46 protein-coding genes (2 of these 46 only partly in view) are annotated in these 57,671 nt (G+C 67.7%); 26 read left to right on the top strand and 20 right to left on the bottom strand.

Translation table 11 applies throughout. From position 1 onward, the window contains the following. The 8 genes from AC3WVS_RS03365 to AC3WVS_RS03330 form a co-directional block, all read right to left on the bottom strand. A protein-coding gene (locus tag AC3WVS_RS03365) for an amidohydrolase (RefSeq protein ID WP_492317374.1) crosses the window boundary here: on the bottom strand, positions 1–1,418 show its 5' portion. It extends 523 nt beyond the left edge of the window; 1,418 of the gene's 1,941 nt are visible here — the first part of the coding sequence; it begins with the start codon at positions 1,416–1,418; its stop codon lies beyond the left edge, outside the window. Positions 1,419–1,423: 5 nt separating this feature from the next. Then, positions 1,424–2,245 carry an alpha/beta fold hydrolase gene (locus tag AC3WVS_RS03360; protein WP_492317373.1) on the bottom strand — a complete coding sequence of 274 codons (822 nt, stop codon included), beginning with the start codon at positions 2,243–2,245 and terminating at the stop codon, positions 1,424–1,426. A 62-nt stretch (positions 2,246–2,307) separates the two neighbouring features. Continuing rightward, entirely contained in the window at positions 2,308–2,994 is a 687-nt protein-coding gene (locus AC3WVS_RS03355; RefSeq protein ID WP_010812814.1) for a hydrolase, read from the bottom strand. 341 nt (positions 2,995–3,335) lie between these two features. Further along, positions 3,336–4,679: an NADP-specific glutamate dehydrogenase gene (gene gdhA / locus AC3WVS_RS03350; protein ID WP_492317372.1), complete on the bottom strand. Its 1,344-nt coding sequence runs from the start codon at positions 4,677–4,679 to the stop codon at positions 3,336–3,338. Between the two features lie 290 nt (positions 4,680–4,969). Next, positions 4,970–5,725, bottom strand: a complete 756-nt coding sequence (locus AC3WVS_RS03345) for a DeoR/GlpR family DNA-binding transcription regulator (RefSeq protein ID WP_018308927.1) — start codon at positions 5,723–5,725, stop codon at positions 4,970–4,972. Positions 5,726–5,893: 168 nt separating this feature from the next. After that, the gene (phnY, locus tag AC3WVS_RS03340) at positions 5,894–7,330 is read right to left on the bottom strand and encodes a phosphonoacetaldehyde dehydrogenase (protein ID WP_492317371.1); all 1,437 of its coding nucleotides are present in this window, start codon (positions 7,328–7,330) and stop codon (positions 5,894–5,896) included. Between the two features lie 42 nt (positions 7,331–7,372). Further along, positions 7,373–8,635 carry a phosphonoacetate hydrolase gene (gene phnA, locus AC3WVS_RS03335; protein WP_492317370.1) on the bottom strand — a complete coding sequence of 421 codons (1,263 nt, stop codon included), beginning with the start codon at positions 8,633–8,635 and terminating at the stop codon, positions 7,373–7,375. A 59-nt stretch (positions 8,636–8,694) separates the two neighbouring features. Beyond that, entirely contained in the window at positions 8,695–9,405 is a 711-nt protein-coding gene (locus tag AC3WVS_RS03330; RefSeq protein WP_492317369.1) for a phosphonate utilization associated transcriptional regulator, read from the bottom strand. Positions 9,406–9,670: 265 nt separating this feature from the next. Here AC3WVS_RS03330 and AC3WVS_RS03325 point away from each other — a divergent pair, with 265 nt between their 5' ends. The 7 genes from AC3WVS_RS03325 (at position 9,671) to purU (ending at position 19,368) form a co-directional block, all read left to right on the top strand. Further along, complete coding sequence (locus tag AC3WVS_RS03325; RefSeq protein ID WP_492317368.1) at positions 9,671–10,705, top strand: putative 2-aminoethylphosphonate ABC transporter substrate-binding protein; 1,035 nt, start codon at positions 9,671–9,673, stop codon at positions 10,703–10,705. A gap of 90 nt (positions 10,706–10,795) precedes the next feature. Continuing rightward, positions 10,796–11,908: a putative 2-aminoethylphosphonate ABC transporter ATP-binding protein gene (locus AC3WVS_RS03320; protein ID WP_492317367.1), complete on the top strand. Its 1,113-nt coding sequence runs from the start codon at positions 10,796–10,798 to the stop codon at positions 11,906–11,908. Continuing rightward, on the top strand, positions 11,899–13,713 hold the full coding sequence (locus AC3WVS_RS03315) for a putative 2-aminoethylphosphonate ABC transporter permease subunit (RefSeq protein ID WP_492317366.1): 1,815 nt from the start codon (positions 11,899–11,901) through the stop codon (positions 13,711–13,713). The genes AC3WVS_RS03320 and AC3WVS_RS03315 overlap by 10 nt, the downstream gene beginning before the upstream one ends. 40 nt (positions 13,714–13,753) lie before the next feature. Beyond that, positions 13,754–14,887 carry a 2-aminoethylphosphonate--pyruvate transaminase gene (locus AC3WVS_RS03310; protein WP_492317365.1) on the top strand — a complete coding sequence of 378 codons (1,134 nt, stop codon included), beginning with the start codon at positions 13,754–13,756 and terminating at the stop codon, positions 14,885–14,887. 113 nt (positions 14,888–15,000) lie between these two features. Next, positions 15,001–15,852, top strand: a complete 852-nt coding sequence (locus tag AC3WVS_RS03305; protein ID WP_492317364.1) for an EamA family transporter — start codon at positions 15,001–15,003, stop codon at positions 15,850–15,852. A gap of 97 nt (positions 15,853–15,949) precedes the next feature. Continuing rightward, on the top strand, positions 15,950–18,445 hold the full coding sequence (locus AC3WVS_RS03300; protein ID WP_492317363.1) for a GcvT family protein: 2,496 nt from the start codon (positions 15,950–15,952) through the stop codon (positions 18,443–18,445). A 26-nt stretch (positions 18,446–18,471) separates the two neighbouring features. Further along, positions 18,472–19,368: a formyltetrahydrofolate deformylase gene (gene purU / locus AC3WVS_RS03295; protein WP_492317362.1), complete on the top strand. Its 897-nt coding sequence runs from the start codon at positions 18,472–18,474 to the stop codon at positions 19,366–19,368. A 22-nt stretch (positions 19,369–19,390) separates the two neighbouring features. Here the strand turns inward: purU and AC3WVS_RS03290 are convergent, their stop codons facing one another. Beyond that, a complete protein-coding gene (locus AC3WVS_RS03290; RefSeq protein WP_492317361.1) occupies positions 19,391–20,716 on the bottom strand; it encodes an aminotransferase-like domain-containing protein in 1,326 nt (441 codons plus the stop codon). Positions 20,717–20,800: 84 nt separating this feature from the next. Here AC3WVS_RS03290 and AC3WVS_RS03285 point away from each other — a divergent pair, with 84 nt between their 5' ends. The 7 genes from AC3WVS_RS03285 to AC3WVS_RS03255 all read left to right on the top strand — a co-directional run bounded on the left by AC3WVS_RS03285 (position 20,801) and on the right by AC3WVS_RS03255 (position 29,104). Next, positions 20,801–21,430: a LysE family translocator gene (locus tag AC3WVS_RS03285; RefSeq protein ID WP_492317360.1), complete on the top strand. Its 630-nt coding sequence runs from the start codon at positions 20,801–20,803 to the stop codon at positions 21,428–21,430. A 25-nt stretch (positions 21,431–21,455) separates the two neighbouring features. Beyond that, positions 21,456–21,794 carry an antibiotic biosynthesis monooxygenase family protein gene (locus AC3WVS_RS03280; protein WP_035820889.1) on the top strand — a complete coding sequence of 113 codons (339 nt, stop codon included), beginning with the start codon at positions 21,456–21,458 and terminating at the stop codon, positions 21,792–21,794. Between the two features lie 489 nt (positions 21,795–22,283). After that, positions 22,284–25,118 (top strand): xanthine dehydrogenase family protein molybdopterin-binding subunit, encoded by a 2,835-nt coding sequence (locus tag AC3WVS_RS03275; protein WP_492317359.1) that lies wholly within the window; start codon positions 22,284–22,286, stop codon positions 25,116–25,118. Continuing rightward, the gene (locus AC3WVS_RS03270; RefSeq protein WP_114135696.1) at positions 25,115–25,675 is read left to right on the top strand and encodes a (2Fe-2S)-binding protein; all 561 of its coding nucleotides are present in this window, start codon (positions 25,115–25,117) and stop codon (positions 25,673–25,675) included. The genes AC3WVS_RS03275 and AC3WVS_RS03270 overlap by 4 nt, the downstream gene beginning before the upstream one ends. Continuing rightward, positions 25,675–26,958: a c-type cytochrome gene (locus AC3WVS_RS03265; protein ID WP_492317441.1), complete on the top strand. Its 1,284-nt coding sequence runs from the start codon at positions 25,675–25,677 to the stop codon at positions 26,956–26,958. Before AC3WVS_RS03270 ends, AC3WVS_RS03265 begins: the two co-directional genes overlap by 1 nt. Before the next feature lie 221 nt (positions 26,959–27,179). Further along, positions 27,180–28,700 carry an aldehyde dehydrogenase gene (gene adh / locus AC3WVS_RS03260; RefSeq protein WP_492317358.1) on the top strand — a complete coding sequence of 507 codons (1,521 nt, stop codon included), beginning with the start codon at positions 27,180–27,182 and terminating at the stop codon, positions 28,698–28,700. A 2-nt stretch (positions 28,701–28,702) separates the two neighbouring features. Beyond that, positions 28,703–29,104: a DUF779 domain-containing protein gene (locus tag AC3WVS_RS03255; protein ID WP_492317357.1), complete on the top strand. Its 402-nt coding sequence runs from the start codon at positions 28,703–28,705 to the stop codon at positions 29,102–29,104. Between the two features lie 96 nt (positions 29,105–29,200). Here the strand turns inward: AC3WVS_RS03255 and AC3WVS_RS03250 are convergent, their stop codons facing one another. Then, a complete protein-coding gene (locus tag AC3WVS_RS03250) occupies positions 29,201–31,153 on the bottom strand; it encodes a sigma-54-dependent Fis family transcriptional regulator (protein ID WP_492317356.1) in 1,953 nt (650 codons plus the stop codon). Positions 31,154–31,322: 169 nt separating this feature from the next. Then, on the bottom strand, positions 31,323–31,565 hold the full coding sequence (locus AC3WVS_RS03245; RefSeq protein WP_010812795.1) for a hypothetical protein: 243 nt from the start codon (positions 31,563–31,565) through the stop codon (positions 31,323–31,325). 190 nt (positions 31,566–31,755) lie between these two features. Here AC3WVS_RS03245 and AC3WVS_RS03240 point away from each other — a divergent pair, with 190 nt between their 5' ends. The 3 genes from AC3WVS_RS03240 to AC3WVS_RS03230 are packed head-to-tail and all read left to right on the top strand — an operon-like array spanning position 31,756 to position 36,108. After that, entirely contained in the window at positions 31,756–32,682 is a 927-nt protein-coding gene (locus tag AC3WVS_RS03240; protein WP_492317355.1) for an alpha/beta hydrolase, read from the top strand. A gap of 30 nt (positions 32,683–32,712) precedes the next feature. Then, a complete protein-coding gene (locus AC3WVS_RS03235; protein WP_492317354.1) occupies positions 32,713–34,824 on the top strand; it encodes a penicillin-binding protein 1A in 2,112 nt (703 codons plus the stop codon). A gap of 30 nt (positions 34,825–34,854) precedes the next feature. Beyond that, the gene (locus tag AC3WVS_RS03230) at positions 34,855–36,108 is read left to right on the top strand and encodes an arsenic transporter (protein WP_492317353.1); all 1,254 of its coding nucleotides are present in this window, start codon (positions 34,855–34,857) and stop codon (positions 36,106–36,108) included. Positions 36,109–36,117: 9 nt separating this feature from the next. Here the strand turns inward: AC3WVS_RS03230 and AC3WVS_RS03225 are convergent, their stop codons facing one another. Next, positions 36,118–36,309, bottom strand: coding sequence for an arsenite efflux pump ArsB (locus AC3WVS_RS03225; protein ID WP_492317352.1), 192 nt, complete (start codon positions 36,307–36,309; stop codon positions 36,118–36,120). Positions 36,310–36,599: 290 nt separating this feature from the next. Here AC3WVS_RS03225 and folE point away from each other — a divergent pair, with 290 nt between their 5' ends. Next, the gene (folE, locus tag AC3WVS_RS03220) at positions 36,600–37,349 is read left to right on the top strand and encodes a GTP cyclohydrolase I (RefSeq protein ID WP_492317351.1); all 750 of its coding nucleotides are present in this window, start codon (positions 36,600–36,602) and stop codon (positions 37,347–37,349) included. Between the two features lie 45 nt (positions 37,350–37,394). Next, on the top strand, positions 37,395–37,838 hold the full coding sequence (locus AC3WVS_RS03215) for a BLUF domain-containing protein (protein WP_010812789.1): 444 nt from the start codon (positions 37,395–37,397) through the stop codon (positions 37,836–37,838). 9 nt (positions 37,839–37,847) lie between these two features. On the opposite strand, the gene AC3WVS_RS03210 is transcribed toward AC3WVS_RS03215, so the two are convergent. Next, a complete protein-coding gene (locus AC3WVS_RS03210; protein ID WP_492317350.1) occupies positions 37,848–38,102 on the bottom strand; it encodes a hypothetical protein in 255 nt (84 codons plus the stop codon). A gap of 180 nt (positions 38,103–38,282) precedes the next feature. After that, positions 38,283–38,447, bottom strand: coding sequence for an FmdB family zinc ribbon protein (locus tag AC3WVS_RS03205; protein ID WP_010812787.1), 165 nt, complete (start codon positions 38,445–38,447; stop codon positions 38,283–38,285). A 470-nt stretch (positions 38,448–38,917) separates the two neighbouring features. On the opposite strand from AC3WVS_RS03205, the gene AC3WVS_RS03200 reads away from it, so the two are divergent. The 3 genes from AC3WVS_RS03200 to AC3WVS_RS03190 all read left to right on the top strand — a co-directional run bounded on the left by AC3WVS_RS03200 (position 38,918) and on the right by AC3WVS_RS03190 (position 44,548). Next, the gene (locus AC3WVS_RS03200) at positions 38,918–39,565 is read left to right on the top strand and encodes a response regulator (protein ID WP_492317349.1); all 648 of its coding nucleotides are present in this window, start codon (positions 38,918–38,920) and stop codon (positions 39,563–39,565) included. A gap of 17 nt (positions 39,566–39,582) precedes the next feature. Further along, the gene (locus AC3WVS_RS03195) at positions 39,583–43,014 is read left to right on the top strand and encodes an ATP-binding protein (RefSeq protein ID WP_492317348.1); all 3,432 of its coding nucleotides are present in this window, start codon (positions 39,583–39,585) and stop codon (positions 43,012–43,014) included. Positions 43,015–43,156: 142 nt separating this feature from the next. Then, positions 43,157–44,548 (top strand): MFS transporter, encoded by a 1,392-nt coding sequence (locus AC3WVS_RS03190; RefSeq protein WP_492317347.1) that lies wholly within the window; start codon positions 43,157–43,159, stop codon positions 44,546–44,548. A 62-nt stretch (positions 44,549–44,610) separates the two neighbouring features. Here AC3WVS_RS03190 and AC3WVS_RS03185 read toward each other — a convergent pair whose 3' ends face one another. From AC3WVS_RS03185 to AC3WVS_RS03175, 3 genes are all read right to left on the bottom strand, one after another. After that, complete coding sequence (locus AC3WVS_RS03185) at positions 44,611–45,585, bottom strand: Bug family tripartite tricarboxylate transporter substrate binding protein (RefSeq protein WP_492317346.1); 975 nt, start codon at positions 45,583–45,585, stop codon at positions 44,611–44,613. Between the two features lie 96 nt (positions 45,586–45,681). Then, positions 45,682–46,494 (bottom strand): SDR family oxidoreductase, encoded by an 813-nt coding sequence (locus AC3WVS_RS03180; RefSeq protein WP_492317345.1) that lies wholly within the window; start codon positions 46,492–46,494, stop codon positions 45,682–45,684. A 32-nt stretch (positions 46,495–46,526) separates the two neighbouring features. After that, positions 46,527–47,453, bottom strand: coding sequence for an IclR family transcriptional regulator (locus AC3WVS_RS03175; RefSeq protein ID WP_492317344.1), 927 nt, complete (start codon positions 47,451–47,453; stop codon positions 46,527–46,529). Between the two features lie 203 nt (positions 47,454–47,656). Here AC3WVS_RS03175 and AC3WVS_RS03170 point away from each other — a divergent pair, with 203 nt between their 5' ends. Then, positions 47,657–49,756, top strand: coding sequence for a TonB-dependent siderophore receptor (locus tag AC3WVS_RS03170; RefSeq protein WP_492317343.1), 2,100 nt, complete (start codon positions 47,657–47,659; stop codon positions 49,754–49,756). Here AC3WVS_RS03170 and pdxR read toward each other — a convergent pair. Further along, on the bottom strand, positions 49,734–51,308 hold the full coding sequence (gene pdxR / locus AC3WVS_RS03165; RefSeq protein ID WP_492317342.1) for a MocR-like pyridoxine biosynthesis transcription factor PdxR: 1,575 nt from the start codon (positions 51,306–51,308) through the stop codon (positions 49,734–49,736). The genes AC3WVS_RS03170 and pdxR overlap by 23 nt on opposite strands. An 83-nt stretch (positions 51,309–51,391) precedes the next feature. Here pdxR and AC3WVS_RS03160 point away from each other — a divergent pair, with 83 nt between their 5' ends. Both AC3WVS_RS03160 and AC3WVS_RS03155 read left to right on the top strand, forming a co-directional pair. Next, entirely contained in the window at positions 51,392–52,015 is a 624-nt protein-coding gene (locus tag AC3WVS_RS03160; RefSeq protein WP_492317341.1) for an FMN-binding negative transcriptional regulator, read from the top strand. 52 nt (positions 52,016–52,067) lie between these two features. Further along, on the top strand, positions 52,068–52,685 hold the full coding sequence (locus AC3WVS_RS03155) for a LysE family translocator (protein ID WP_492317340.1): 618 nt from the start codon (positions 52,068–52,070) through the stop codon (positions 52,683–52,685). Between the two features lie 39 nt (positions 52,686–52,724). Here AC3WVS_RS03155 and AC3WVS_RS03150 read toward each other — a convergent pair whose 3' ends face one another. After that, positions 52,725–56,291: an indolepyruvate ferredoxin oxidoreductase family protein gene (locus AC3WVS_RS03150; RefSeq protein ID WP_492317339.1), complete on the bottom strand. Its 3,567-nt coding sequence runs from the start codon at positions 56,289–56,291 to the stop codon at positions 52,725–52,727. Between the two features lie 119 nt (positions 56,292–56,410). On the opposite strand from AC3WVS_RS03150, the gene AC3WVS_RS03145 reads away from it, so the two are divergent. After that, positions 56,411–57,346 carry a LysR substrate-binding domain-containing protein gene (locus tag AC3WVS_RS03145; RefSeq protein WP_492317338.1) on the top strand — a complete coding sequence of 312 codons (936 nt, stop codon included), beginning with the start codon at positions 56,411–56,413 and terminating at the stop codon, positions 57,344–57,346. A gap of 37 nt (positions 57,347–57,383) precedes the next feature. Here AC3WVS_RS03145 and AC3WVS_RS03140 read toward each other — a convergent pair whose 3' ends face one another. After that, positions 57,384–57,671 carry the end of a LysR family transcriptional regulator gene (locus AC3WVS_RS03140; protein ID WP_492317440.1) on the bottom strand. It continues 732 nt past the right edge of the window, so 288 of the gene's 1,020 nt are visible here — the last part of the coding sequence; its start codon lies beyond the right edge, outside the window; its stop codon occupies positions 57,384–57,386.

Here is a 57,671-nt window from a genome sequence, read left to right as displayed (position 1 = left end):
GGGTTGTAAGAGGCCACGCGCGTGGCATCGGTGCCGGCGCCGACCTTGACGCCCTTCTCGAGCATCTTCTTGATCGGCGGCGTGGCTTCGGCGGCCTTGGCACCGTAGCGCTCGACAAAGTACTCGCCCTGGTAGGCCATGCGGTGCTGCACGGCGATGCCGCCGCCAAGCGCGGCGATGCGGTCGATGTTGCGGTCGGAGATGGTCTCGGCGTGATCGAAGAACCAGTTCAGGCCGTTGAACGGGATGTCCTTGGCGACCTTTTCATAGACGTCGAGCGCGCGCGTGATGGTCTGGTCATAGGTCGCATGCAGGCGCCACGGCCAGCGCTTCTCGGCCAGCAGGCGGATCACCGGCTCCAGGTCGGCTTCCATCGACGGCGCCATCTCGGGGCGCTCGACGCGGAAGTCCTCGAAATCGGCAGCGGTGTAGACCAGCATCTCGCCGGCGCCGTTGTGGCGGTAGAGGTCGTCGCCCTGGCCTGGCTTGACGGTCGACGTCCAGGTCTTGAAGTCGCTCAGCTCTTCCTTGGGCTTCTGCGTGAACAGGTTGTAGGCGAGGCGCACCGTGAGCTGCCCTGCCTTGTGCAGCTCCTCGATGATGTTGTAGTCCTCGGGATAGTTCTGGTAGCCGCCGCCGGCGTCGATCACGCCAGTCACACCGAGCCGGTTCACCTCGCGCATGAAATGGCGTGTCGAGTTCTTCTGGTACTCGGGCGGCAGCTTCGGCCCCTTGGCCAGCGTGGCGTAGAGGATCGTCGCGTTGGGCCTGGCCAGTAGCAGGCCGGTGGGATTGCCGCGTGCATCGCGCACGATCTCGCCGCCCGGAGGGTTCGGCGTGTCCTTGGTGTAGCCAACGGCACGCAGTGCGGCGCCGTTCAGGATGGCGCGGTCGTACAGGTGCAGGATGAAGACCGGGGTGTCGGGCGCCACGGCATTCAGTTCCTCGATGGTCGGCAGCCGCTTCTCGGCGAACTGGTGCTCGGTGAAGCCGCCCACTACCCGCACCCATTGCGGCGCCGGCGTGCGCGCGACCTGTTCCTTCAGCATGCGCATGGCGTCGGCGAGCGAGCGCACGCCGTCCCAGCGCAGTTCCATGTTGTAGTTCAGGCCGCCGCGGATGATATGCATATGGCTGTCGATCAGCCCGGGAATGGCCCGCCGGCCATTCAGGTCGACCACCTTGGTCTGCGCGCCGGCCAGCCTCATGATGTCCTGGCGCGTGCCGACGGCGACGAAGCGTCCGTCGCGGATCGCAACGGCATCCGCCTGCGGCCTGGACTTGTCGAGCGTGGCGAACTTGCCGTTGACGAGGATGAGGCTGGGTTGGCTGCCAGGCGACATGGCGAAGGTCTCCGAGAGAGGCGCCGCGCCGAGCGCGGCGGCCGAGGCGATAAATTGCCGGCGGGTGACTGACATCGGGCTCAGGCCTTCAGGAAGGCCAGCAGGTCGGCGTTGACCTGGTCGGCATTGACCACGCACATGCCGTGCGAAGCGCCCGGATACACCTTGAGGGTCGCGCCCTTGACCAGTTCCACCGACCGCTTCGCCGAAGCGTCGATGGGCACGATCTGGTCGTCATCGCCATGCAGGATCAGCGTGGGCACGTCGAACTTCTTCAGGTCCTCGGTGTAGTCCACTTCCGAGAATTCCCTGATGCAGGCGTACTGGCCCACGATGCCGCCGGCCATGCCCTGCGCCCAGAAGGCATCGATGGTGCCTTGCGAGACCTTGGCGCCCGGCCGGTTGAAGCCAAAGAACGGCGTCGCCAGGTCCTGGTAGAACTGCGAGCGATTGTCGGCAACGCCCTTGCGGATGCCGTCGAACACATCGATCGGCAGCCCGCCGGGGTTGGCCGCGGTCTTGAGCATGATCGGCGGCACCGCGCCGATCAGCACCGCCTTGGCGACACGGGCGGTGCCATGGCGGCCGATGTAGTGCGCCACCTCGCCGCCACCGGTGGAATGCCCCACCAGCGTGGCATCGCGCAGGTCCAGCGCGTCCAGCAGCGCGGCCAGGTCGTCGGCATAGGTATCCATGTCGTTGCCCTGCGCCGGCTGGTCCGATCGCCCGTGGCCGCGGCGGTCATGGGCGATCACCCGGAACCCCTGCTGCACCAGGAACAGCATCTGCGCGTCCCACGCGTCGGCATTGAGGGGCCAGCCGTGGGAGAAGACCACGGGCTGGCCACTGCCCCAGTCCTTGTAGAAGATCTGTGTGCCGTCCTGCGTCGTAATGATGCTCATGATGGGGCTCCTGGATGCAATGAAGGGGGATCGGGTGAGCTTGCGGCGGGTTCGGTGCCGGCTCAGCGGGCAGGCACGGCGGCCAGCGCCTCATGCGGCGTGGCGGTGCGCTGCGCGGCCTTGTGGACCATGGTGTACGCGTAATCCACTCCCATACCGTAGGCGCCCGAGTGCTCCTTGACCAGTTTCATCACCGCGTCATACGTGTCGCGGTGGGCCCAGTCGCGCTGCCATTCCAGCAGCACCTGCTGCCAGGTGACCGGCACCACGCCGGCCTGGACCATGCGCTGCATGGCGTAGTCGTGGGCTTCCTTCGAGGTGCCGCCGGAGGCATCGGCCACCATGTAAATCTCATAGTCGCCTTCGGCCATGGCGCAAAGGGCAAAGCTGTTGTTGCAGACTTCGGTCCACAGGCCGGACACCACCACCTTCTTGCGGCCGTTGGCCTTGAGGGCGTCACGCACCTTCTGGTCGTCCCAGGAATTCATCGAGGTGCGTTCCAGCAGCTTGTGGTCCGGGAACACATCCAGCAGTTCCGGGTAGGTGAAGCCCGAGAACGACTCCGTTTCCACCGTGGTGATGGTGGTCGGGATATTGAAGATCTTCGCCGCCTTGGCCAGGCCGACGGTGTTGTTCTTCAAGGCCTGGCGGTCCATCGACTGCACCCCGAAGGCCATCTGCGGCTGGTGGTCGATAAAGATCAGCTGGCTGTTTTGCGGGGTCAGGACTTCGAGCTTGGGGTTCGTCATGATGATCTCCGGTCAGGGGGCGCCTGGATAGGCTAAGAGGTTAGTGGCCGCTACCGCTGCATTCGTTCACCAGTAGCATTCGTCTGGTGTGCGTGCATAGTAGGCAAGGCGCCGTGCACTGACTACGGAGCAAAGTCCGAGGACAGTGTTCGCGATTTGCGAATAATCGGAAGATGCAGTCGGGCGGCGGGCCGTGGCGGGAAATGGCGGGCGTGAGGGCGCTGCCCAGCGCTGCGGGGTGGGTACTACTGCCTGGGGGGAATCGGGGGGAGATGCGCCAGACGGGTGCGTGCGTGCACCCGCCCGGCAACGGCCGGCATTGCGCCGGCCGGAACTTCAGGTCAGATCACGCCTTGCGCCAGCATGGCGTCGGCCACCTTGACGAAGCCGGCGATGTTCGCGCCTTCCACGTAGTTGATATAGCCATCCGCCTTCTGCCCGTGGTGGATGCAGTTCTGGTGGATGTCCTTCATGATCGCGTGCAGCTTCTCGTCGACCTCGGCATGGTGCCAGGACAGGCGCATGGCGTTCTGCGACATTTCCAGTCCGGACGTGGCAACGCCGCCGGCATTGCTGGCCTTGCCCGGGGCGTAGAGGATCTTCGCATCGACAAAGCGGTCCACGGCTTCCAGCGTCGACGGCATGTTGGCGCCTTCGGCCACGCAGATCACGCCATTGCCGAGCAGGGTCTCCGCGTCGTTGCCGTCCAGCTCGTTCTGGGTGGCGCACGGCAGCGCCACGTCGGCGGGCACGTGCCACGGGGTGCGGCCGGCTTCGAAGGTCATGCCGTGGCGGGCGGCAAAGTCAGACAGGCGGCCGCGCTCTTCATTCTTGAAGGCCATCACTTCGGCCAGCTGCTCGGTGGTCATGCCCTGCGGGTAATGCAGCACGCCGCCGGAATCGGACAGCGTCAGCACCGTGGCGCCCAGCTCGATCGCCTTCTCGGCCGCGTACTGGGCCACGTTGCCCGAGCCCGAGATCAGCACGCGCAGGCCGTCGAAAGCGCGCCCGCGACGGTGCAGCATCTCCTGCGCGAAGTAGACCGTGCCGTAGCCGGTCGCTTCCGGGCGCATCAGGCTGCCGCCGTAGGCCAGGCCCTTGCCGGTAAAGACGCAGGCGGACTGGTTCGACAGCTTCTTCATCATGCCGGCCATAAAGCCGACTTCGCGCGCACCCACGCCGATGTCGCCGGCCGGGATGTCGGTATCCGGGCCCAGGTGGCGGTACAGCTCGGTCACCAGCGCCTGGCAGAAGCGCATCACTTCGCCATCGGACTTGCCCTTGGGATCAAAGTCCGAGCCGCCCTTGCCGCCGCCCATGGGCAGCGTGGTCAGCGCGTTCTTGAAGGTCTGCTCGAAGCCCAGGAACTTCAGCACCGACAGGTTCACGGTCGGGTGAAAGCGCATGCCGCCCTTGAACGGGCCGATCGCCGAGCTGTGCTGCACGCGGAAGGCGCGGTTGACCTGCACGCGGTTCTGGTCGTCGGTCCAGGCCACGCGGAACTGGATCACGCGCTCGGGCTCCACCAGCCGCTCGAGCAGGGCCTGGTCGGCGTAGCGCGGATTGCGCTCGACAAAGGGCCAGAGCGTCATCATCACTTCCTTCACGGCCTGGAGGAATTCAGGTTGATTGGGGTCGCGGCGGGCAACCCCCGCCAGGAATGCGTCAAGGGAGGGAGAATTCACGGATGTCTCTTGCTGTGCTGGAGTGGCTGGATCCGGCAGCCTTGCCGGCTTGGTGCCGGTCTGTGGTGCCGTCGGGCGTTGCGCCGATGGAAGGTGGGTGGCCTCCGGTTGTCCGCACAGTCACGGCGGGCCGTGCCTGTCGGACAACGCAGCACTTTAGCACCAGCGTGGGGCACATGACAGTCAAAACACCTGTGACAGCGGCGTGAAAGCCGCATTTTAGTGCATGCGGCGGGATTTCCGTGCGATCAGCGGACAGCGTTGTGTCCAGCGAGTGGGTTCCCCGGCCTTCAGGCGATGAGCAGCCTGGCGCCCCGCTCCTTGAGCGCCGCGGCCAGTTCCGGCTCCGGCGCCATGTCCGTGATCAGCCAGGCGGCCTGCTCGCCATGCTTGATGTTGACCCCGGTATTGCGGCCGAACTTGGTGTGGTCGGCGACCACGCAGGCCACGTCGGCGGCCAGCAGCATGCGGCTGCGCAGCTCCGCCGCGGCGCGGGAGAAGTCGCAGATCTCGCCGCGCGGCGTGACGCCGCCGATGCCGACAAAGGCAAAGTCGGTGTGGTAGCGCGACAGCTGTTCAATGGTGTCCCAGCCGTGCGTGGCGTCTTCGTTGTCCTGCAGCTCCCCGCCCAGCACGATCACCCGGTTGCCGTTGCGCCGGCCCAGCAGCTGGGCAATGGCAAGGTCGTTGGTGTAGACCAGCAGGTTGTGGTGGCCATGCAGCGCCTGCGCCACCGCGTGGGTAGTGGTGCCGTAATCCAGGATCAGCGAGGCGCCGTCGCGCACCAGCTCCGCCGCGCGCACGCCGATGGCGCGCTTGCCTTCCGCATTGACTGCGGCGCGGGTCTGGGTATCTGGCTCGGTGCGGTCCGAGGCCAGCGCGCCGCCGTGGGTCAGCACCAGCAGGCCACGCGCGGCCAGCGCGTTCAGGTCGCGCCGGATGGTCTCGCGCGAGACGTCGAGCTCGGTCACCAGTTCGCTGATGGCCAGCGCGCCGGTGGCGGACAGCTGGTCGAGGATGTATTTCTGCCGTTGTTCGGCGAGCACGGTGACTCCGGGAGCGTCAGGTATTGGGGGCTGATTCTAGCGCAGCGGCTGCTGTGGTTTGCCAAGGACCATGGGCCCGCCCCCGACCGACAGCGCGCCCCCTCTCCCGCAAGCGGGAGAGGGAGCCAACCAGCGGCAAGCTCAAGCTCCCCAAGTACTTCAGCACCCTCACGCCCAGGGCAGCGTGACCGTCTTCAGGTTGGTGAAACTCTTGGCCGCCTCCTGCACCCCCTCCTTGTACCCCAGCCCCGAGTCCTTGATGCCGCCGAACGGCGTCAGCTCGATGCGGTAGCCCGGCACTTCCCACAGGTTGACCGTGCCCACATGCAGCGAATTGGCGATCCTGGTGAAATCCTCGATGCGGTTGGTGCAGACCCCGGACGACAGCCCGAACGCGGTGCCATTGGAAATCCGGATGGCATCGTCCACGTCGCGGAAGGTGATGATGGGCGAAACCGGCCCGAAGGTTTCTTCGCGCACCACGGTCATCGACGGGTCCACGCGGTCCAGCACCGTCGGCGAATAGCTGGCGCCGTTGCGCTGGTTGCCTACCAGCAGCCGCGCACCCTGCGCCACTGCCTCATTGACGCGGGCCTCGAACAGCTGCGCGGCCTGCTCGTCGATCACGGTGCCCATGTCCACGCCGCGGTCCATCGGGTCGCCGTATTTCCACGCGCGGGTCTTCTCCACCACCAGTTCGGTAAAGCGCGCGGCCACGGCTTCATGCACCAGCATGCGCTTGACCGCGGTGCAGCGCTGGCCGGAGTTCTTGTACGAGCCCTGCACCGCCAGGTCCGAGGCGCGGTCCAGGTCGGCGTCGTCCAGCACGATCAGCGGGTCGTTGCCGCCCAGCTCCAGCACCACGCGCTTGTAGCCGGCCTTGCTGGCAATGTACTTGCCGATCGCCACGCCGCCGGTAAAGGTCACCAGGTCCACGGCGGGGTGCGTGATCAGCTCGTCGGCGATCTCGCGCGGGTCGCCGGTGATCACCTGCAGCATCTGCGGCGGCAGGCCGGCTTCATACAGCAGGTCGGCCAGGTAGAACGCCGACAACGGCACCTTTTCCGACGGCTTGAGCACCATGCGGTTGTTGGTGGCGATCGACGGCGCCACCTTGTGCGCCACCTGGTTCATCGGGTGGTTGAACGGCGTGATGGCGCAGATCACGCCCAGCAGCGGCTCGCGCTGGGTCATCACGCGGCGCTTCTTGCCGTGGGGGGTCAGGTCGCACGAGAACAGCTGGCCATCGTCGCGCAGCGCCTCGGTGGCGGCAAAGCCAAGCACGTCGGCGACGCGGCCGATCTCATACAGCGAATCCTTCTTGGACAGGCCGGATTCCAGCGTGATCAGGTCCGATGCCTCCTCAGTGCGTTCGCGCAGCAGCGCGGCGGCGCGGTTCAGGATGGCGGCGCGCTCATAGCGCGTCAGCGTGGAGCGGTAGGCCTGGCCAACTTCGAAGGCACGGCGCACATCGTCAAGCGTGGCCTTGGGCACGGTGCCGACCAGCGTGCCGTCATACGGGTTGCACACTTCGATCACGCGCTCGCGCACGATCTTCTGGCCGTCGATGCGCAGGGCCTCGGCGCGGAAATGGGGGGCGTTCATAAGTCTCCTCCGGTCAACACGGTTCGGTACGGCTCGATGCACTCAGTGCAGATGGTTCAGCGCGACATCGAAGATGTCGAAGTTGCGCAGCTGGGCCTTGCCGGGGATACCGGCCGTGGCGCGATTGAATACCAGCGGCACGGTCTGCTCCGACACGCCGCCGTGCGAGCGCAGCGGCGCGTCCAGCCCGGACAGGTCGTGGCGGCTGTGGCTGGTGCCCAGCACCACATGCTTGTCGCTGGTCACCACCAGGTCGCCGACGCGGTCGGGCGGCAGTTCGAAGCGCGCGCAGGCCTCGGCGTTGGTCAGCACGCTTTCCACGCCCTGCAGGTCGGACAGCCGGGCCTGGATCGCGGCCGGGTCCGCATCGTCGGGCAGATAGATGGTGGCGTAGGACCCGAGCGCACCGTGGTGGACCACGTAGGGGTCGGTGATCGGCAGGATCACGCGCGCGCCACCGTCTTCCACGCCGCGGCCCAGCCATGCGTCCAGGTGGTCCTGCAGGTAGATCACGTTGGGCGCCTTGGTGGCGTCGTCGTGCTTGGCGTTCATGCCGTGGTCGGCGGTCAGCGCGACCACACAGCCCAGTTCGTCCAGCCGCGCCAGGTACTTGTCCATCATGGCGTAGAAGGCGTTGGCGCCGTCCGAGCCGGGTGCGAACTTGTGCTGGATATAGTCGGTGGTGGACAGGTACATCAGGTCCGGGCGGCGCGTTTCCATCAGGCGCACGCCGGCGGCGAAGACAAACTCAGACAGCTCCGCGCTGTACACGTCGGGAACCGGCATGCCGACCAGCTCGACCACGCCGTCGATGCCGTTCTCTTCCACCGTGGCCTGGTCGGCCTTCTCCGACGAGAAGCAGATGCCCTGCATGCCATGGCCCAGCAAGCGGCGCAGCTTGTCCTTGGCGGTCACCACGGCGACGCTGGCGCCGGCATCGGCAAACGCGGCCAGGATGGTGCCGGCGCGCAGGTACTTGGGGTCGTTCATCATCACTTCCTCGCCGCGCCCGCCGTTGGCGCTGCGGTCAAAGAAGTAGTTGCCGCAGATGCCGTGCACCGCCGGCGGCGCGCCGCAGACGATGGACAGGTTGTTGGGGTTGGTGAAGGTGGGCACCACGCAGGCGCCGCGGAAGGCAGAGCCGGCTTCCAGCAGCCGCTTCAGGTAGGGCGCGCGGCCGCTGGCGGCGGCGGCTTCCAGGTAGTCGAACTCGCAGCCGTCGACGCAGACCACCACGACAGGCTGCTGCATCCAGCGGTAGGTGCGCTGGTTGACGGTAAGGGTGCGGGTATTGGTGTCGGGCATGGTGGGTTCCTGTGCGTAGGCGCGATCGGGGTCGTCAGCTTCAGTAAATTCAGTCGGATTCAGGCGGCAGCACCCCTGTCGGCGCTGGCCGGGTCCACGGCGGCATGCATGCGGGCGCGGCCACGCTCCACGTGCTCGCGCATCAGGCGCGCGGCCAGTTCGCCGTCGCGCGCGGCAATCGCCGAGACGATGGCGCGGTGCTCGCGGGTGGAATCGGGCATGGCGGCGTGGCTGCCGGACAGCGCCTCGCGGCGGAACAGCGTCAGCTCCTTGACCAGGCGCCGGTAGGTGTCCAGCAGCTTGCGGTTACCGGCCAGATCGACCATGCGGTCGTGGAACGCCAGGTTCAGCCGCGTGTATTCGTCGACATCGCGCGCCTGGCTGGCCGCGTCCAGCGCCTCCACTAGGGCGCGCAGTTCGCGCAGGCTCTCGGGCGTGACGCGGGCGGCCAGTTGCCGGCCGATGAATTCATCGAGCACCGCGCGCAGCTCATAGATCTCATCGGCTTCCTCCACCGAAATGGCGCGCACGAACACGCCGCGGTTCTTCTCGGTGCGCAGCAGGCCGGCCTGCTCCAGCGCCCGGAAGGCTTCCCGCACCGGTCCGCGCGACACGTTCAGCTGCCCCGCCACCTCGATCTCATTGAGCTTGGCGCCAGGTGGCAGGTCGCCCGACATGATCCGCAGTTCCAGTTCACGCTGCACCAGGGTGGTCAGGGACTGGCTCTGCAGGATGGTGATTTCGCTCGCCAGCGGCGCTTGGCGTGACATGAAAACTCCCCGTTTGTGACGGATTAAGCAGTATCGAAAATCCTTATTGCCATTAAAGCAAGCGGTTTGTATATTGTCAACAATCAAGGCATCGGTACAGCGCGCAAGGTAAATAACAGAGCGCTGAAAGCCAGGCATATGCCTTGCAAGTGTTGTAGCACAAGGGTTTATCGGTGTTTCAATGTTGTGCAGCACGCCTCGTGGCATTGCAACATATTCACCAAATCGACACATATCTCCACCTACAATGCCAGAAGGAGTCCCCATGCAACCGTCCTTCAGATCCACCCTGCGCACCGCCGCCGCCCTGCTTGCGCTAGCCGCCTCCGGTACGGCGCTGGCCCAGAAAACCACCCTCACCGTCTACACGGCGTGGGAGATCGAGACCCTCAAGCCGTACGCCGAGGGCTTTGCCAAGGTGGCGCCCGATATCGAACTGAAGTACGTGCGCGACTCCACCGGCGTCATCACCGCCAAGGCGCTCGCTGAAAAAGGCAACCCGCAGGCCGACGTGATCGCCGGGCTGGCTGCGTCGAGCCTGGAACTGCTCAAGCAGGAAGGGATGCTGGCGCCCTACTCGCCCAAGGGCTTCGAGAAACTGACGCGCGACTACAGCGACAAGGCCACGCCGCCGTCCTGGGTGGGGCTGGACGTCTGGGGCGCAACCATCTGCTTCAACACCATCGAAGCCAAGAAGCGCAACCTGCCGCGCCCCGAGACCTGGAAGGACCTGGCCAAGCCCGTCTACAAGGGCACCATCGTGATGCCCAACCCGGCCTCCTCCGGCACCGGCTTCCTGGACGTGACCGCCTGGCTGCAGCTCTATGGCGAGCAGGATGGCTGGAAGTACATGGATGCACTGCACGAGAACATCGCCCAGTACACCCATTCGGGCTCCAAGCCATGCAAGCAGGCCGGCTCGGGTGAGTTCCCGATCGGCATCTCGTTCGAGCTGCGCGCGCACAAGACGCTGGCCTCGGGCGCGCCGATCGAGATGATCTTCCCCAAGGAAGGCCTGGGCTACGACATCGAGGCTGCCGGCATCGTCAAGGGCACCAAGAAAATGGAGGCCGCGCAGCGCTATATGGACTGGCTGGCCAGCAAGGAGGCCAACCAGCTGTTTGCCAGGGACTGGGCCATCGTCGCCTATCCGGGCGTGGCGAGGAAGATCGAGACCATCCCGGCCAACTACGAGCAGATGCTGGTCAAGAACGATTTCAGCCATATCGCCAAGAACCGCGAGCGCGTGCTGGCCGAGTGGCAGAAGCGCTATGCCAGCAAGTCGGAGAAGCAGCCCTGAGCGCCTGAGCGCCGTCGTGTACCTGCGCCCTCGCCCCACCTGGGGCAGAGGACGCCGGGTCTCCCAACAGAACACACCGGGCCCCACGCCATGCAGACCTCCCCATCCACGGCCGAGACCTACCTCAGCCTGAAAGGCATCCACAAGCGCTTCGGCGGCAGCAGCGGCGCCTTCGTGGCACTCCACAACATCGACCTGGACGTGCGCCAGGGCGAGCTGCTGTGCTTCCTGGGCCCGTCGGGCTGCGGCAAGACCACGCTGCTGCGCATCATCGCCGGGCTGGAATCGCAGAGCGCCGGCACCATCCACCAGGGCGGGCGCGACATCTCCACGCTGCCGCCGATGGAGCGCGACTACGGCATCGTGTTCCAGTCCTACGCGCTGTTCCCCAACCTGACGGTGGCGGACAACGTGGCCTACGGCCTGGTCAACCGCCGCATGCCGCGCGACCAGCGCCGCGCCCGCGTGGATGAGCTGCTGACGCTGGTGGGGCTGCCCGAGCGCGGCAACCAGTACCCGGCGCAGCTGTCCGGCGGCCAGCAGCAGCGCGTGGCGATTGCACGCGCGCTGGCCACCTCGCCCGGCCTGCTGTTGCTGGATGAGCCGCTGTCCGCGCTCGATGCCCGCGTGCGGGTGCGGCTGCGCAGCGAGATCCGCGCGCTGCAGCAGCGGCTGAACATCACCACCATCCTGGTCACGCACGACCAGGAAGAGGCATTGTCGATGGCCGACCGCATCGTGGTGATGAACCAGGGCGCGATCGAGCAGGTGGGCACGCCGGCGCAGATCTACCAGCGCCCGGCCACGCCGTTCGCCGCGGACTTCGTCGGCAAGACCAATATGCTGGGCGCGCGCGTCTGCGGCGACGGCGAACTGCAGCTGGGTGGCGTGCGCATGCGCTGCGCCGCGCCCCCGGGCTGTTGCGCCGACGAGGACGTGCAGGTGTTCTTCCGCCCCGAAGACGTCTGCGTGCGCGGCATCGAACAGCATGGCCCCAACGTGCTGGAGGCCACCGTGGACAAGATCGAGTTCCTCGGTGCGTTCTCGCGGCTGACGCTGCGCCTGCCTGACGCAGCGTCCGGCGCCCTGTACGCCGACCTCTCCCTCAATGACCTGCACGAGCTGCGCCCGAACACCGGCGACCTGCTGCGCCTGGCCATTCCCGCTGACCGTATCCGCATTTTCCGCCACGCATGCGCATGAGCCTCACTGCGGCGCCGGCCAATACGTCTGCCACCATGCCGGCCACCGATACCGTCCCCGCCACCGCCACCAGCGCGCCGGCCGGGCCTGCCAACCCCGGCGCGCAGCCCGCGCCGCCGGCCCTGGTCGCCACCGCCGTGCGCGCGCACTGGACCGACCGCCTCGCCCACGTGCTGCTGGCGCTGGCCGCGCTGGCGCTCGCCTGCTTCGTGCTGGCGCCGATCGTGATGATCCTGGCCAAGAGCGTGCAGAACCGCGACGGCAGCCTGGCCGGCATCGCGCACTTCCGCGCGTACCTCGAGTCGCCCGCGCTGCTGCGTTCGGTGTGGAACAGCCTGTGGGTCTCTGCCCTGGCCACCTGCATCACCGTGCCGCTGGCATTCAGCTTTGCCTATGCGCTGACGCGCAGCCGCATCGCCTGCAAGGGCCTGCTGCGCAACCTGGCGCTGATCCCGCTGCTGGCGCCATCGCTGCTGGCGGCGATCTCCTTCATCTTCTGGTTCGGCAACCAGGGGCTGTTCAAGCCGTGGATGGGCAGCACGCAGATCTACGGGCCGCTGGGCATCGTGGCCTCGCTGGTGTTCGCCACCTTCCCGCATGCGCTGATGATCCTGATCACCGCGCTGTCGCTGACCGACGCGCGGCTGTACGAGGCGGCCGATGCGCTGGGCACCTCGACCGTGCGCAAGTTCTTCACCATCACCGTGCCGGGCGCGCGCTACGGCCTGGTCAGCGCGGCCATGGTGGTGTTCACCTATGCGATCTCGGACTTCGGCATCCCCAAGGTGATCGGCGGCAACTTCCATATGCTGGCCACCGACATCTACAAGCTGGTGATCGGCATGCAGGACTTCTCGCAGGGCGCGGTGGTGTCGCTGATGCTGCTGGTGCCGGTGGCCGTCACCTACTATGTCGATGCGCGCGTGCAACGGCGCCAGATGGCGCTGATGTCGGCACGCTCGGTGCCCTACGTGCCGCGCCGCAGCCGCCGCTTCGACCTGGCCATGGCGGTGTTCTGCTGGCTGATGGCAGCGCTGATGCTGGCGGTGATGGGCATGGCGATCTACGCGTCCTTCGTCAAGCTGTGGCCGTACAACTTCTCGCTGTCGCTGAACCACTACCGGGTGGGGCTGGTCGAGGGCGGCGTGGTCGATTCCTACCTGAACAGCCTGCGCATGGCGGGACTGGCCGCGGTGATCGGGCCGGTGTTCATCTTCACCACCGCCTACCTGCTGGAGAAGACCCGCGGCATGGACTGGCTGCGCAGCTTCGTGCGGCTGATGGCGGTGCTGCCGATGGGCGTGCCCGGGCTGGTGCTGGGCCTGGGCTACATCTTCTTCTTCGTGCCGCAGGCCAACCCGATGCACGGGCTGTACCAGACGCTGGGGATCCTGGTGCTGGTGACCATCGTCCACTATTACGCGTCGTGCCACCTGACCGCCGTGACCGCGCTCAAGCAGCTCGACAGCGAGTTCGAGGCCGTGTCCGCCTCGCTCAAGGTGCCCTTCTACAAGACCTTCTTCAAGGTCACGGTGCCGGCCTGCCTGCCCGCCATCCTGGAGATCTCGCGCTACCTGTTCATCAATGCGATGACCACGGTCTCGGCGGTGGTGTTCCTGTACGGCGCCGACACCAAGCTGGCCTCGGTCGAGATCGTCAACCTGGATGAATCCGGCGACATCGGCCCCGCGGCGGCAATGGCGACGCTGGTGGTGCTGACCTCGGCCTTCGCCTGCCTGCTCTATTACCTGCTGCAACGCGTGCTCGATCGCAAGACCCAGGCCTGGCGCCAGGGCAACGACTGACATTCCCTTGTATCCACTCCTTCCCAATCAGGAGCTCACCATGATTCGCGGCAACGACCCGATCCTTCTGACCCCCGGCCCCCTGACCACCTCGCTCGCCACCAAGCAGGCCATGCTGCGCGACTGGGGCTCGTGGGACGCCGCCTTCAACGCCATCACGCGCAGCCTGTGCGACGACCTGGTGCGCATCGTCCACGGCGAAGGCACCCATGTGTGCGTGCCGATGCAGGGCAGCGGCACCTTCTCGGTGGAAGCCGCCATCGCCAACGTGGTGCCGCGCGACGGCAAGGTGCTGGTGCCGCAGAACGGCGCCTACTGCCAGCGCATCCTCAAGATCTGCAAGGTGCTGGGCCGCGCCAGCGTGGAACTGCCGATCCCCGAAGACCAGCCCGCCACCGCCGCGCTGATCGAAGAGGCCATCCGGCGCGACCCGTCGATCACGCACGTGGCGCAGGTGCACTGCGAGACCGGCGCCGGCGTGCTCAACCCGCTGCAGGAAATCGCCGCGCTGTGCCAGCGGCTGGGCAAGGGGCTGATCGTCGACGCGATGAGCTCGTTCGGCGCGATCGAGATCGACGCCCGCACCATGCCGTTCGACGCGCTGGTGGCCGCCACCGGCAAGTGCATCGAGGGCGTGCCGGGCATGGGCTTCGTGCTGGTCAGGAAAGACGTGCTGGAAGCCAGCCAGGGCAACAGCCACTCGCTGGCGCTGGACCTGTACGACCAGTACGTCTACATGCAGAAGACCACGCAGTGGCGCTTCACGCCGCCCACGCATGTGGTGGCGGCCTTCCGCACCGCGCTCGACCAGTTCCTGGAAGAAGGCGGCCAGCCGGTGCGCGGCGCGCGCTACCGCAGGAACTGCGACACGCTGGTGCAGGGCATGGCCGCGCTCGGCTTCCGCGCCTTCCTGCCGGCGGCGGTGCAGGCGCCGATCATCGTCACCTTCCATGCGCCGGCCGACGCGCGCTATGACTTCAAGACCTTCTACGCCAGGGTGCGCGAGCGCGGCTACATCCTGTATCCGGGAAAGCTGACGCAGATGGAGACCTTCCGCGTCGGGTGCATTGGTGCGATCGATGACAACGAGATGCGCAATGTGGTGACGGCGATTGGCGAGGTGCTGCGCGAGATGGGCATCAAGGCGCAGGCGCCGCTGGCGGAAGCGGCTTAAGCCACCTTCCTCCAGCGCCTGGCAACAGGCACCCCTCTCCCGCAGGCGGGAGAGGGGTGCAGACAAGCGGGCTTGCGAACCCATCAGAAATCCGCAAGAACAACCCCTCCTTCATGCCCCTCCCCCCAGACTTTCACGGCCTCGCCTTTGCCGCCGTGATGCTGTCCGCGCTGATGCACGCGTCGTGGAATGCCATCGTCAAGATCGGTGGCGACCGCTTGTCGTCGATGGCGCTGATCGACACCTTCTGCCTGCTGGTGGCGCTGCCCTTCCTGTTCCTGGTGCCGCTGCCCGCGCCGCAGGTGTGGCCCTTCCTGCTCGCCACGGTGGCGCTGGAAGTCGGCTACAAGCTGTCGCTGGTGGCCGCCTACAACCGTGGCGACTTCAGCCAGGCCTATCCGCTGATGCGCGGCTCGGCGCCGATGATGGTGGCGATCCTGCTGTTGCTGACCGGCAGCGAACGGCTGGGGCCAGGCGGCTATGCCGGCATCGCGCTGATCTGTTGCGGGCTGGTCAGCCTGGTGCGCTGGCGCCGGCAATCGCCCGACCTGCTCGGCTTTGCGCTGCTGGCCGGGGCCTGCCTGGCGGCCGGCACCGTGATCGACGGCACCGCGGTCAAGCGCTACGGCGAGGTCTTCACCTATATCGTCTGGCTGCAGGCGATGTCGCACATCTTCATGCCGACCTACGCCTTCAGCCGGCGCGGCACCGCGCTGGTCACGCTGATGCGCACGGAATGGAAGCGCGCGTGGATCGGCGGCATCAACCGGGTGGGCTCGTATGCGCTGATGCTGTGGGCCATGACCATGGCGCCAGTGACCAAGCTGGCGGCGCTGCGTGAATCGAGCGTGATCTTTGCCGCGCTGCTGGGCCACTTCCTGCTGCGCGAGCCCTTCGACCGGCGGCGGCTGATTGCGACCGCGCTGGTCCTGGCGGGGATCCTGACACTGCAACTGGCGCGCTGATCCGCCGATGCATGTTGCATTTTGTGTTGTTTGTTGGCGTTTTTTTGCATAACATGGCAGGCAACGCCAACCACTTCCCTGCCGAGGTTTTCCCGCCATGTCCCCTGTCATCCCTTCCCACTCCCGCGTCGTCATCATCGGCGGCGGCATCATCGGTTGCAGCGTCGCCTATCACCTGACCAAGCTCGGCTGGAAGGATGTGGTCCTGCTGGAACAGGGACAACTGTCCTGCGGCACCACATGGCACGCGGCCGGGCTGGTCGGGCAACTGCGCTCGCAGGAAAGCATGACGAAACTGATCCGCTACTCCACCCAGCTGTACAGCGAACTGGAAGCGGAAACGGGCCTCGGCACCGGCTGGAAGCAATGCGGCTCGCTGTCGGTCGCGCGCACCGCGGAACGCATGACGCAACTGCGCCGCACCGCGGCGGTGGCGCGGGCCTATGGCGTGGATTGCGAGGTGATCTCGCCCGCCCAGGCCGGCGAACTGTGGCCGGTGATGCGCACCGACGACCTGCTTGGGGCGGTCTGGCTGCCGGGCGACGGCAAGGCCAACCCGACCGACCTGACCCAGGCGCTGGCGCGCGGCGCGCGCAGCCGCGGCGCGGTCATCGCGCAGGATACGAAGATCACCGCGATCCATACCCGCGATGGCCGCGCCACCGGCGTGAGCTGGCGCAACAAGGCCGGCGACGAAGGCCGCATCGAGGCGGAGATCGTCGTCAATTGCGCCGGCCAGTGGGCGCGCCAGGTCGGCCAGATGTGCGGCGTGACCGTGCCGCTGCACTCGGCCGAGCACTATTACATCGTCACCGAGCGCATTGCCGGCGTGCACCCTGACCTGCCGGTGATGCGCGACCCGGACGGCTTCATCTACTTCAAGGAAGAAGTGGGCGGGCTGGTGATGGGCGGCTTCGAGCCCAATGCCAAGCCGTGGGGCATGCAGGGCATTCCTGAGCCGTTCGAGTTCCAGTTGCTGCCTGATGACTGGGACCAGTTCGAGATCCTGATGGAGAACGCGCTGATCCGCGTTCCGGCACTGGAGTCGGCGCAGGTCAAGCAGTTCTACAACGGACCCGAGTCGTTCACGCCGGACAACAACTTCATCCTCGGCGAAGCGCCCGAGCTGCGCAATTTCTACGTGGGCGCGGGCTTCAACTCAATGGGGATCGCGTCCGCCGGCGGCGCCGGCATGGCGCTGGCGGAATGGATCGTCGCGGGCGAGCCGACCATGGACCTGTGGCCGGTCGATATCCGCCGCTTCGCCGGCTTCAACGGCAACCAAAGCTGGCTGCACGACCGCGTCAGGGAAACGCTGGGCCTGCACTACGCGATGCCATGGCCCAACCGGGAACTGGATACGGCGCGGCCGTTCCGCCGCTCGCCGCTCTATGCCCACCTGCACGCCGCCGGCGCCAATTTCGGCAGCAAGATGGGCTGGGAGCGGCCAAACTTCTTCGCGCCTGCCGGACAATCGCCCGAGATCCGCTACTCGTTCGGGCAGCAGAACTGGCTGCCGTGGAGCGGCGCGGAACACCGCGCCTGCCGCGAGGCGGTGGCGCTGTTCGACATGAGTTCGTTCTCCAAGTACATCGTCAAGGGTGCCGATGCCGAGGCCGTGCTGCAATACGTGATGAGCAACGACGTGGCCGTGCCGCCGGGGCAGACCGTGTACACCGCCATGCTCAACGACCGCGGCACCTATGAATCCGACCTGACCGTGACGCGGCTGGCGCACGACCAGTACCTGCTGGTGACCGGCTCGGCGCAGACCACGCGCGACTTCAACTATGTCGAGCGCCTGATTCCCGCCGACAAGCGCTGCGCGATCGTCGATGTCACCGGGCAGTACGCTGTGCTGGCGGTGATGGGCCCGCGCTCGCGCGAGCTGTTGCAGAGCGTGTCGCGCGCCGATTTCTCCAATCAGGCGTTCCCGTTCGGCACCTCGAAAGAGATCGATCTCGGCTATGCCACGGTGCGCGCCACGCGCCTGACCTATGTGGGCGAACTGGGCTGGGAGCTGTATGTCCCGGTGGAATTCGCCGTCGGCGTCTATGACACTTTGCACGAGGCCGGGAAACGCTTCGGACTGGTCAACGCCGGCTACTACGCCATCGAATCGCTGCGCATCGAGAAAGGCTACCGCGCCTGGAGCCGCGAACTGAACACCGACATCCATCCGTTCGAGGCCGGACTGTCGTTTGCCTGCAAGCTGAACACCGACATCCCGTTCCGCGGGCGCGAGGCGCTGCTGAAGCTGCGCGCTGCCGGCGGTGCCGCGCAGGTGCGGCGGCGCGTTGCCGTGGTCACGCTGGACGGTGCCAGCGAGGCCATGCTCTGGGGCGGCGAGGCGATCCTGCGCACTGCCCCGGACGGCACCGTGCGCCCCGCCGGCTTCGTGACATCGGCCGCGTTCGGCCACACCCTTGGGTGTCCGGTGGGCATGGGGCTTCTGGCACGCGCCGATGGTCCGGCCGACGCGGCATGGATCGAGGCCGGCAAGTATCACGTAGACCTGGCCGGGGAACTGCTGCCTGCACGCATCCACCTGCGTGCGCCATACGATCCGGCCAGCGAACGGACCAAGGCCTGATGATGCAAGCAGATACCGGAGTGCCCATGCCAGTGGCCCAGACCGAAACCGCCAGCTACATCCTGACGCTGTCGTGCCCCGACCGTCCCGGCATTGTCCATGCCGTCTCGGCGCTGCTGGTGGAAGCCGGCGCCAATATCGTCGATTCCGCGCAGTTCGGCGATCGCGACAGCGCACGGTTCTTCATGCGGGTGCACTTCCAGCGGCCGCTGCCAGAAGGCCAGGATGCCGGCGATGCGCTCGCCGCCCTGCGCAGCACGCTGGCGGGCGTGGCGGCCGCGCATGAGATGGACTGGGCGCTGCACGACGCCGCGCGCAAGCCGCGCGTGATGCTGATGGTGTCAAAGATCGGCCACTGCCTGAACGACCTGCTGTTCCGCTACCGCACTGGCCAGCTGCCCATCGAGATTCCGGCCATCGTCTCCAACCACAAGGACTTCTACCAGCTTGCGGCGAGCTACGACATCCCGTTCCATCACCTGCCCCTGCTCAATGCCACGCCGCAAGGCAAGGCCGCGCAGGAAGCGAGGCTGTGGGATCTGGTCTGCGACTACAGTATAGACCTGGTGGTCCTGGCCCGTTACATGCAGGTCTTGTCCGACGACCTGTGCCGCCGCCTGGAGGGCCGCGCCATCAATATCCATCATTCCTTCCTGCCCAGCTTCAAGGGCGCGCGCCCCTACGCGCAAGCCTATGAGCGCGGCGTCAAGCTGATCGGCGCCACGGCCCACTATGTGACCGGCGACCTCGACGAAGGCCCCATCATCGAACAGGAAGTCGCGCGCGTGGACCATGCCATGGACGCCGCGCAGCTGACCGCCATCGGACGCGACGTGGAATGCGTGGCGCTGGCGCGGGCGGTGAAATGGCATGCGGAACATCGGGTCCTGCGCAACGGCGGCAGGACGCTGGTGTTCCGCTGAACGGGCAGCCTTTGCCGCCGCTTCAGCCGGCTGCCGCCCGCCGGACCTTGCGCAACGCCTGCTCCAGCGCATCCATCGAGATCGACCCGAGCGCCAGCCGCAGCGCATGCGGCACGCTCGCGCCGACCGCGAACGGCTCGGCCGTCGTCACCAGCACACCCTCGTGCTCCAGGGCGGCCACGACCTGGTCGGCGCGCAGGTCCTCCTCGAGTTCAAGCCACAGGTAGTATGAAGACGGGTGCGCCGTGACGCGGCAGCCGCGCAAGATGCGCCGCGCCAGGCTCTGCCTGCGCCGGGCGTCCTTGCGCTTGCGATCTTCCAGGTCATCGACGATGCCGGCTTCGATCCAGAGGCAGCCGAGCGCCACGGTCAGCGACGGCGTGTTCCAGGTTGACACGCGAATGGCGCGTTCCAGGGCCGGCACCAGCGGCGCGGGCGCCGCGACGAACCCCATCCTCAGTCCCGATGCCACGCTTTTCGACAAGCCCGAGACGTAGACGGTCCGCTCTGGCGCGAAGGTGAACACCGGTTTCGGCGCCGGTTCGGCAAGGAAGGCGTAGGCGCCATCTTCAATGATCAGCAGATCATGCCGTTGCGCCAGGGCCGCAAGGCGGCCGCGGTCCGCCTCGTTCATGACATAGCCCAGCGGATTGTGCATGGTCGGCATGGTGTAGACCGCCCGCACCGGACGCCGCTTGCAGAGCGCGGCAAGGCGATCCAGGTCCAGGCCCGCGGCGGTCGCCGGCAACGGCTCCAGGTCGAGCCGGTACAACTGCGCCAGCGCCTTCATGCCCGGGTACGTCAGCGCGTCAACCGCCACCACGTCGCCGGGATTGAGCAACCCCATCACCGTCACCGCCAGGCCCTGCTGCGCGCCGTTGACGATCAGCACCTGGCTGCCCGGCACCCGGATGCCGCGGTTGCGCAGGTGCCGGGCAACGGCCTGCCGTTCGTGCGGGCGCCCGCCCTGCGGCGCGGAATGCAGCAACGCGTCAAGGTCGCCCGAAGCCGCGATGCTGCGCAAGCCATCGCGCAACAGTTCAACCTGCCCGGGCAGCGACGGATAGTTGAAAGTCAGGTCCACCGCGCCGGCGCGCACCGGATGCTGCTCCAGCCCCAGGCCGCGCGGCAGCGAGGTATCGCGCACGAACGTGCCCCGGCCGGTCTCGCCGACCACCAGGCCGACGGCCTCCAGTTCGACATAGACGCGTGCCGCTGTCGCCAGCGCGACGCCGTACTGCTTCATCAGCGCACGCACCGTCGGCAGTTGCGTGCCCGGAGGCAGTTCGCCGCGATGAATGCGCGCGGCAATCTCGTCAACAATGATCTTGTAGCGCGCGTGGGCCATGCTTTGTATCTAGAACAATGCTTTGCGTGTATCAGGCCAGAAGAATAGCCTGCATGCCTAGTCAACGCTAACCATTTCCTGCACATGATTGCCCTGACCACCCTGTCGATCTTCGCCGCGGCAGTGATGCTGCTGCTCCTGTCACCCGGCCCGAACATGGCCTTCGTGATGGCACATGGCATCACCTATGGCCTTCGGGGCGGCGTTGCGACGGCACTGGGGATTGCCGTGGCCGACCTGATCCTCACGGTCCTGACAGCCACCGGGATCACCGCCCTGGTGATGGCGTGGGCGCCGGCGTTCGACCTGATCCGCTATGCCGGCGCGGCCTATCTGCTGTGGATGGCGGCCAAGGCGCTGCGGCAGCCGCTTGCGCTGAAAGAGGCAGTGGTGACTCAGGCCTCCTTGCGCTCGGTGTTCGTGCGCGCCATGCTCAACAGCCTGCTCAATCCCAAGGCGCTGCTGTTCTTCATGGTCTTCCTGCCGCAGTTCGTGGATCCCGGCAAGGGCGGCGTGGCCCGGCAGCTGCTCGTGCTCGGCCTGGTCCTGACAGTGATCGCCACCGTGTTTCACGCATTGCTCGGCGCGGCTGGCGGCACCGTGCGCCGCTTCCTGTCACGCCATCCCAAGGCGGCAACATTGCAGTCGCGCGGCCTGGCAGCCGTGCTGGTGCTGCTGGCGCTGCGGCTGGTGCTGACCTCACGCCCGGCCTGAAGCCTTTTCCCACGCAGAGCCCCTGATGTATATCGCAGCCTTTATTTACCGGCCCGGCCAGGCCGATGACGAGTTCCACCGCCTTAGCGCCCTGATCGACGAGATCGCCGCCGGCATACCCGGCTTTGTCGGTGCCGAGTCCTGGCGTTCGCCGGATGGCCAGTTGTCCAACGCCAGCTACTACTGGCGCGACAAGGACTCCCTGCAGGCCTTCGCCACCCACCCGCGGCACCTGGACGCCAAGCGCCAGTACCGCAAGTGGTATGACGGCTATCACGTGGTGATATCCGAAGTGCAGCGCGCCTATGGCGACGGTTCGCTCCAGCACTTCGTGCCCGACAGCCGGCGCCAGCGGCAGGGCTAGACGCCTTCACCTGTCCGGCCGGACTTTGCACGGCCGGCCGCACGCCAGGATATGAATGATTCTGGCGGCGATCTGAATTCTTTCGATCCCTGCCGCCGCCCGCGCGGCATGGATCTGCCTGTCTCTTCGTGCAGATAACGGCTCCAGGCATGGCTCGCGGCACCGGCCCGCGCCATGACGCAATGCACAACCGCGCGGCCGCGGGTATCAACCCCTGCTGATAACCGCTATTCCACACCTCGACTTGCGGTATACCCTGACGTCAACGCACAATCGCCCGGTCAGCGCGCCAGGCCGTGCCACGACAGATAACAAGACATTGCCCCACCTCTCACCAGCCCTCTCCGGCGCCACGGCTACGCAGCCAGGCCCACGCACGCGGCATCGCCGCATGCAGCCAGGCACTGCTTCGGCCATCTTGTCACGATCCCCGTTGATCCCACACGTCGCGCGCCGGCTGCAGTAGCAGCGCATTCCCGAGGAATCCTTATGCCCAGCTTCAACCCTTCACGGCGCACTTTCCTGAAAGCCAGCGTCGTGGCCGGGGTGTCGGTCTATATCGCACCCATCGGCGGCAAAGCCTTCGCGGCATTGTTCGAAGACAAGCTCCTGACCCCGGTCCAGTGGGACCCCAAGGCCGGCGTCCCGAAATTCCGCATCGACGGCATTGCCAAGGTCACCGGCGCCAAGGTGTTCGCGCGCGATATCCGCTCGCGCGACATGCCGCACTGGCCGCAGCAGCAATCGCACGCCTTCATCCTGCGCGCCACGCAGGCCGACCGCACCTATGAGGGCTTCGACCTCGCCGCGCTCGGCGACGACCTGATGCCTGACCGCGTGGTCACCGCGGAAGACCTCGCCCGCGACGGCGTGGCCTTCCCCGCGTTCTACGGCGCAGACATGCTGCTGCCCGCGGGCAAGACTCCGGCCTACCTGGGCCATGCGGTGGCGATCCTGATCTACCACGACTTCGCGCGCTTCCGCTTTGCCAAGGACAAGCTCAAGTTCCGCGACGACGTGATCCGCTACGGCGCCAAAACCGGCGCGCTGGAACGCGATCCGTGGGGCACCTTCCGCTTCGTGCGCGTGGGCGGCACCACGCCGTATGACGACGACGTGTTCTCCAGCCTGAAGAACGCGCCGGTGTTCCCCAGCATGATGCGCAAGCACCAGCCGGTGTGGCCGGACGGCAAGGACCACGGCCAGCTCGGCGAACAGGGCATGTACCACGCCGACGCGATCCGCGCGCAGCTGGCCAGGCCGCCCGAGGACTGGCTGGTGCTGGAGCGTGAGTACAACTCGCAGTCGGTCGATACCGCGGCGCTGGAGCCCGACAACGCCAACTGCTGGTACGACGCCGCGGCGCAGGCGCTGCACCTGGTGGTGCCGACGCAGTCCCCGATCGAGGTCGCCGAGAGCGCGGCCGAGATGCTGGCGAAGGCCAAGGGCGCGTTCCCGGTGAAGCAGGTGTTCCTGCACCCGTGCTACACCGTGGGCTACGGCTCCAAGGACCACTACAACTTCCCGTTCTACGGCCTGGTCACGGCGCTCTATGCCGAGGGCAAGCCGGTGTGCCTGGCCAACGACCGCTACGAGCAGTTCCAGACCTCGATCAAGCGCCACGCCTTCAAGATGCGCTACCGCATCGCGGTGGACCGCAAGACCGGGCTGTTCCAGGCCTTCCAGGGCGACCTGGAGGCCAACGGCGGCGGCCGCGCCAACTTCTCGCCCTCGGTGGCGATGGTGGGCGCCACCGCCGCGCAATCGATCTACTACTTCCCGAAGAACGACCTGACCGCGGTGGCAATCGCCTCGCGCGCCATCGACGCAGGCTCAGCGCGCGGCTACGGCACGCTGCAGAGCATGGCCGCGACCGAGATGATGGTCGACGAGTTCGCCGAGCAGCTCAAGCTCGACCCGATCGAGTTCCGGCTGAAGAACGCCTTGCGCTCGGGCATGAAGAACACGCAGGGCGCGATCCCGGCCGGCGCGATCCGTGTCGATGAAGTGCTGGAAGCCGCGAAGGTCCATCCGTTGTGGACCGGCCGCGCGAAGAAGAAGGCGGAGTACGAAGCCGCCAACCCCGGCCGCCGCTACGGCGTGGGCTTTGCCTGCGTGCAGAAGGACTTCGGCACCGGTGCCGAAGCTTCGTTTGCCAGGGTCGAGATGAAGGCCGACGGCAGCATCGCGCTGCACCACTCCGGCGCCGAGATCGGCACCGGCATGTCGACCTCGCAGGCCGCCGCGGTGGCGCGCTGGCTGGGCAAGCCCGCGGCCGAGGTGCGTACCTCGGTCACCGATTGGGCCGACCTGCCGGTGGTGACCTCGGGCGACCCGTACCTGATGAGCCAGGCCGAGCAGGACCGGCTGTGCGCCAACCCGCGCTGGTCGCCGTCGTACGCTTCGCCCGCCAGCGCCACCAACTCGGCCTACTACTTCACCCACAGCACGCGCGAAGCCGCGCGCGTGATCTTCATGCACGGCCTGTGGCCGGCGGCGATGGCGATCTGGAGCCAGGGTATCGGCGGCGGCCAGGCGGCCTCGCTGGTAGTGCGCGTGGAAGACGCGCGCTGGGTCGAGGGCAAGCTCAGCGCCGGCGGCCTGCAGGCGCTGCCGCTGGAGCAGCTGGCAGCCAAGGCGCATGAGATGGGCCTGGTCACCGGCGCCACCGTGCACGTCTTCAACCGCTGGCAGTGGAGCGAGGCCGATTTCGACATCAGCGGGCACGCCGCGCGGCTGCCGGTGGATGGCCTGTCGGTACGCTACGGCGATGGCGCCGACGGCGCGCGCAAGGCGCGCATGCGCACCAGCGGCGGCTACGACGTGCTCGACCGAAAGAAGGTCTACGTCGCGACCACCCAGCGCAACAATGCCTCGGTCACGTACTACAGCGCGGTCGGCACCTTGGTCGAGCTGTCGGTGCATGAGGCCAGCGGCAAGGTCGAGGTGCTGTCGCACCACTCCATCATGGAGTGCGGTACGCAGCTGTCGCCGCAACTGGTGTCCGGCCAGCTGCAGGGGGGCATCGCCATGGGCATCGGCCACGCGCTGCATGAAACCCTGCCGCTCTACGAGGACGGCCCTGGCAACGGCACCTGGAACTTCAACCGCTACCACCTGCCGCGCGCCAGCGACGTGGCGGTGTGGACCCAGACCGGCACGGTGCTGCCGCCCGTCTCTGAAACCGACCCGCCCAAGGGCATCGCCGAGGTGGTGATGATCCCGGTGGTGGGCGCCATCGTCAACGGCATCGCGCATGCCATCGGCCACCGCTTCACCGACCTGCCGGTCACGGCCGAAAAGATCCAGGAGGTACTGGCATGAGCATCGCCACCCAACCGCTTTCCCTGAACATCAACGGCAAGGAGGTCGGCCCGCTCGACGTGCCCGAAGGCCTGATGATGATCGACTTCCTGCATGAATACCTGGACCTGACCGGCTCGCGCCTGGGCTGCGGCCAGGGCATCTGCCATGCCTGCGTGGTGATCCACGACAAGGCCGACGGCACCAGCGAGGAAGTGCGCAGCTGCATCACCGGCGCGCACTGGTTCCAGGGCCGCAAGGTGCGCACCGTGGAAGGCCACGGCAAGCGCAACGAGAAAGGCGAGGTGGTGGAGCTGACGCCAGTGCAGCAGAAGTTCCTGGACCACTTCAGCTTCCAGTGCGGCTATTGCACGCCGGGCTTCGTCAACGGCGCCACCATCCTGGTGGAACAGCTCAAGCGCAAGCCGGTGGCGAAGGACAAGGTAGACGAGACCATCACCACCGCGCTGGACGGTCATATCTGCCGCTGCACGGGCTATGTGCGCTACTTCGAGGCCGTGAAGGACGTGATCACCAGCACGCCTGGACTGGTCAAGGACAGCGGGAGCGCCAAGTGATGCAGCGCCCCGCCTTCCTGAATTTCGCCCGCGCGGCCCTTGCCGCGCTGGCCGCCGCAACGCTGGTGGCCGGTTGTGGCGGCAACACCGAAGCCGTCGCGCCTGCCGCCGACCAGGCGCCCAAGGGCCAGCTGCCGCCCGCCGAACAGATCGCGCGCGGCCGCTACCTGGTGCGCGCGGCCGACTGCGCCGCCTGCCATACCGCGTCGCAGGGCGCGCCGTTTGCCGGCGGCGTTGAGCTGGCCTCGCCGTTCGGCAAGTTCTACGGCACCAACATCACGCCCGACAAGACCCACGGCATCGGCAACTGGAGCGCAGACGACTTCTACACCGCGCTGCATGACGGCAAGACCCCGGACAAGCACCTCTATCCGGCGATGCCGTACACCTCGTACCGCGGGCTGTCGCGCGCGGATACCGATGCCATGTATGCCTACCTGATGCAGGTGAAGCCGGCCGCGGTGCCGAACCGCCCGCACGACCTGCAGTTCCCGTACAACCTGCGCTTTGCGCTGGCGGGCTGGAACCTGCTGTTCCTGGAGGACAAGCTGCCCGATGCCTCCGCCGGCAATTCCGAGTCGTGGCAGCGCGGCCGCTACCTGTCCAATGCGCTCGGCCATTGCGCCGAGTGCCATACGCCGCGCGCCGCGTTCGGGCGGCTGGACCTGTCGAAGCCGCTGGCCGGCGCCGCGCTGGCACGCGTGGGCGCGCCGGAAATCACCCCGGCCGGGCTGGCCGCACGCGGCTGGACCGCGGCCGACCTGCAGCAGTTCTTTGCCATTGGCATCGCGCCACAAGGCTCGGCCTTCGGCGAGATGTACCCGGTGGTGCATCTGAGCAGCCAGTACCTGAACCAGGGCGACCTGGCGGCGATGACGACCTACCTGCTGGGCGACAAGCCGCCCGCACCGCAGCCGGTCAAGCCCGTCAACGCCGATGCCGCGCAACTGGCGCCGGGCCGCCGCCACTATGTGGCGGTCTGCGCCGGTTGCCACGGCCGCGAGGGCGAAGGCAAGCCGCACGTGGCGGTATCGATGGCCGGCAACTCGACCGTGCGCAACACCGACGCGCGCAACCTGATCGTGTCGATGCTCGACGGCATCGAGGCGCAGCGCTTCCCCGGCCTGGAGGCCATGCAGGACATGCCGGGCTTTGCCGCGCGCATGAGCGACGAAGAACTGGCGCAGCTGGCCAACTACCTGCGCGCCACCTGGGGCGGCCAGCCGGCCGACGTGACGCCCGCCGCGGTCAAGGCGCTGCGCGCCGCAGGCTCCGGGCACTGAAGCCCTGCCCCGGGTGTTCCATTCTGGAACACCCGGTGTCACGCGCTGGCACAGCCGTGCCGGCGCGTGACATCTCCCACCCGTGCCACGCGCACTCGCCCCTCGCTTTTCCCCGTTTTTTCGTTCGATTCACGCCCCGGCACAGCTCTTGCGATCTGCCTGCCGTGCGCACGGCCGGAATGCCGTGACGACACCACAGAAATCTCTGAACGGAGCGAGACATGAACATGGCGGAAATCGCCCAGCTGGGCGTCAGCAACCCCTACAAGCAGCAGTACGAGAACTACATCGGCGGCGCCTGGGTGCCGCCCGCCGGCGGCGAGTACTTCGAATCGATCACGCCGATCACCGGCAAGCCGTTCACGCGCGTGCCGCGTTCCGGCCAGCAGGATGTCGACGCCGCGCTGGACGCCGCGCACGCCGCCAAGGCCGCGTGGGCTCGCACCTCGACCACCGAGCGCGCCAATATCCTGAACCGCATCGCCGACCGCATCGAGGCCAACCTGAAGCTGCTGGCCGTGGCCGAGAGCATCGACAACGGCAAGCCGGTGCGCGAGACCACCGCCGCCGACCTGCCGCTGGCGGTCGACCACTTCCGCTACTTTGCCGGCTGCATCCGTGCGCAGGAAGGCGGCATCTCCGAGATCGACGCCGACACCATTGCCTACCATTTCCATGAGCCGCTGGGCGTGGTCGGCCAGATCATCCCGTGGAACTTCCCGCTGCTGATGGCCACCTGGAAGCTGGCGCCGGCGCTGGCCGCCGGCAACTGCGTGGTGCTCAAGCCCGCGGAGCAGACGCCGGCCTCGATCCTGGTGCTGATGGAAGTGATCGGCGACCTGCTGCCGCCGGGCGTGGTCAACGTGATCAACGGCTTCGGGCTGGAAGCCGGCAAGCCGCTGGCATCGAGCCCCCGCATCAGCAAGGTGGCCTTCACCGGCGAGACCACCACCGGCCGGCTGATCATGCAGTACGCGTCGCAGAACCTGATCCCGGTGACGCTGGAACTGGGCGGCAAGTCGCCCAACATCTTCTTCGAGGATGTGCTGGCCGCCGACGACGCCTTCTTCGACAAGGCGCTGGAAGGCTTTGCCATGTTCGCGCTGAACCAGGGCGAGGTCTGCACCTGCCCGTCGCGCGCACTGATCCAGGAATCGATCTACGACCGCTTCATGGAGCGCGCGCTCAAGCGCGTGGCCGCGATCCGCCAAGGCCATCCGCTCGACACCGGCACCATGATCGGCGCGCAGGCGTCCGCCGAACAGCTGGAGAAGATCCTGTCGTACATCGACCTGGGCCGCAAGGAAGGCGCGCAGTGCCTCACCGGCGGCGAGCGCAACGTGCTGGACGGCGATCTCGCGGGCGGCTACTACGTCAAGCCGACCGTGTTCGCCGGCCACAACAAGATGCGCATCTTCCAGGAAGAGATCTTCGGGCCGGTGGTATCGGTGACCACCTTCAAGGATGAGGAAGAGGCGCTGGCCATCGCCAATGACACGCTCTACGGGCTCGGCGCGGGTGTCTGGACACGCGACGGGGCGCGCGCATTCCGCATGGGCCGCGGCATCCAGGCAGGGCGCGTGTGGACCAACTGCTACCACGCCTACCCCGCGCATGCGGCATTCGGGGGCTACAAGCAGTCCGGCATCGGCCGCGAGAACCATCGCATGATGCTCGACCACTACCAGCAGACCAAGAACCTGCTGGTGAGCTACAGCCCCAACGCGCTCGGGTTCTTCTGACCATGGCGGGCTCGACGTCCGCTCCCGCCACCGCGCCGGTCGCACGCGTGGTGGCAACCCCGGCCGCGCTCGCGCTGATCGCGGAACTGGCCGCGCGGCATGGCCCGCTGATGTTCCATCAGTCCGGCGGCTGCTGCGACGGCAGCGCGCCGATGTGCTACCCCGCCGGCGAACTGCTGGTGGGGCAAGCCGATGTCTGCCTGGGCGAGATCAGCGGCGCGCAGTTCTACATGACGCGGGCGCAGTTCGAGTACTGGCAGCACACGCGGCTGGTGATCGATGTGGTGCCGGGTGCGGGCGGGATGTTCTCGCTGGAGGGACGGACGGGGAAGCGGTTCCTGACCCGGTCGGAGCTGTTCAGCGATGAAGAGGCCGCGTGGCTCGCGGCGCAGCCGGGGTTGTGAGGATGATTGCTTGCTGATGTCGGTAGTTGCTTGCCGACGGAGTGCTCCCTCTCCCGCAAGCGGGAGAGGGAGCAAACAAGCAGGATAGGAAGTCCTTCAGCGCTCCGCTTCCTCGCCGCCTTCCAACCCCTCCCTCAACCTCCGATAGATCGTATTGCGCGACACCCCCAGCTCACGCGCCGCGTGGCTGACATTGCCGCCGTGCCTGGCGAGCGCCTGTCGGATCAGGCCTGCTTCCCAGTCGCGCATGCGGGCGGACTTTGATGGCGCCGGCGCCTGCACGGCAGCCGCCGCGTCACAGCGCTCCGCCTCATCGCCGCACTCCTGCTCAAACCCTTCCGGCAGGTGTTCCACCCCGATCTCCACCTCCCCTTCGGCCAGGATCGCCGCGGTGCGCAGCACGTTGGCAAGCTGCCGGATATTGCCCGGCCACGGGTGCCGGCGCAGCAGCGCCAGCACCTGCGCGTCGACATGCACCGGGGACGGCAGGCCGGCTTCTTCGCACTGCCGCTGCAGGATGCGATCGACCAGCAGCGGCAGGTCGCTGCGCTCGCATAGCGGCGGCAGGGTCACGGCCAGCGCATTGATGCGGTAGTACAGGTCTTCGCGGAAAGCGCCATCGGCAATCATCGCGCGCAGGTCGCGGTGGGTGGCGCAGACCACGCGCACATCGACCGGCAGCGCGCGAGCGCTGCCCAACGGGGTGACCGCGCGCTCCTGCAGCACGCGCATCAGCCGCACCTGCTGTGCCAGCGGCATGTCGCCGATCTCGTCCAGGAACAGCGTGCCGCCGTGTGCCTGCACGACCTTGCCCTCGCTGCCGCGGCGACGCGCGCCGGTGAAGGCGCCTTCTTCATAGCCGAACAGTTCGGCCTCGATCAGCGATTCGGGGATGGCCGCGCAGTTGACCGCGACGAAAGGCCCGCCGGCGCGCGGCGAGGCGGCGTGGATGGCGCGCGCCAGCCACTCCTTGCCGGTGCCGGTGCGGCCCTGGACCAGGATGGTGATATCGCGCCCGCTGACCTTGCGCACGCGGCGCAGCACCGCGGCCACGGCGGCGTCGCCGGTATCGAGCGCGGCCAGTGCCGGCGGCAGCGGGTCTTCGGCGCTGGGCTGGCGCACCGCGATGGGCGCGGCCAGGTATTCGATGCGGGCAAACACCTGCACCCGGCTGGGCAGCGTCAGCGTCTGCAGCGACCCCGCCGCGCCGCTGCGCACCTGCATCGCCACGCGCACGGGCTGGCCGAACAGCCCGGCAAAACTGGCCGCCGCCAGCGCGTGCGGGGCCAGCCCCAGCTGGAACAGGCCGCTGCGGTTGGCAGCCAGGAAGGCGCCGTCGGGCGAGAACGCCGCCATGCCCTCGAACAGCGTGCCGACGAACTCGGGCCGCGCATGGAAGCGCACCAGCAGCGCGTCCGGGAAGTGGTTCGCAAACAGGTGGTTCTCGATCATCTGCGCCGACATCCGCACCAGCGCCATGGTGTGCCGGTGGAAGCCGCGATGATCGCCGCTGACATCGAGCGCGCCCAGGATGGCACCGGTCGGGCTGGCGATCGGGGCGCAGGAGCAGGTCAGCTGGTGGTTGGACTCGAGGAAATGCTCGCTGGCGTGGATCAGGGTGGGACGGGCCTCGGCCAGTGCGGTGCCGATGGCATTGGTGCCCTTGCTCGGCTCCGACCACGATACCCCCGGTGCCAGCGCCACGCGCCGCGCCCGCGCGACGAATTCGCCGTCGCCCAGGCTGTGCAGGATCACTCCGCTGCTGTCGGTCAGCAGCACCATGCTGTCGGTATTGGCGATCTGCGCGTGCAGGGTCTCCATCACCGGCAAGGCATGGCGGTACAGGTCGCGGCTGGCGTCCACCAGCTCACCCAGCGCGCGCGGGCTGACGGCATCGAAGCCGGGCGCATGGCGCACATCCAGCCCGAAGCCGGCCGAACGCGCATGCGCGCGGGCGATCAGGCCAGCGCGGTCGGCATCGGCCGGGTCGACATGGGCAGCCTGGCGGGCAACATCGGAAAGCGCAGCGGGATGGGCGGCACGGTACATGGCGGCGGGTCTCCTGTATCAGCAGGCGGCGCGCGTCGCGGCCGCTGCCTGCCGTCCCGTGGCGCGTGCCGTGCAGCTCAGGTGCGGCGGCAGGCCGGGCGGCTGTAGTCCGGCAACCTTATCACAGGCTCCCGGCCATGTATTGCCCCCGCGCCATGCCGGGCCGGGGTCAGCGTTTTTCGTCGAGCAGGTCGTTCAGGATCTCGTCGAAGGTGGCCTGGGCATCTTCCAGCGCCTGCAGCGCCGCATCGAACGTCTGCAGCGCAAGCTTGGATGGCTTGCCGCTGCCCTGCGGCGGATAGTGGGCCTGCAAGGCGGTGAAGGCCACCTGCACCTGCCGCGTGGCCGCGACCACGCGCTCCATCGCCTGCGCCTCTTCGGCGCGGTATTGCTCGTGTTTCTGCTCGCTCATGCCTGTTTGCTCCGTATGCGCGCCGTCTCGGGAGGAGGTGCGCGCGCGTAAATGAGGTATATCGTACAAGAACTGCGCCGGCCGGCTTGCGCTACACGCTCGCGCCTGACAAAAATGAGGTAGGCTGCGCGGCTGGGCGGCAAGGCCGGCGCTGGTGCGCCTCGCCTGGCAGCGACACTGAAGACTAGCCATGCCATTGATCACCCGCCGTACACTGGCAGCCGCGCTGATGACTGCCAGTGGCTTCGCCTGCTACTGGACCTACCTGACGCTCAACCAGGAGCGGCTGCTGTTCGATGCGCGCCGGCGTCCGCCGCGCGACCTGCCCGACGGCATCATTGGCTACTCGCACCTGATCCCCGGCGGCGTGGTGCGCGGCTACATCTACCATAGCCCCGGCGACAACGTGCGCGACCTGCTGTTCTACCTGCCCGGGCGTGGCGAGGATGTGCTCGAAACGCTGCAGTACGCGCGCTGGCTGCCCGCCGGCATGGCCTTCGCCACCTATGACTACCGCGGCCTGGGACACTCCGACGGCCTGCCGTCCGAGGGCGCCGCAGTGGCCGACGCCAGCCAGTTCCTGCTGCATGCGCGGCGTGTCTTCCCCGACACCCGCGTGCATGTGGTGGGGCGCAGCCTGGGCACCGGCGTCGCGATCCAGCTGGCGGACCTGCAGGACTTCGACAGCCTGCAACTGATCACGCCCTACGACTCGCTGCTTGAACTGGTGCGCAAGCGCTTCCCGCTGGTGCCGCTGCGCCAGCTGATGCGCCACCATTTCGATTCGATCTCGCATTGCAAGAAGGTCGTGCAGAGCACCAAGGTGCTGCTGGCCGAGACCGATGAAGTCGTGCCCCATGAATGCTCGGAGCGGCTCATGGCCGCCTGGCCCGGCCCGGTGGCGCTGCAGACCGTGCCAGCCACGAATCACTTCACCATTATCGAACGCGAGGAAACCTGGCTGGCGCTGTGCGAATTTGCCCGGCATCACGGCCAGGCCAGGCTGCGCGTGGCTACGGCCCAGCCCGCCCCGCCTACCCCGCCGGCCACCACCGGCACGCCGCCCATCGATCATGACGAGCTCGGCAACCCGTTGCCGCTGGCGGCCAGCCGCTAAGGTCAGTCAGGCAGCGGGTAAAATGCGCGCATGAAAAAAATCGCAGTCAAGGCAGGCGGTGCCGTACTGGCGCTGGCTGCAGCCGGTGCCTTGCTTGCCGGCTTTGCCGCGGTGGTAAGCCTGCGGCAGCTTCCCCCAGTCGACGCCCTGCGCGACTACCGGCCCGACGTGCCCCTGCGGATCTACACCAGCGACAACGTGCAGATCGGCGAGTTCGGCAGCGAGCACCGCGAGTTCATCCCCTTCGGGCAGATGCCGTCGCGCATGGTCCAGGCGCTGCTGGCAGCCGAGGACGACCAGTTCTACGAGCACGAGGGTGTCGACATGCCCGGCGTGCTGCGCGCCGCGCTGGCCAACCTGGGCCAGGGCTATGCGCAGGGCGCGTCCACCATCACCATGCAGGTGGCGCGCAATTTCTACCTGTCGCGCGAGAAGACGCTGGCGCGCAAGTGGTATGAAATGCTGCTGGCCTGGCGCATCGACCAGACCCTGCCCAAGGACCGCATCCTTGAGCTGTACATGAACCAGGTCTACCTGGGCGAGCATGCCTACGGCTTCGGCAGCGCCGCGCATGCGTACTTCGGCAAGCCGCTGGCGTCGTTGTCGCTAGCCGAGACGGCGATGCTGGCGGGGCTGCCCAAGGCCCCCTCGTCCATCAACCCGGTGGTCAACTTCGCGCGCGCCAAGCGGCGCCAGGAATATGTGCTGGGCCGCATGCTGGCGCTGGGCATGATCAGCCAGGACGACTACCGCGAGGCCCGCGCCGCGCGCCTGGCGGTCTCCGACGACAGCCCCGGCAGCTTTGCCGGGCATGCCGAGTACGTGGCCGAACTCGCGCGCCAGCTGGCGCGCGAGCGCTTTGGCGACGAGGCCTACACGCGCGGCCTGAACGTCTACACCACGGTGTCGTCGGTGCGCCAGACGCTGGCCTACGATGCGGTGCACGGCGGGTTGGAAGGCTACGCGCGGCGCCACCGCAAGTTCGTCAAGGACCTGCCGCAGGGCCCGCAGGGTGCGCTGGTATCGCTGGACAGCGCCACCGGCGCGATCGAGGCGATGGTGGGCGGCGCCGACTTTGCCACCAGCCGCTTCAACCACGCCACCCAGGCGCAGCGCCAGCCGGGCTCGACCTTCAAGCCCTTCGTCTATGCGGCGGCACTGGAGCGCGGCGTGTCGCCCGGCACGCTGATCAACGACGCGCCGCTGCCCAATGGTTCGCGCTGGCAGCCGTCCAATGACGACGGGCGCTTTGTCGGCCCCATCACCGTGCGCCAGGCGCTGGCCGAATCGCGCAATCTGCCGGTGATCCGCACACTGCAGGCGATCGGCATCCCGTACACGGTGGAGTTCGCCAGCCGCTTCGGCTTCGCGCCCAGGCGGCTGCCGCGCTACCTGCCGCTGGCACTGGGCACCGGCACCACTTCGCCGCTGCGCCTGGCCGCGGCCTATGGCGTTTTTGCCAACGGCGGCCACCGCATCGAGCCCTACCTGATCGCGCGCATCACCGACAGCGAGGGCAAGGTGCTGTTCTCTGCCGAGCCGGACGACGCCGCGGACAGCCCGGCCCCGCCGCGCGTGATCAGCGCCCGCAACGCCTTTGTCATGGACAGCCTGCTGCGCAGCGTGGTCGACGACGGCACCGGCGCCGGCGTGCGCCGCTACCTGCGCCGCGCCGACGTGGCCGGCAAGACCGGCACCACCAACGACTCGGTCGACGGCTGGTTCGCGGGCTACGCCGGCGGCGTCGTCACGGTGGCGTGGATGGGCTACGACGACAACCGCAGCCTGGGCGAGCATGAATTCGGCGCCACCACCGCGCTGCCGGTGTGGGCCGCCTATATGGAGGGCCGCCTTGCGGGCGCGCCCGTGCCTGAAGCCGAAGCGCCCGCCGGCGTGGTCCGCGTGGGCGATGACTGGATGTACGCGGAGTATGCCGATGGCAGCCACGGCATCGCCGCCATCGGCTTCCCGCCGCCGGCACCCGCGGCGGCGCCGGTGGTCGATCCGGTCGCCAGCAACCTCGGCGGGACCGCGGCCCCGGCCCCGGCTGCCCCCGCGCCGACACCCGTCACCAGCGAGGCAACTGGCCTGCCGGCGCCCGGCGCTGCCACGCCGGCCGTCCCCGCGGACGCCAGGCTGTAGACTTCCGGCTTTCCACTGTCCCCGATCCCGATGTCCAGCCACGCCCCGCTGCTGATCTGGTCGGTCGCCGCGCTGACCACGGCCGGCGTCCTGTTCCGCCCGTTCCGCCTGCCCGAAGCCTTCTGGGCCGCCGCCGGCGCCCTGCTGCTGTGCGTCACCGGCCTGATGACGCTGCCCGACGCGCTGGCGGCAGTGCTGCGCGGCTACGACGTGTACCTGTTTCTCGCGGGCATGATGCTGGTCTCAGAGCTGGCCCGCAAGACCGGGCTGTTCGACCACGTCGCCGCGCTCGCCGTGCGCCGGGCGCGCGGCTCGGCGCCGCGGCTGTTTCTGCTGGTGCACGGCTTCGGCACGCTGGTGACGGCCTTCATGTCCAACGACGCCACCGCCGTGGTGCTGACGCCCGCGGTGCTGGCCGCCACCCGCGCCGCGCGGGTCCGGCATCCGCTGCCCTACCTGTACGCGTGCGCCTTCATCGCCAATGCCGCCAGCTTCGTGCTGCCGATCTCCAACCCGGCCAACCTGGTCATCTTCGGCGAACGCATGCCCCCGCTGGCGGGCTGGCTGGCGAGCTTCGCGCTGCCGTCGCTGGCCGCGGTGCTGGCCACGCTGGCGGCGCTGTGGTGGACCCAGCGCGCGGCACTGGCCGAGCCCATCGAACATGACGTGCCGGTGCCACCGCTGTCGCCGCAGGCCCGGCTGACCGCGCTGGGCATCGTGCTGACCGGCCTGATCCTGCTGGTGGCCTCGCTGCGCGGCAACGACCTGGGCTGGCCGACCTGCGCGGCGGGCGTGGCCACGCTGCTGCTGGTCTGCGCGACCCGGCGCGAGTTGCTGGTGCCGGCGCTGCGCGAGGTGTCATGGGGGGTGTTGCCGATGGTGGCGGGGCTGTTCGTGCTGGTCGCGGCACTGGAGCAGACCGTGGTGATCGGCCAGCTGGCCGATGCCGTCGCAGCGGCGTCGCGCGACGGCGGCGCGCTGGCCCTGCTGGGCGTGGGCGCGGTGGTGGCGCTGGCGGGCAATATCGCCAACAACCTGCCGGCCGGCCTGATCGCCGCCTCGGCGCTGGCGGGTGGAAATGCCTCGCATGCCGTGACTGGTGCCGTGCTGGTCGGCATTGACCTTGGCCCCAACCTGTCCGTCACCGGCTCGCTGGCCACGCTGCTGTGGCTCACGGCGCTGCGACGCGAAGGGCATATGGTCAGCGCCGGCCAGTTCCTGCGCGTGGGGGCCGTGGTGATGCCGGCAGCGATGCTGCCGGCACTGGCGCTCTTGCTTCTTTGAACAGCTGGCTCAGCTGGTGGCGGCGTCATTGGCCGCGGGGATGTCGGCGGGCTGCAGCAGGGACCGGCGCAGGCCGGTCGCGCCATGGCGCACGGCACTGGCGTGGTGTTCCGCCACGCCAGTTTCCACCGGCGTGGCCGGCAGCGGCACTGTGACCACATGGAGCAGCATCAGGCTGCTGCACGGAAAGGCAATCGGCATGATGACGTTATTCCCGACAAAGAGTCAGGCCGCGCTGCAGCGGCCGGGTGCCGGCGGCTTTATGGCGGGCTGCCTGGCGTTGTGCAGACATTATGTGCGCTTGTCGGCGTTGTGCGGCGCGGGCTTTAGCGATGTCATGAACTATTCACGGAGCAATGCCGGCTTGTGGCGTAATCGGCCCACCGCGCCGCAACTTGCCATGCCCCGCGCGGGTTGTGAGGCCACGGCATCTGCCATATAGTGAATCCGGCACACCCGCTGCGCAGTCATCCATCCCACCACGCATAACCATGACCAGCAAGGACGCGGCGCACCGCGCGAAGGACAGCAACGCCGGCGACGATGCCGGCCACCCCCACGCCCACAGCGTCTCGGCCCGCATCCGCGCACGGCTGGAGGCCGCGCAGGAGCGCTTCCACGCCAACGACAATATTGCGCACTACATCGAGCCGGGCGAGATGGAGCAGCTGCAGGTCGAAGTGCAGGCGCGCCTGGAAGACGTGCTGCGCGCGCTGGTGATCGACGTCGACAACGACCACAACACCCAGGAAACCGCGCGCCGCGTCGCCAAGATGTACCTGAAGGAGATCTTCGCCGGCCGCTACGCCAAGGCCCCGCCGGTGACCGAGTTCCCCAACGTCGGCCAGCTCAACGAACTGATGATCGTCGGCCCGCTGCGCGTGCGCAGTGCCTGCTCGCATCACCTGTGCCCGATCATCGGCAAGCTGTGGGTAGGGGTGATGCCGAACCAGCATTCCAACCTGATCGGCCTGTCCAAGTACGCGCGCCTGGCCGAATGGATCATGTGCCGGCCGCAGATCCAGGAAGAGGCGGTGGCACAGGTCGCCGACCTGCTGCAGGAAAAGATGAATCCCGACGGCCTCGCCATCGTGATGGAGGCCGAGCACTTCTGCATGCACTGGCGCGGCGTGCGCGACACCGATGCCAAGATGACCAACAGCGTGATGCGCGGCTCGTTCCTGAAGGACGACAGCCTGCGCCGCGAGTTCCTCACGCTGCTGAACCACAACCGCGGCTAGGCCGCACGCCCCGCCCACCAGCCGCCACAACCGAGCGCCACGACCATGCTAGTCCGCCTGCTCTATGCCAGCCGTGCCCGCCAGGCCATCGACGCCGCCCTGCTCGACGCCATCCTGGCCACCAGCCTGGAACGCAATCCGCGCCACGGCATCACCGGGGTGCTGTGCCACGGCAACGGCATCTTCCTGCAGGCGCTGGAAGGCGACCGCCAGGACGTATCACAGCTGTTTCAGGCGATCGCACGCGACCCGCGCCACCACGACGTGACCCTGCTGCATTTCGAGGAAACCTGCACGCGCGACTTTGCCGGCTGGGCGATGGGCCAGGTCAATGCGGCGCGCATCAACACCGCCACCCTGCTCAAGTTCTCGGCGCGCGCCGAACTGGATCCGTACCGCACCTGCGGTGCGGCGTCGCTGGCGTTGCTCAAGGAGCTGATCGCCGGCGCGTCAGTGGTGTCGCGCACCGGCGAACGCGGACGGCACTGAGCCGCGCCGTCAGGCCGTCACCTGGCCGAACAGGCCGCACTCCAGGTCGCTCTCGAATTCCTCGACCCAGACCGAATCGGGGCCTGCCTCGTAGATACTGGTCTTGTCCGTGCCGACCCGGCGCACGCTGATGCGCCGCACCCCGGCCTCGCGGCTTTCCTCGAAAATCTCGAACATCTCGGCCGCAAGCCCGACATGTCTGCATACCTGCAGGACCTGTTGCTGCTCGTCGGCGGGAAATTCGGTGAACGGTCTCGTTGCCATGGCATCCTCCGTCAAGGTTGAGATCGCCGCTTGCGCGCAGCGCTAACGCACGTGGTGCACGGGCACCACGCCTGGAAAGACATGCCGCGGCCGTCGGCCGGCGGCACACCCGCGCGGCCGCCGCACAAGTGCGGCGGGCCGCAAACCCTCCTGGGAGGTAGTTGTTCGGACTCAGCGGACTCAGCTCTTGCGCTGGGTCACTGCCACGAACGGGGCCGGTGCGTGCTGGACGGACTGGCTGCCGCAGTTCGGGCAGTTCGGATGGGCAGAGGCGTGTTCTGCGAGATGCTCGGTTTTCTCGAACATATGGCCGCACTTCTCGCAGCGATATTGGTAGACGGGCATGGCGTTCCCCAACGCGGTGCACGCGCCGCGGGGCGCGTGTCAGCTTCATTCTAGGACAGCGGTCCGCGCCCCGAAGCGTGAAAGTTCGCGCCGCCCGGAGCCGGCGCGTTGCGCGCACGCGGCGAAGTCACCGCGAATTCACTTTCTCTCCCCGTGCTCCTGCCTGCCGCTACGTGAATGCGTCTTCCGCCACGCATTGACATGAGGCAAATAGCTGGTCGCGCTCACCGCGGAACAAGCGCCGCAATGCTGCGCAAACCCAGGTCAAACATCGCGGCATGGCGCTGTTCAATGGGCAGGTCACGCATTTGCCGAACTGGCCGTGTCCATGCCCGCCTCATGCAAGTTCCCTGAACTAGCAGAATTACGATTCAATGGGTCGCGGAACATAGCCAGAATTTCGGATTTGTGGTGGCGCAATCGCCCAGTGCAACCGGCGTGTACCGGTTGCCGCCCATCCGGAGATAGCTATGTACGACGGAGTCTTGCGTGTCGCCCTGGCGGACGACCACCCGCTGGTCGTGGCCGCCCTGCGCGACTGCCTGCAGCGCAGCGGCAGCGTCCAGATCAGCTGCGAATGCCGCAACGGCACCGAGTTGCTCGGCGCGCTGGACCAGCATCCCGCCGATATCGCCATCACCGATTTCTGCATGGGCCACGGCGATACCTCGCTGGACGGCTTCAACCTGCTGGGCCGCCTGGCACGCCGCCATCCGCTGACGCGCGTGGTGGTGATCAGCGCCCAGTCCAATCCCGCCATCATCCGCCGCTCCATGAAGCTTGGCGTGCGCGCCTTCGTCAGCAAGGAAGACCACCTGGACGAGGTCGTGCGCGCCTGCATTCACGTCGCATCCAGCGGCAGCTGCTTCTATTCGCCTGCGGTGCACGCCATCCTGCAACACGCCACGCTCGCCGGTGCACCGGCCACCGAACTGACGCAGCGCGAACTGGAAGTGATCCGGCTCTATGCGCAGGGCCTGCAGCTGACCGACATCGCCGGCAAGCTCGGCCGCTCGGTCAGCACAATCTCCAGCCAGAAGACCGTGGCCATGCGCAAGCTGGGAGTGCAGACCAATACCGGGCTGATCCGCTACGCCTATGAAAACCGCCTGATCTGACATGGCCGGACCCGCCGATGCAGCAAACCGTCGACCGTACCCGTGAAACCCTGGCCAGCGCCTTCGATGCGCTTGCCGACAATGCGCGCCGCCAGCAACACCTGTATTCAGCGACCATCGCGGTGCTGATCGCCATCGTGCTGTTCTCGGGCGTGCTGCTTGCCGGCCTGGCCACGGAACAGCACCTGGACTACCGGCGCAGCGACGTCTCGCGGTACGCCAGCTCGGTCTCGCAGTTGCTGCACAACGAGTCCTCGTTCCTGCGGCGCACCGTGCTGGGCATCCGCTACAACCTGGATGCGCCCGCACCGGAGCCGTCGCGCGATGCCGGCTTCGGGGCCTTCCGGCGCACCGGCACCGCCAGCCTCCACGTCGATGCCGTGCGCAAGGACTATCACCTGCTTGCCACCGAGGCAACGCGGCAGGGCTGGGGCGCCGGGCTGCCGGCGCAGTACGTGCGGCTGCGGCAGATTGCCCTGGCTGCGGTGGCCACCCAACAGGCGTTCGATCTCGACCACGGGGCCTACGCGGTCGCGCTGAACGAAGACAGCGCCGTGGTCATCAGCCAGCCCGAGGCCGGCGCGCCACCGCTCGCGCTCGACCCGGCGCTGATCCCGCTGCTGCGCACATGGCTGACCCAGGCGCTGCTGGAGCGCAGCGGCCGCAGCGTGCCGGCGCGCGACCAGCAGGTCTGGGTGGGTCCGCTGCGCCACCCGGTGGACGACACCCCGGTCATGGTGCTGGCCGGCGCCGCCTATGCCGGCGACACGCCCACCATGCTGGTGGCCGCCTGCGTGCCCCTGCACGCCTTCCTGGCCGACTTGCAGCGCGCGGAGGATCCGGCGCTGCTGGCACTGCTCAATCCAGCCGGTCAGGTCATCGATGTATCGCCGCGCGACTGGCCGGCAACCTCGGCCAGCGTCCACGATGTGGCAGCCGGCACGCGCCTGCTGTCGCACAGCATGCTGGATGTCACGCCATCGGGCATGCGGCTGGTGCAGCCGCTGCCGGCAGGCTTCGGGCAGCTGGTCTACCACCTGCCGTATCGCATGCTGGGCACGGCGCTGGCAGCGGAGCTGGCCGTGATCGCCGGCGCCATGCTGCTGCTGACCGGCGCCATCGGGCTGGCCGCGCGCCACTGGAGCCGGCACCTGCTGCGGCGTACGCACGCCGAAGCCTCGCGTGCGCTGGAAAGCGAGCTGATGAACCAGGTGCTGGTCAATGCCACGCCGATCGGCCTGTGCATCGTGCGCCAGCACGACTACGCCGTCCTGACGTCGAACCCGCTGGCCGGCGTACTGCTGCAATGGCAGCCCCATGGGCACCTGCCCGATGCGGTAGCGGAGGCATTCAAAAGACAGCCATGCGGTGGCGGCAGCGGGCAAGCGTCCATTTCCAGCTTTACCGTCGCGGCACCGCCGCGCGCGCCGGCGGATGAGCCACCCGGCCACGGCGACGCCACCCAGCACTTCCTGCAAATCACCTACGCGCCGGCGCGCTACCGCGATGAGGCAGTGCTGTTCTGCGCCGTGCAGGACTGCACTGCGCAGCAGGCACTGCAAGAGCAGCTGCGCTCCGCCCAGCAGACCACCGAGGCGATGATGCGCGCACGCTCGACCTTCTTCGCCGCGATGAGCCACGAGATCCGTACGCCGCTGAATGCATTGCTGGGCAACCTGGAACTGCTCGCGCGCGGCAGCGGCCTGGCTGCACATGCGGCCCGGCTCAGGGCGCTGGACAGCGCCGCCGAGGCGCTGCGCCGGATCGTCAACGATGTGCTGGATTTTTCCAAGATCGATGCCGGCAAGCTCAGGCTGGTCAACGCGCCCTTCCGCCCCGTCGAGGCGCTGGAAAGCGTGGCGCTGACCCATGCGCCGATGGTGGCCGGCCGTCCCATCCGCTTCCACCTGCAGCTGTCGCCATCGCTGGATGCTGAGGTCACAGGCGACCGCATGCGCCTGGCGCAGGTGTTCAACAACCTGCTGAGCAACGCCTTCAAGTTCACTGCCAGCGGCCGCATCACCTTAAGCGGCGAGCTGCGCCAGGACCACCACGGCACGCAGCGGCTGGTCTGCCGCGTCAGCGATTCCGGCATCGGCATGCCGCCGTCGCTGGCGGCGCGCGTGTTCCAGCCCTTCGTGCAGGGCGATGCCGCAACTGCCAGCCGCTACGGCGGCACTGGCCTGGGCTTGTCGATCTGCGCCCGCCTGTGCGAGCTGATGGGCGGCAGCATCAGCGTGGACAGTGTGCCGGACGTGGGCAGCGCGTTCACGGTCTCGGTGCCGCTGGCCCCGGCCGCTGGCACGCCGCTGCCGCCGGTCCCGCCCGCCGCGGCGCAGTGCGGCGACGTGGTGGTGCTGTGCCAGCACATGCGTACCGGCGAGGCCCTGGCCGCGTGGCTCGCCACGGCAGGCTGGCGTGCCGATGTGCTGGCATCGCAGGCGGCCGCGCTGGCGTCTTTCCAGGTCAAGGTGCCACGCGTTATCGTCGCCACGGAAGAGTACCCCCTGGCCGCACTGGCCGGCCTGCGCGATGCGGCGAAGGTCCCGGTCGTGTGGGTGACGCAGGAGGGCCCGCATCGGCCACGCCAGTGCGCCCCCGGCATGCACGAAGTCACGGCCTACAGCCACCGCGCGCTGCTCGACTGCGTGGCCCAGGCGGCCGAAGGCGCCACGCCGGCGCTTGCGACGGCAGACGCCAGCGCGCCGGCGGCGCAGGCACTCCCGGCATCGGCCGCGGCGCCGCTGACGATCCTTGTCGCCGAGGACAATGCGCTGAACCAGACCCTGATCGCCGAACAGCTGCAGGCACTTGGCTGCCACCCGATCGTTGCAGGCAACGGCAAGCAGGCACTGGCGGCGCTGGAGAGCACGCACATCGACGCCGTGCTGACCGATATCCAAATGCCAGTCATGGACGGCCATGCGCTGCTGCGCGCGGTGCGCGCGCAGCGTCCCGACATGCCGGTACTGGCCTTCAGCGCATTCACTGGCAGCGAGCCATGCGCAGACTGGCGCCTGCGCGGCTTTTCCGGCTTTGTCGCCAAGCCGGCGTCGTTGCAGGACCTGCAGGCGTGCCTGCATGGCCTGCCCGGTCGCAGGGATGCCGCGGCCCCGCCCCCTGGCACCAATGACGATCCGGCTGCGGCTTCGCAGGCCGAAGCTGCTGATCGCCGCCGCTACGAAGCCATGCTGCGCCGGCAGCTGCAGCAAGACCTGCCAGCATTGGCGCACATCATTGCGCAGCAGGACCTGCCGGCATTGCGGCACTGGGCCCATGCCGCGGCCGGCGCCTTCATGATCGTGCGCCGCCAGCCCATCTTCGAGGCATGCCTGGCACTGGAAGCACTGTGTGAGGCCGCGCAGGCGTGGACCCCGGCCGCGGCAGCCGCGGCCGAAGCCCTGCTTGAACGGCTGGGCGGCTATGCACAGGCCGCCGCAGCGGAATAGCGCACGCGGCGCGCTGCGCCTTACCACAATTAGCGAATTTGCGAGCATCGCCACGCGGGACGATAATGGCAACGCTGCGCCATGGCCGTCCTGGCCATGCCTGAGCAATGCTGGCGCGGCATTGTCTTCAATGTCTCTCCCCATGCAGCCAGAACAAGGCCTTCCCCAGCCACAGCGGACCTGGGCGATCCTCACTGTTTTCTTCGGCCTGATCATGGCCGTGCTCGATGGCTCGATCGCCAACATCGCCCTGCCCTCGATCTCGCGCGAGCTGCAGGCCGATCCGTCCAGCACGATCTGGGTGGTCAACGCTTACCAGCTGACGGTGACCGTGTGCCTGCTGCCGCTCTCGTCGCTGGGGGACATCCTTGGCTACAAGCGCGTGTACCGGGCGGGGCTGGCCACCTTCCTGCTGGGCTCGCTGCTGTGCGCGCTGGCGGTCAACCTGCCGATGCTGGTGGCCGCGCGCGTGCTGCAGGGCATCGGCGGCGCCGGCATCATGAGCGTCAATACGGCGCTGGTGCGCTTTATCTACCCGCCCACGCGCCTGGGCCGCGGCATCGGGCTGAACGCGCTGGTGGTCGGCGTGACCATCGCCGTGGGCCCGTCGCTGGGCGCGCTGATCCTGGCGGTCGCCAGCTGGAAATGGCTGTTCGCGGTCAACGTGCCGGTGGCCATCGTCGCGCTGGTGCTGAGCCGCACTTCGCTGCCGGCGACGCCGCCGCAGCCGCGCGAGTTCGACTACCGCAGCGCGCTGCTGTCGGCGCTGGTGTTCGGCATGTTCATCCTCGGCGTCGACGGCCTGGGCCACGCCCGCTGGCGCATCGCAGGCGCCGCCGGCATGGCCGCCGCTGTGGCGCTGGGTTGGCTGCTGGTGCGGCGCCAGCACGGGCGCCCCGCGCCGCTGGTGCCGGTGGACCTGTTTGCCAGCCGCTCCTTCACGCTGGCAGTGGGCACCTCGTTCTGCTCTTTCATGACGCAGATGCTGGCCTTTATCGCGCTGCCGTTCTATCTCGAATACCAGCTCGGCCGCTCCCTGCAGGAAACCGGCCTACTGATCACGCCCTGGCCGCTGATGGTGGCGGTGATGGCCACGGTATCGGGCCGGCTGTCGGACCGCTATCCGGCCAGCATCCTCGCCGGCATCGGGCTGGCCATGCTGGCGGGCGGGCTGGTCGGGCTGGCCACGCTGGGCCCGGACGCCGGCAGCCTGGACATCGTCTGGCGCATGGCAATGTGCGGCACGGGCTTCGGCTTCTTCCAGTCCCCCAACAACCGCGCCATGATCGGCGCCACGCCGCCCGAGCGCAGCGGCGGCGCCAGCGGTGCGCAGGCGGCCACGCGGCTGCTGGGGCAGACCAGCGGCACAGCGGTGGTGGCGCTGCTGTTCAGCCTGACGCCGACCGGCGCGGCGCGCATTGCGCTGTATCTGGCGGCAGTGGTGGCGGCGCTGGGGGCCTTGATCAGCCTGAGCAGGTTGCGCGATGCCAGCGGCGCGGAGCCTGCGCGGGGGGCGGTGGAGCCGGACGCCTGATCAGCGCTTGCGTGCTCCCTCTCCGGCAAGCGGAAGAGGGAGCAAACTCTGGGTTTAACGGCCTACTCTGCCTTCGCCCCCGATTCCTTCACCACCCGCGCCCATTTTGCAATCTCCTGGCGCTGGTACGCCGCCAGTTTCTCCGGCGTGCCCAGGATCGGATCCAGCCCCAGCGTCTTCAGCTTCGCCTGCACATCGGGCAGCGTGAAGATGCGGTTGAGTTCAGTGTTGAGCCTGGCCACTACATCCTTGGGCGTATTGGCCGGCGCGAACACGGCGAACCATGAATCGGCCTCAAATCCAGGCAAGCCCTGCTCGGCCAGCGTCGGGATATCCGGTGCCGAGGCCGAGCGCTTCGCGCTGGTAATGCCCAGCGCGCGCAGCTTGCCCTCGCGCACCACGGGCAGGGCCGACGGCAGGTTGTCGAACATCATGGTGATATGGCCGCCGAGCAGGTCGGGGATGGCCATGGCGCGGCCTTTGTAGGGCACGTGCGTGATCTTGACGCCGGCCATCGAATTGAACATTTCTCCGGCCACGTGCGGCGAGGTGCCGACGCCGGGGGTGCCGAAGGTCAGGCCGCCCGGCTTGGACTTTGCCAGCGCGATCAACTCGGCCACGCTCTTTGCCGGCACGCCGGGATTGACCACCAGCACGTTCGGCGTCGAGGCGATCAGGACCACGGGGGCGAAGTCCTTGACCATGTCGTATGGCATCTTGCTGTACAGCGCGCCGTTGATCGAGTGCGTGCCGACCGTGCCCAACGCCAGCGTATAGCCGTCGGCCGGCGCGTGCGCCACGGCTTCGGCGCCGATATTGCCGCCCGCGCCCGGCTTGTTGTCCACCACCACCGGCTGGCCCCATGAGGGCGAGATCTTTTCCGAGACGATGCGCGCCAGCGTGTCGGGCGCGCCGCCGCTGGGGAAGCCGACTACGATCCGGATCGGCTTGGCGGGGTAGCCTTGTGCCAGCGCGGGGGGCGCGCTCACCAGGGCGGACGCGGCGAGCACTGCCGCGGCAACGGTACCGAAACGCATGGATTTTCCTCCTGTTGCCGGCGGCTGCATGGCTGCCCGCATTGTGAAGACGGCGGCCAACGCCGCCGCCGAAACCTGCCAGGACTACTCGTGCCTTCAGACCGCGATGCCGCCGAACTCCTGCATCACCTTGTCATGCAGGCGGCGCATGCCGCGCAGCCAGCGGTCGTAGTCCTGGCCCTTGCGGCGATAGTACTCAAGCACCTCCGGGTGCGGCAAGATCAGGAAGCGCTCGTCGGCCACCCCTTCCAGCGTCACCGCTGCGACATGCTCGGTGGTGACCGAGCCTTCCTGCAGGAAGCCCTTGCGCTCGCCCTTCTCGCCGAACAGCATGTTGGTCTGCACGCCCTGCGGGCAGATGCAGCTGACCTTGATGCCGCGGTCGCCGTAGGTAATCGACAGCCACTCGGCAAAGCCGATGGCGGCGTGCTTGGTCACCGCATACGGCGCCGAGCCGATCTGCGACAGCAGGCCCGCTGCCGACACCGTGTTGATGAAGTAGCCGTCGCCGCGCTCCAGCATCTGCGGCAGCACCGCCCTGGCCGCGTGGATATGCGCCATCACGTTGATTTCCCAGATGCGCTGCCACTCGTCGGCGCTCGCATCCAGCCCCTTGCGCAGGATGATGCCGGCGTTGGAACAGAAGATGTCGACCTGGCCAAAGCGGCGCGTGGCCTCGTCGGCCAGGCCCTGCACGGCGGCGGCATCGGCCACGTCGACCGGTTGGGCGAACACCTGGCACGCAGGCGCCACGGCCTGGACCTCGGCGGCAACAGTGGCGGCCCCGGCCGCGTTCAGGTCGGCCACGGCCACGCCGCGCGCGCCGGCCTGCGCAAAGGCCAGCGCCAGCGCGCGCCCGATGCCGGTGGCCGCGCCAGTCACCACGACGGTCTTGTTGCGTACTTCCATGGGTTGTCTCCTCGTTGAATTCAGTGCCCGCGTCATGCGTTGGACGCGTGGGTATGGGTATCAGGGTCCGGCTGCGCGGAAGCAAAGCGGGCGGTCGCGCGCGCGCCGCCGGGTTGCCACAGCCGCGCCTGCAGGGTCTCGGCCAGTTCGCGGATGCGCGGGCCCAGGTTGCTTTCCAGGATCTCGGGCGACAGCCGTGTCGCGGCCCCGCCGATATTCAACGCCAGCACCTCGCTGCTGCCCGCCAGGCGCAGCGGCGCGGCGGCGCCGCTGACGGTGCGGTCCCATTCGGCATGCGCCACGCAGAAGCCGCGCCGTGCGTGGTCGCGCAGCGCACGGTCGATGCCGGTGCGCACGGCGGGCCAGCGCGAGCCATAGTGGCGCGCCAGTTCGGCCAGCGCGGCCTCGCGGTGATCGGCATCGAGCCCCGCCAGCCAGGCGCGGCCGATCGCCGAGGTGGCCATCGGCAGGCGCGCGCCCGGCGCCAGCCGGATCACCAGCGCCCCGCGCGGCTGGCAGCTTTCCAGGTAGACCATGGCGTGCCGGTCCGGCATGGCCAGTGCCACCGTGCAATCGGAGGCAAACGCCAGCGACTGCATCAGCGGCTGCGCGATCTCGCGGATGCCGGCGCCGCCTACATAGCGGTGGCCCAGCACCATCGCGCCCTGCCCCAGCCGGTACTTCTCAGTGGCTTCGATGTAGGTGAGATAGCCGAGCGTGGCCAGCGTGTAGGTGAGCCGCGACACGGTCGGGCGCGGGATGCCGGTGCGCCGCGACAACTCGGCGTTGCCCAGGTAATCGTCCTGCGGGCCGAAGGCGCGCAACAACTCCATGCCGCGGGCCAGCGCGGTGACGAAGTTGCGGTCGTCGGCGCAGGCATGGCCCGCCTGCGCGTCGGCCGGCACCAGGATATGTGCGGCATCGGGCGGCGGGGTCGGAATGGTGGTGGTGCGTTTCATGGGCAGGCGGCCGGGAAGAGAACATTGATAGCAGCAACGGGGCTGCGCAGGGACCGCTATGTAGGGAAAGCATGTGCGCTAGAAACGCCGTTGATGGATACGAATCAGTAAGTTAGTGCGACTTTTGCCGGACGAATTTCTTGTAAATACAAACCATTCTCATTTATGATGCGCCACTTTCGTTGCTTTCGCCCTGGGCCGCCATGTTTGTCCGCCGTCTTGCCATACCCGCCGCCGTCAGTTGCCTGTTCCTGCCTCCCGTTGTTTCCCACGCCGCCGAAGATCTCACCACGCTGCCATCCGTGACGGTCAGCGCCGCCGCCGACGGGCAAACTGACATCGGCTTCAGCACGCGGCGGCCGGCCGGAGTGACCAAGTCGGATCAGTCAGCGGCCGACGCCGCGCAGTCAATCACCGTCATCACACGCGAGCTGCTCGACAGCCAGCAGGCACAGAACCTCAGCGACGCACTGCAGAACTCAGCCGGCGTGGTCACCAACGTCTATGGCAGGCGCGGCTGGGACGACTTCATCATCCGCGGCCAGCGTGCATCGGAATCGATCTTTGCCGACGGATTGCTCGTCGACAGCAACAACCGCGTGGCGCAGGAGCTGTTCGGCGTGGAACGCGTGGAAGTGCTCAAGGGACCGGCCTCGATCCTGTTCGGCGCGGTGCAGCCGGGCGGCCTGGTCAACATGGTCAGCAAGCGCCCGCGTGCCGAACTGTTCGGTGAACTGGGCCTGACCGTCGGCAACTACGGCTTCCGGCAGGCGACGGTCGACGTCGGCACGCCGCTGGCCAAGGACAGCAAGGCCGCGTTCCGCCTGAACGCGCTGATGATGAACAGCGACGATCCGACCGACTACGTCTGGTATCGCAACCGCTGGATCGCGCCATCGCTGACGCTCGACCTTGGCACGCGCACGGACTTCACGATCCTGACCAGCCACAGCCAACGCAACTACGTGCGCCAGCAGGGCCTGCCAGTGAATGGCACCCTGGTGCCGAACCGCAATGGCGTGGTGCCGGGCAACCGCTTCATCGGCGAGCCGAATGCGCCGTCTTATGACGGCGAGCAAAACCGCATCGGCTACGCGCTGACGCACCGCTTCGACTCCGGCTGGACCTTGAACCAGAACCTGCGCTACCAGACGTCGTCGCTGACCGGCACGCTGGTGTCGGCCGGCACCATGGCCGTCAACAGCCAGGCGATGAACCGCAGTGGCACGCAGCAGAGCTTCTCGGGGGACTCGTTCGGTGTCGACACTAACGTGCAGCGGACTTTCGCGTTCACGGGGCATGCCCACAGCGTGACCTTCGGCATCGACTACCGCCATACGAAGGAAGACCGCCTGCAGAAGACATGCCGCGTGGCAGCGCTGAACGTCTATAACCCGGTCTATGGCGCCAGCATCAACTGCCCGTCCGCCTATAGCCTGGACGCGACCGACACGCTAAACGCGGTTGGTCTCTACCTGCGCGACCAGATCCGTATCGCCGAGCGCTGGACCGTGACCGGCGGCGTGCGCTACGAATCCGCGCAGACGAGCACGACGGACCGGCTGGCGCAGTCGCGTACCGGCAACGACGACAACGCCGTCACCGGCAGCGCGGGCGTGATGTACGACCTGACGCACTGGGCGCGTCCGTACCTGAGCTTCGCCACTTCGTTCCTGCCGAACGCCGGCACCGACGTCAACGGCGCCACGTTCAAGCCCGAGAAGGGCCGCCAGTACGAAGTGGGCATCAAGTTCGACATGCCGGACAAGACCGGCCTGCTGACCCTGGCCGCGTTCGACCTGACCCGCACCAATGTGCTCAGTACCGATCCGGTTAACACAGGCTTCAGCGTGGCCGTGGGCGAACAGCGTTCGCGCGGGCTGGAAATGGAGCTGACGCAGGATCTCGGCAATGGCCTCAGCGTTTCGGGCGCCTATGCCTACATCGCAAGCGAAGTCACCGAAGACACCACGGCTGCGAACGTCGGCAAGCCGCTCAACAGCGTGCCCCGGCACAGCTTCTCGGTCTGGAGCCAGTACCGCTTCCGCGGCGCGCTGGCCGGCTGGTACGTCGGTGCCGGCGTGCGCGGCGAGAGCGCCAAGCGCGGCTACAGCTTTAACTACACCGTGCCGGGCTACGCGGTGGCCGATCTTGCCGTCGGCTACGTGGCAACGCACTGGCGCGCGGCGTTCAACGTCAAGAACGTGTTCGACAAAATGTACTACGCGGGCGGCCTGAACAACAACGTGCTACCAGTGGGCAATCCGCGGGTGGCCATGCTCAACGTGACGATGAACTATTGATGCGGCCCCCGCCTGGAGCCTCCTGACCAGTAGGCAGGCGGCCATCAAGCTGATTTGGCTGGCCTTGCGCCCGCCCCATCGCCGCAATCACCACCCCTAAAATCTGCATCCCCCGCTGAATCTGCTCCACCGTCAAACTCGCATAACCGAGCACCAGCCCGGCCGCTCGACGCTGTCCGTGCGGCCGGGCCCCTGCAAACAACGGTGATACCGGGTAGACCCCCACATCCTGGCTGCGCGCAGCGGCCACCAGCGCTGTCTCGTCGCGGGGCCGCAGCGACGGCAACCACAGCACCACATGCAGCCCCGCCGCCGTACCGCAGACTTCCGCGTCCGCTGGCAGGAAACGTGCGACGCCATCCAGCAAGGCCGCTCGCCGGCGCTCGTTTTCCCGGCGCATGCGCCGCACATGGCGTTCGTAGGCACCGCTTTCGATCAGCGCTGCCAGCACGCGCTGCTCCAGCACGGGCGCATGGCGGTCGGCCAGCCGCTTGGCCTGCCGGAACACCGGCACCAGCTCAGGCGGCAGCACCAGGTAGCCGAGCCGCAGTTGCGGCGAGAGCGCCTTGGAGAAAGTGCCGACGTAGATCACGCGGCCGTCGGTGTCGATCGAGCGCAGCGTGTCGATCGGGCGCTGGCCGTAGCGGAACTCCCCGTCGTAGTCGTCCTCGATGATCCAGGCGTCGTGGCGCTGCGCCCATTGCAGCAGCTCCAGGCGCCGGCCGATCGGCAGCACGCCCCCTAGTGGGAACTGGTGCGACGGTGTCACGTACACCAGGCGCACACGATCGTCCTGGGGAAGGCTGGCGGTATCCAGGCCATGCCCGTCCACCGGCGTGGCCTGGCACCTGGCGCCGGTGGCTTCGAAGCAGCGCCTCGCCATCAGGTAGCCGGGATCTTCGAAGGCAAAGGCGTCGCCGGCATCCAGCAGCAGCCGTGCGCACAGGTCGATGGCCTGCTGCGAGCCATGCACCACCAGAACCTGCTCGGCCTCGCAGGCCAGTCCCCGGGCACGCCGCAAATAGCCCTGGAGGGCGCGTCGCAGCGACGCCTCACCTTCGGACGGGGCATAGGACAGGCTGTTTTGCTGGCGCAGCAGTTCGGCCTGGTAGGCACGCCGCCAGGCCAGGGTTGGGAAGTCCCGCGAAGCCACCGCCCCATACAGGAAGTCGAAACGAACCGGTTCAGCCTGCAGCGGTGCCGGCATGCCGAGTCCCGCCACGCGGCGCCCGAATCCGGACAGGGTTGGGGCGGACCTGGCGCGCCGGCCTGCGCTCATCGCGGCTGGTGCCGGTGCCGCCAGGGGGCTGGCGATTCGGGCCACCCGCCCCACCGCCGTGACGAGGAAGCCCTCGGCAGCAAGTTGTTCGTAGGCGGCGGTGACAGTGGTACGCGACACCCCCAACTCGGACGCCAGCGCCCGTGTGGACGGCGCCCGGGCGCCCGGCGGCAGGGTGCCGTCCGCGATCTGGGCACGCAGAAGATCGTAGATGCGGCGCCCCGCGCCCGTGGCTCCGGCACGGGTACCGGCTGGCTGGCGTGACTGGCCCATAAAGAATCATGAAAACCGGACCTTCCGATTGTGCCAGTTGTCGGCGAGAGTATCGAGCATTCCATCGCTTCCGATTCCCCACCATGTATATTCCTGCTCACTTTGCTGAAAACCGGCCAGAGGAACTGGGCCGCATCATCCGCGTGCACCCGCTGGGGATGCTGGTTACGCAAGGCAGCGCCGGACTGGATGCCGACCACATCCCGTTCGAGTTCGATCCCGGCGAGGGAACTCACGGCGTGCTCACAGCCCACGTGGCCCGCGCGAACCCGCTTTGGCAGCGTTGCCCCACCGGCTCGCCGGTCATGGTCGTGTTCCGGGGCGCCGAGGCCTATATCTCGCCCAACTGGTACCCGAGCAAGCATGAGGCGCACCGCCAGGTGCCGACCTGGAACTACGAGGTGGTACACGCGCACGGCACGATCACCGTGCATGACGACGAGCGTTTTGTTCGCCGCCTGGTTGCGCGCCTGACACGGCGACACGAGGCAGCCGAACCCAGGCCCTGGAAGATGGGGGACTCCGCGCCGGAGTACATCGACAGCATGCTGCGCAACATCGTGGGCATCGAGATCGCCGTCACTTCGCTGGTGGGCAAGGTCAAGCTCAGCCAGAACAGGGAGTTGCGGGACCGCCTCGGTGCCGCCGAGACCCTGGAGGCGCGGGGGTATGGCGAACTTGCGCAGTCCATGCGCAAGGCTGGCTGAATTGCCCCCGGCCCGCGCTCAGCTTTTCCTCACCATTGACGAACACCACACCATGTCATTCCTCCCCTTCCTGATCGCTGCCATCGTTCTCGCGATCACCCCCGGCCCCGGAATCGCCTATGTCGTTGCACGAACGGTGGCTGGCGGCCGATCCGAGGGCCTGGCTTCATGCTTCGGCGCCGCCCTCGGAGGCTTGCTTCATGTGCTCGCGGCAGCCTTGGGCCTGTCGCTGGTCATTGCCCAGTCGGCCGTGGCATTCAACCTGCTCAAGTATCTGGGTGCTGCTTATCTGGTGTACCTGGGGATTCGCATGCTGATGCGCAAGCAGGCGCCGGTCACGCTCGAAGCCATGCCATCCAGAGGTGCGCGCCGCGCTCTGGTCGAGGGCATCATGGTCGAGGTCCTGAACGTCAAGACGGCGCTGTTCTTTCTGGCGTTCCTGCCGCAGTTTGTCTCGGCGAGCGAAGCTCTGGTGCCGCAGTTGGTGCTGCTGGGCTGCATTTGCGTCGCGCTCAATACGCTGGTCGACGTTGTTATCGTGTTTGCCGCGCATCGTCTGCTCAAGTCCGGCGCCGCCCGCGAAGCTCGCGCCCGCTTGATGACCCGGATGTCGGGTGTCACGATGCTGGGCCTGGGCGCCTTCCTGGCGCTGGCCCGGCGCGAGGCATAGACAGGGGCGGTTCGGCGCAGGGCTCGAACCGCCCGCCTCTCAAGCAGCAGCCCGCCGGGCCGCGCCGCGATACTGCGCCAGCAACGCCTCCCGCCGTACTGCCGCCGCATCCATGCTGGCCTCCTTCACGTGGCCGTAGCCGCGGATATCCTCCGGCAACGCGGCAAGCGCCAGCGCGGTGTCGACGTTGTCCGCGCTCAGGGACGCTGCGAACTCGTCGACCATGGCCAGATAGTCGTTGACCAGCGCCCGCTCGGCGCGGCGCTCGGCAGTCTTGCCAAACACATCGAACGCCGTGCCACGCAACCCCTTCAGGCGCGCCAGCAAGCGGAATGCCGTCATCGTGCGCGGACCGAAGCGGCGCTTGACCGGGTGGCCCTTGTCGGTCTTGGCCAGCAGCGGCGGCGCCAGCCAGAAGTTGAGCTGGTAGTCGCGGCCGGGCTCCCCTTCGAACTGGGCGCGCAGCTTGTCCAGGAAGGCGGGATCGGCGTAGAGGCGCGCCACCTCGTATTCGTCCTTGTAGGCCATCAGCTTGGCCAGGTTGCGGGCCACGGCCTCGGTCAGCGGCAGCTTGCGGTCGAGGCCCAGTTGCTGCTCCGCTGCGCGGATGCGCTCGACGGCCTCGCGGTAGCGGCCGGCATATGCAGTGTTCTGGTAATCGGCCAGCATCGTCTCGCGCTTGCGGATCAGGGTGTCGAGCGTCTGCGGGATTGCCACGACCTGTGCGGCCGGGGCCGCCGGAGCACCCGGCAAGTGCGCCTTGAGCGCCGCCTCGCCATGATGCGCGAGATACCGTCCCCATTCGAATGCCAGCCGGTTTTTGTCGATCGACACCCCATTGAGTTCGATCGCGCGCAGCAGGCTTTCACGCTGCAGCGGGATCCAGCCCTTCTGCCAGGCAAAGCCGAGCAACAGCGGGTTGGAGTAGATGGCGTCGGCCAGCAGGGTCACCGCCCATGCGCTGGCGTCGAAGAACGCGCAGGCATCGCCCACGCTGGCGCGCAGGTCCTGCTCGGCGCTGGCACCGGGGAACTTCCACTTCGGGTTCTTGATGAATTCCGCGGTGGGCGTGTTGGCGCTGTTGACCACGGCGGCGGTCAGGCCATGCCGGACCTTCGACAGCACCTCGGGCGAGGCCGAAACGATGGCGTCGCCACCGATCACCAGGCGTGCCTCACCCGTCGCGATACGCGTCGCATGCAGGTCGTCCGGGCCCGGTGCGATCTGCACGTGGCTGATCACAGCCCCGCCCTTCTGTGCCAGGCCAGCCATGTCGAGCACGGTCACGCCCTTGCGTTCAAGGTGCGATGCCATGCCCAGCAGGCCGCCGATGGTGACCACGCCAGTGCCGCCCACGCCGGTGACCAGCACGCCGTACGGCCGCTCCAGGGCCGGCAGCCGCGGCAGCGGCAGCGCCTCGAAGTCGGCGCCTGTGCCTTTGCCGCCCGCTGCCGCTGGCTTGCGCACCTGCGCCCCCTCGGCAGTGACAAAGCTCGGGCAGAAGCCGTTGACGCAGGAGAAATCCTTGTTGCACGACGACTGGTTGATCTTGCGCTTGGTCCCGAGTTCGGTCTCCAGCGGCTCCACCGACAGGCAGTTGGACTTGGCCGAGCAATCGCCGCAGCCCTCGCAGACCGCGTCGTTGATAAAGGCGCGCTTGGCCGGGTCAGGATAGGTGCCGCGCTTGCGGCGGCGGCGCTTCTCGGTCGCGCAGGTCTGGTCGTAGATCAGGATGGTGACGCCCGCGGTATCGCGCAGCTCGACCTGGACGGCGTCGAGCTGGTCGCGATGGAACACAGTCACGCCGGACGGCAGCATGGCGCCGTCGCCATACTTCTGCGGCTCGTCGGTGACGACGACCAGCTTCTTCGCGCCCTCGGCCAGCACCTGGTGCGCAATCTGCGGCACCGTCAGCACGCCGTCGATGGGCTGCCCGCCGGTCATTGCCACGGCGTCATTGAACAGGATCTTGTAGGTGATATTGGCCTTGGCCGCGATCGATGCGCGGATGGCCAGCAGCCCCGAGTGGAAATACGTGCCGTCGCCCAGGTTGGCAAACACGTGCTTGTCGCCGGTGAAATGCATCTGGCCGGTCCAGGCCACGCCCTCGCCGCCCATCTGGCTGAAGGTGTCGGTATTGCGGTCCATCCACAGGGTCATGTAGTGGCACCCGATGCCGGCCAGCGCACGCGAGCCTTCCGGCACGCGCGTGGACGTATTGTGCGGGCACCCTGAGCAGAACCAGGGCTTGCGCTCCACCGCGATGCGCGGCTGCGCGGCCTCGCGCTCCTTGGCCTCGATCAGCGCCACGCGCGCGGCAATGCGTGCGCGCACCGCTTCCGGCAGGTCAAAGCGTTCCAGCCGGCGCGCGATGGCCTTGGCGATCAGCGCCGGCGACAATTCATAGTGCGCGGGCAGCAGCCAGTTGCCACGCGGCACCGACCACTCGCCGCCATCGTTGCCACGCTGGTCGAACTTGCCGAAGACCTTGGGCCGCACATCCTCGCGCCAGTTGTACAGCTCTTCCTTGAGCGCGTATTCGAGGATCTGGCGCTTTTCTTCCACCACCAGGATCTCTTCCAGGCCGGTGGCGAACTCACGGGCGCCGTGCGCCTCCAGCGGCCACACGCAACCCACCTTGTAGACGCGGATGCCGATGCGGGCGCAGGTGTCATCGTCCAGACCCAGGTCTGCGAGCGCCTGGCGCACGTCCAGGTACGCCTTGCCGGCGGTCATGATGCCGAAGCGTGCGTTCGGCGAATCGAGCACGACGCGATTGAGCCGGTTGGCCCGCACATAGGCCAGCGCCGCATACCACTTGTGGTCAAGCAGCCGCGCTTCCTGCTCCAGCGGGGAATCGGGCCAGCGGATATTGAGGCCGCCCTGCGGCATGACAAAGTCCTGCGGCAGCGCGATCTGCACGCGCTCGGGATCGATCTCGACCGAGGCGGTCGACTCCACCACGTCGGTGACGCACTTCATTGCCACCCACAGGCCGGAATACCGGCTCATGGCCCAGCCATGCAGGCCGTAGTCGAGGTACTCCTGCACATTGGCGGGGTACAGCACCGGAATGCCGGCGGCCTGCAGCACGTGCTCCGACTGGTGCGCCACGGTGGAGGACTTGGCGGCATGGTCGTCGCCGGCCAGCAGCAGCACGCCGCCATGGCGCGACGAGCCGGCCGAATTGGCGTGCTTGAGCACGTCGATGGACCGGTCCACGCCCGGCCCCTTGCCATACCACATCGAGAACACGCCGTCGCGCGTGGCGCCGGGGAACAGGTTGACCTGCTGGCTGCCCCAGACGGCGGTCGCGGCAAGGTCTTCGTTGACGCCGGGCTGGAACACCACGTCGCTGGCAGCCAGGTGCTGCTTGGCCTTCCACAATGCCTGGTCGACGCCGCCCAGCGGCGAGCCGCGATAGCCCGAGATAAACCCGGCGGTGTTGAGGCCGGCGGCGCGGTCGCGCGCCTTCTGCAGCATTGGCAGGCGGACCAGGGCCTGCACGCCGCTCATGTAGACGCGGCCCTGCTCCAGGGTGTACTTGTCGTCCAGGCTGGCGCTGGCCAGGGCTTCGAGCAAGGCGGGGTTCAGCGGGGCATTCACGATCTCAGTCTCCGTGCTTGTTCTCTTGTATCCGGAGCAGTTTAGAAATCCGTGCCGTCATCGTAAAATCATGAATTCAAACACCTGATATCCGAAAAACGGATAACTCGGAGATTCCCATGTTCAAGGCGCGCGAAGGCTCGGAAAGACTGGCCAAGGAAGTCACGCTGAGGCAGTTCCGCTACTTCGTCGCGGCCGCGGAGACCGGGCAATTCTCGATGGCCGCGACCGCCGAGCATGTCTCGCAGTCGGCCATCACCAATGCCGTGCTGGCGCTTGAGCAGCGCCTGGCGGTACGCCTGTTCGAGCGCCGGCCCCATGGGGTGACGCTGACGGCAGAAGGCCACCTCTTCTTCCAGCACGCCCGCCAGATCCTGGATTCGGTCGAGGATGCGCTGCGCGAGCCGCGCTTCCAGGTGCATGGGTTGCAGGGCAGCGTGCGCCTGGCCGCCTCCTATACAGTGCTGGGCTACTTCCTGCCGGGGCTGCTGGCGCGCTTTCGCACCAACTACCCGGACATCGAACTGGATCTGCTCGACATGGACCGGCCCGATATCGAGCGGGCCGTGCTGGCGGGGGAGATCGAGCTGGGCATCGCGCTGCTGTCGAACCTGGAGCGGCCCCAGCGCTTCCGGCGCCATACGCTGATGCGATCCCGGCGCCAGTTGTGGACTTCGTCCAGCCATCCGCTGCTGGCCGTGGAGCGGCCTTCGCTGCGCGATATTGCGGCCTATCCGTATATCCTCATCACCGTGGACGAGGCCGAGGAATCCACGCTGCGTTACTGGCGCAGCCACCGGCTCGCACCCAAGGTCGCATTCCGGACCGGCTCGATGGAGGCCCTGCGCGGGCTGGTGGCGCATGGCTTCGGCGTCACTGTGCTGTCCGACATGGTGTATCGCCCGTGGTCACTGGAAGGAAAGCAGATCGAGGCCCGCCCGATTGCCAATGCGGTGCCGGACATGGAGGTCGGCATGCTGTGGCAGCCCGGGCGCAAGCTGGGCAAGCCGGCGGATGCGCTGAGGGAGTTCCTGATTCACGCGTGCGGGAGCTGAGGCGGGACATTCGATTGCCCGCGCCCTTACAACAACGCTATCTGAAGGACCGGTAGCTTGTCGTCGAGTAGTCCGTGTAGAAATCCGCCAGGCAATGCAGATTGAGCGCCCGGATCTCTTCAGTCATGAAGTCAACAAAAACGCGGATGCGCGAGGGCAGGTGCTGGCGGCTGAGGTAACAGATGTAATGCCCGCGGTCGTCAGGCGCATACCGTCCCATGGCGATGACCAGTTCGCCGCGGGCGATGCGGTCGCAGGCCTGGTAGCCCGCCATCTGCGCGATGCCCAGCCCGTCGAGCACCGCCGCCAGCACCAGCTCAGGGTC

Source organism: Cupriavidus sp. CPT47-8839-RL05A (genome assembly GCF_058792255.1).
Note: the sequence above shows the minus strand (reverse complement) of the source record. Positions and strands in the feature narration are given on the sequence as shown.

Bases quoted from the DNA above. Each gene is read 5' to 3' on its own strand.
- AC3WVS_RS03355 (WP_010812814.1), bottom strand. From the start codon at position 2,994: ATGACGAACCCCAAGCTCGAAGTCCTGACCCCGCAAAACAGCCAGCTG.
- AC3WVS_RS03235 (WP_492317354.1), top strand. From the start codon at position 32,713: ATGAAAAAAATCGCAGTCAAGGCAGGCGGTGCCGTACTGGCGCTGGCT.
- AC3WVS_RS03240 (WP_492317355.1), top strand. From the start codon at position 31,756: ATGCCATTGATCACCCGCCGTACACTGGCAGCCGCGCTGATGACTGCC.
- AC3WVS_RS03280 (WP_035820889.1), top strand. From the start codon at position 21,456: ATGTATATCGCAGCCTTTATTTACCGGCCCGGCCAGGCCGATGACGAG.
- AC3WVS_RS03155 (WP_492317340.1), top strand. From the start codon at position 52,068: ATGTCATTCCTCCCCTTCCTGATCGCTGCCATCGTTCTCGCGATCACC.
- folE (WP_492317351.1), top strand. From the start codon at position 36,600: ATGACCAGCAAGGACGCGGCGCACCGCGCGAAGGACAGCAACGCCGGC.
- pdxR (WP_492317342.1), bottom strand. From the start codon at position 51,308: ATGGGCCAGTCACGCCAGCCAGCCGGTACCCGTGCCGGAGCCACGGGC.
- AC3WVS_RS03160 (WP_492317341.1), top strand. From the start codon at position 51,392: ATGTATATTCCTGCTCACTTTGCTGAAAACCGGCCAGAGGAACTGGGC.
- AC3WVS_RS03145 (WP_492317338.1), top strand. From the start codon at position 56,411: ATGTTCAAGGCGCGCGAAGGCTCGGAAAGACTGGCCAAGGAAGTCACG.
- AC3WVS_RS03315 (WP_492317366.1), top strand. From the start codon at position 11,899: ATGCGCATGAGCCTCACTGCGGCGCCGGCCAATACGTCTGCCACCATG.
- AC3WVS_RS03285 (WP_492317360.1), top strand. From the start codon at position 20,801: ATGATTGCCCTGACCACCCTGTCGATCTTCGCCGCGGCAGTGATGCTG.
- AC3WVS_RS03180 (WP_492317345.1), bottom strand. From the start codon at position 46,494: ATGGAAGTACGCAACAAGACCGTCGTGGTGACTGGCGCGGCCACCGGC.
- purU (WP_492317362.1), top strand. From the start codon at position 18,472: ATGCCAGTGGCCCAGACCGAAACCGCCAGCTACATCCTGACGCTGTCG.
- AC3WVS_RS03290 (WP_492317361.1), bottom strand. From the start codon at position 20,716: ATGGCCCACGCGCGCTACAAGATCATTGTTGACGAGATTGCCGCGCGC.
- AC3WVS_RS03325 (WP_492317368.1), top strand. From the start codon at position 9,671: ATGCAACCGTCCTTCAGATCCACCCTGCGCACCGCCGCCGCCCTGCTT.
- AC3WVS_RS03330 (WP_492317369.1), bottom strand. From the start codon at position 9,405: ATGTCACGCCAAGCGCCGCTGGCGAGCGAAATCACCATCCTGCAGAGC.
- AC3WVS_RS03310 (WP_492317365.1), top strand. From the start codon at position 13,754: ATGATTCGCGGCAACGACCCGATCCTTCTGACCCCCGGCCCCCTGACC.
- AC3WVS_RS03190 (WP_492317347.1), top strand. From the start codon at position 43,157: ATGCAGCCAGAACAAGGCCTTCCCCAGCCACAGCGGACCTGGGCGATC.
- AC3WVS_RS03300 (WP_492317363.1), top strand. From the start codon at position 15,950: ATGTCCCCTGTCATCCCTTCCCACTCCCGCGTCGTCATCATCGGCGGC.
- AC3WVS_RS03175 (WP_492317344.1), bottom strand. From the start codon at position 47,453: ATGAAACGCACCACCACCATTCCGACCCCGCCGCCCGATGCCGCACAT.
- AC3WVS_RS03230 (WP_492317353.1), top strand. From the start codon at position 34,855: ATGTCCAGCCACGCCCCGCTGCTGATCTGGTCGGTCGCCGCGCTGACC.
- phnA (WP_492317370.1), bottom strand. From the start codon at position 8,635: ATGCCCGACACCAATACCCGCACCCTTACCGTCAACCAGCGCACCTAC.
- AC3WVS_RS03320 (WP_492317367.1), top strand. From the start codon at position 10,796: ATGCAGACCTCCCCATCCACGGCCGAGACCTACCTCAGCCTGAAAGGC.
- AC3WVS_RS03215 (WP_010812789.1), top strand. From the start codon at position 37,395: ATGCTAGTCCGCCTGCTCTATGCCAGCCGTGCCCGCCAGGCCATCGAC.
- AC3WVS_RS03270 (WP_114135696.1), top strand. From the start codon at position 25,115: ATGAGCATCGCCACCCAACCGCTTTCCCTGAACATCAACGGCAAGGAG.
- AC3WVS_RS03225 (WP_492317352.1), bottom strand. From the start codon at position 36,309: ATGCCGATTGCCTTTCCGTGCAGCAGCCTGATGCTGCTCCATGTGGTC.
- AC3WVS_RS03200 (WP_492317349.1), top strand. From the start codon at position 38,918: ATGTACGACGGAGTCTTGCGTGTCGCCCTGGCGGACGACCACCCGCTG.
- AC3WVS_RS03205 (WP_010812787.1), bottom strand. From the start codon at position 38,447: ATGCCCGTCTACCAATATCGCTGCGAGAAGTGCGGCCATATGTTCGAG.
- AC3WVS_RS03245 (WP_010812795.1), bottom strand. From the start codon at position 31,565: ATGAGCGAGCAGAAACACGAGCAATACCGCGCCGAAGAGGCGCAGGCG.
- AC3WVS_RS03210 (WP_492317350.1), bottom strand. From the start codon at position 38,102: ATGGCAACGAGACCGTTCACCGAATTTCCCGCCGACGAGCAGCAACAG.
- adh (WP_492317358.1), top strand. From the start codon at position 27,180: ATGAACATGGCGGAAATCGCCCAGCTGGGCGTCAGCAACCCCTACAAG.
- AC3WVS_RS03195 (WP_492317348.1), top strand. From the start codon at position 39,583: ATGCAGCAAACCGTCGACCGTACCCGTGAAACCCTGGCCAGCGCCTTC.
- AC3WVS_RS03265 (WP_492317441.1), top strand. From the start codon at position 25,675: ATGCAGCGCCCCGCCTTCCTGAATTTCGCCCGCGCGGCCCTTGCCGCG.
- AC3WVS_RS03250 (WP_492317356.1), bottom strand. From the start codon at position 31,153: ATGTACCGTGCCGCCCATCCCGCTGCGCTTTCCGATGTTGCCCGCCAG.
- phnY (WP_492317371.1), bottom strand. From the start codon at position 7,330: ATGAACGCCCCCCATTTCCGCGCCGAGGCCCTGCGCATCGACGGCCAG.
- AC3WVS_RS03360 (WP_492317373.1), bottom strand. From the start codon at position 2,245: ATGAGCATCATTACGACGCAGGACGGCACACAGATCTTCTACAAGGAC.
- AC3WVS_RS03170 (WP_492317343.1), top strand. From the start codon at position 47,657: ATGTTTGTCCGCCGTCTTGCCATACCCGCCGCCGTCAGTTGCCTGTTC.
- AC3WVS_RS03305 (WP_492317364.1), top strand. From the start codon at position 15,001: ATGCCCCTCCCCCCAGACTTTCACGGCCTCGCCTTTGCCGCCGTGATG.
- AC3WVS_RS03185 (WP_492317346.1), bottom strand. From the start codon at position 45,585: ATGCGTTTCGGTACCGTTGCCGCGGCAGTGCTCGCCGCGTCCGCCCTG.
- AC3WVS_RS03275 (WP_492317359.1), top strand. From the start codon at position 22,284: ATGCCCAGCTTCAACCCTTCACGGCGCACTTTCCTGAAAGCCAGCGTC.
- AC3WVS_RS03255 (WP_492317357.1), top strand. From the start codon at position 28,703: ATGGCGGGCTCGACGTCCGCTCCCGCCACCGCGCCGGTCGCACGCGTG.